Origin of the sequence: Microlunatus flavus (genome assembly GCF_900110855.1) — a bacterium.
Taxonomy (GTDB): domain Bacteria; phylum Actinomycetota; class Actinomycetes; order Propionibacteriales; family Propionibacteriaceae; genus Microlunatus; species Microlunatus flavus.
Map to the genome: position 1 here is coordinate 286707 of NZ_FOFA01000005.1, position 42908 is coordinate 329614.

Annotated in this window: 24 protein-coding genes, 1 tRNA gene and 1 pseudogene (1 of these 26 only partly in view); 16 read left to right on the forward strand and 10 right to left on the reverse strand. The window is 70.3% G+C overall.

Going from position 1 to position 42908, the window contains the following annotated elements; genetic code table 11:
- Both BMY04_RS13785 and BMY04_RS13790 read right to left on the reverse strand, forming a co-directional pair.
- Window positions 1–996: the 5' portion of a DUF58 domain-containing protein gene (locus tag BMY04_RS13785; protein ID WP_091181576.1), read on the reverse strand. It extends 84 nt beyond the left edge of the window; only the first 996 of its 1080 coding nucleotides appear in the window; the start codon lies at window positions 994–996; its stop codon lies beyond the left edge, outside the window.
- Between the two features lie 152 nt (window positions 997–1148).
- A pseudogene (locus BMY04_RS13790) lies at window positions 1149–2156 on the reverse strand (AAA family ATPase); the annotation flags it as partial.
- 534 nt (window positions 2157–2690) lie between these two features.
- On the opposite strand from BMY04_RS13790, the gene BMY04_RS13795 reads away from it, so the two are divergent.
- The 6 genes from BMY04_RS13795 (at window position 2691) to BMY04_RS13820 (ending at window position 7848) form a co-directional block, all read left to right on the forward strand.
- Window positions 2691–3599, forward strand: coding sequence for a hypothetical protein (locus BMY04_RS13795; RefSeq protein ID WP_091181813.1), 909 nt, complete (start codon window positions 2691–2693; stop codon window positions 3597–3599).
- Window positions 3600–3624: 25 nt separating this feature from the next.
- Complete coding sequence (locus tag BMY04_RS13800; RefSeq protein WP_139209854.1) at window positions 3625–4539, forward strand: HAD family hydrolase; 915 nt, start codon at window positions 3625–3627, stop codon at window positions 4537–4539.
- Complete coding sequence (locus BMY04_RS13805; protein WP_091181583.1) at window positions 4536–5795, forward strand: glycosyltransferase 87 family protein; 1260 nt, start codon at window positions 4536–4538, stop codon at window positions 5793–5795. The genes BMY04_RS13800 and BMY04_RS13805 overlap by 4 nt, the downstream gene beginning before the upstream one ends.
- The gene (locus BMY04_RS13810) at window positions 5792–6646 is read left to right on the forward strand and encodes a PrsW family intramembrane metalloprotease (RefSeq protein WP_091181584.1); all 855 of its coding nucleotides are present in this window, start codon (window positions 5792–5794) and stop codon (window positions 6644–6646) included. The genes BMY04_RS13805 and BMY04_RS13810 overlap by 4 nt, the downstream gene beginning before the upstream one ends.
- A tRNA-Ile gene (locus BMY04_RS13815) sits at window positions 6637–6710 on the forward strand. Before BMY04_RS13810 ends, BMY04_RS13815 begins: the two co-directional genes overlap by 10 nt.
- Before the next feature lie 526 nt (window positions 6711–7236).
- Window positions 7237–7848 carry a hypothetical protein gene (locus tag BMY04_RS13820; RefSeq protein ID WP_091181585.1) on the forward strand — a complete coding sequence of 204 codons (612 nt, stop codon included), beginning with the start codon at window positions 7237–7239 and terminating at the stop codon, window positions 7846–7848.
- 63 nt (window positions 7849–7911) lie between these two features.
- Here the strand turns inward: BMY04_RS13820 and BMY04_RS13825 are convergent, their stop codons facing one another.
- Window positions 7912–11292, reverse strand: coding sequence for a DEAD/DEAH box helicase (locus BMY04_RS13825; protein WP_139209855.1), 3381 nt, complete (start codon window positions 11290–11292; stop codon window positions 7912–7914).
- Between the two features lie 492 nt (window positions 11293–11784).
- Here BMY04_RS13825 and BMY04_RS13830 point away from each other — a divergent pair, with 492 nt between their 5' ends.
- The 3 genes from BMY04_RS13830 (at window position 11785) to BMY04_RS13840 (ending at window position 15270) form a co-directional block, all read left to right on the forward strand.
- Complete coding sequence (locus BMY04_RS13830; RefSeq protein WP_198410151.1) at window positions 11785–12609, forward strand: TIGR02391 family protein; 825 nt, start codon at window positions 11785–11787, stop codon at window positions 12607–12609.
- Window positions 12610–12784: 175 nt separating this feature from the next.
- On the forward strand, window positions 12785–13945 hold the full coding sequence (locus tag BMY04_RS13835; protein ID WP_091181598.1) for an HNH endonuclease: 1161 nt from the start codon (window positions 12785–12787) through the stop codon (window positions 13943–13945).
- Window positions 13942–15270: an SMODS domain-containing nucleotidyltransferase gene (locus tag BMY04_RS13840; protein WP_091181601.1), complete on the forward strand. Its 1329-nt coding sequence runs from the start codon at window positions 13942–13944 to the stop codon at window positions 15268–15270. The genes BMY04_RS13835 and BMY04_RS13840 overlap by 4 nt, the downstream gene beginning before the upstream one ends.
- Window positions 15271–15358: 88 nt before the next feature.
- On the opposite strand, the gene BMY04_RS13845 is transcribed toward BMY04_RS13840, so the two are convergent.
- From BMY04_RS13845 to BMY04_RS22385, 4 genes are all read right to left on the reverse strand, one after another.
- The gene (locus BMY04_RS13845; RefSeq protein WP_091181604.1) at window positions 15359–15757 is read right to left on the reverse strand and encodes a hypothetical protein; all 399 of its coding nucleotides are present in this window, start codon (window positions 15755–15757) and stop codon (window positions 15359–15361) included.
- A 136-nt stretch (window positions 15758–15893) separates the two neighbouring features.
- Window positions 15894–16382 (reverse strand): hypothetical protein, encoded by a 489-nt coding sequence (locus BMY04_RS13850; protein ID WP_139209856.1) that lies wholly within the window; start codon window positions 16380–16382, stop codon window positions 15894–15896.
- A gap of 67 nt (window positions 16383–16449) precedes the next feature.
- Window positions 16450–16740: a hypothetical protein gene (locus BMY04_RS13855; RefSeq protein WP_091181610.1), complete on the reverse strand. Its 291-nt coding sequence runs from the start codon at window positions 16738–16740 to the stop codon at window positions 16450–16452.
- On the reverse strand, window positions 16737–17468 hold the full coding sequence (locus BMY04_RS22385; RefSeq protein ID WP_139209857.1) for a hypothetical protein: 732 nt from the start codon (window positions 17466–17468) through the stop codon (window positions 16737–16739). The genes BMY04_RS13855 and BMY04_RS22385 overlap by 4 nt, the downstream gene beginning before the upstream one ends.
- Window positions 17469–18065: 597 nt before the next feature.
- On the opposite strand from BMY04_RS22385, the gene BMY04_RS23355 reads away from it, so the two are divergent.
- Window positions 18066–21365: an Lsr2 family DNA-binding protein gene (locus BMY04_RS23355; RefSeq protein WP_232506397.1), complete on the forward strand. Its 3300-nt coding sequence runs from the start codon at window positions 18066–18068 to the stop codon at window positions 21363–21365.
- A 1497-nt stretch (window positions 21366–22862) separates the two neighbouring features.
- Here the strand turns inward: BMY04_RS23355 and BMY04_RS13875 are convergent.
- The gene (locus BMY04_RS13875; RefSeq protein ID WP_091181624.1) at window positions 22863–23117 is read right to left on the reverse strand and encodes a hypothetical protein; all 255 of its coding nucleotides are present in this window, start codon (window positions 23115–23117) and stop codon (window positions 22863–22865) included.
- 643 nt (window positions 23118–23760) lie between these two features.
- On the opposite strand from BMY04_RS13875, the gene BMY04_RS13880 reads away from it, so the two are divergent.
- From BMY04_RS13880 to BMY04_RS13895, 5 genes are all read left to right on the forward strand, one after another.
- Window positions 23761–24615, forward strand: a complete 855-nt coding sequence (locus BMY04_RS13880) for a hypothetical protein (protein WP_091181628.1) — start codon at window positions 23761–23763, stop codon at window positions 24613–24615.
- 165 nt (window positions 24616–24780) lie between these two features.
- A complete protein-coding gene (locus BMY04_RS22395) occupies window positions 24781–25056 on the forward strand; it encodes a hypothetical protein (RefSeq protein WP_139209858.1) in 276 nt (91 codons plus the stop codon).
- A 239-nt stretch (window positions 25057–25295) separates the two neighbouring features.
- A complete protein-coding gene (locus tag BMY04_RS13885; protein WP_091181631.1) occupies window positions 25296–31559 on the forward strand; it encodes a DEAD/DEAH box helicase in 6264 nt (2087 codons plus the stop codon).
- A complete protein-coding gene (locus BMY04_RS22805; protein WP_170854136.1) occupies window positions 31556–34027 on the forward strand; it encodes a hypothetical protein in 2472 nt (823 codons plus the stop codon). Before BMY04_RS13885 ends, BMY04_RS22805 begins: the two co-directional genes overlap by 4 nt.
- Window positions 34028–34226: 199 nt before the next feature.
- The gene (locus BMY04_RS13895; protein WP_139209859.1) at window positions 34227–40481 is read left to right on the forward strand and encodes a hypothetical protein; all 6255 of its coding nucleotides are present in this window, start codon (window positions 34227–34229) and stop codon (window positions 40479–40481) included.
- A gap of 137 nt (window positions 40482–40618) precedes the next feature.
- Here the strand turns inward: BMY04_RS13895 and BMY04_RS13900 are convergent, their stop codons facing one another.
- Both BMY04_RS13900 and BMY04_RS13905 read right to left on the reverse strand, forming a co-directional pair.
- Complete coding sequence (locus BMY04_RS13900) at window positions 40619–42034, reverse strand: site-specific integrase (protein ID WP_139209860.1); 1416 nt, start codon at window positions 42032–42034, stop codon at window positions 40619–40621.
- Window positions 42024–42365, reverse strand: a complete 342-nt coding sequence (locus tag BMY04_RS13905) for a hypothetical protein (protein WP_091181642.1) — start codon at window positions 42363–42365, stop codon at window positions 42024–42026. The genes BMY04_RS13900 and BMY04_RS13905 overlap by 11 nt, the downstream gene beginning before the upstream one ends.
- Before the next feature lie 299 nt (window positions 42366–42664).
- Here BMY04_RS13905 and BMY04_RS13915 point away from each other — a divergent pair.
- The coding region (locus BMY04_RS13915) for a helix-turn-helix domain-containing protein (protein ID WP_139209861.1) at window positions 42665–42908 on the forward strand (244 nt) is incomplete at its 3' end.

Below are 42908 nucleotides of genomic sequence, written 5' to 3' on the forward strand. Positions count from 1 at the left end.
CCAGTCGCGGTCGGTGCGCAGCTGGATGTGGCCCACGCCGGCACGGCGCAGGGAGATGCGGATGCGCTCCCGCTGCGCGGAGCTGGCGGCGTCCATGCGGGCGCGGGCGTCCGGGTCGGCGGTGTTCACGTAGCGCTCGAAGTCGGTCTCGGGGTCGCGGATGAGCATGTCGCCGACGTTGGGGAACTCGATCTCGCGGCGGTCGACGACCTCGATGGCCAGCACCTGGTTGCGCACGGCGAGGCGACGCATCGACCGCTCCCACTCCGGCGGCTCGTTCGGGTCGAGCTCGTGGTCGCCGGGGGTCAGGAAGTCGGAGACGACGACCCGGAGACCGCGCCGGCGCTGGGCGCGCGACATCTGCTCGACGGCGTTGGCCAGCGTCATCGGGCCGGTCGCGTGGTCGGGCACGAAGGGCTCGGTGAGCATCGTCCGCAGCAGCCCGTACAGGGCGGAGCGGCCCGAGCGCGCGGGCAGCCGGCGCAGCTTGTCGGGCTTCATGACGTAACCGCCGAAGCGGTCGCCCATCTTCTGCGACAGGAAGCCGATGGTGGCGATCGCGGCGATGCCGAGGTCGCGCTTGGTGACGCCCTCGGTGCCCCAGTTCATCGACGGGGTGACGTCGAGCAGCGCCCAGACCTCGAGCTCGCGGTCGGAGACGGTGTCGCGCACGTACGGCACGGTCGTGCGGGCCGTCACGGCCCAGTCGATCTTGCGGACGTCGTCCTCACCGGCGATGTAGAGGCGTGCGTCGTTGGCCTCCGAGCCGGGCCCGGGCAGCAGCCCGAGGTGGTCGCCGTGCAGGTAGCCCTCGAGCCGGCGCACGATCGTCAGCTCGAGACGGCGCAGCGCCGCCTCGGGGGCGAGCTTGTTGAGCGGGATGGTGGCGCGGGTGGGCGTGCCGAGCACCGAGGAGACCGCGCCGGCGTCGCGCGGGGGCACGCCGGACCGCACGGGCGGCGGGCCCGCGGGTGGTCCGAAGGAGGGAGCGGCCATGGGGAGGCTGCGGCTCAGCCGAAGTCCCGCGACGGCGGGTACGGCGCGACGGGACGACCGGACGGCGGCGGGAAGGCGCCGTTGGCCGGGCCGCCGTTCTGCGGCGCGCGGCCCTGCGGGACGCCCTGGCCGCTGCCGTTCGCCTGGGGCTGCGGCTGTCCCGGCTGACCCTGGGGAGCCTGCTGGCCCTGCCAGACCGGCGTGGGCGGCGGGACCATGGCGACGATCCGCTCGATCACCTGCGCGGGCGAGATGTTGTCGGCGATGGCGTCGAAGCCGAGCGTCAGGCGGTGCGCCATGACGTCCTTGGCCACGGCCTGCACGTCGGTGGGCAGCACGTAGTCGCGCCCGTGGATCAGGGCGAGCGCGCGGGCCGCGGCGACCAGGCCGAGCGTGGCGCGGGGGCTGCAGCCGATCTGGATGACCGACGTGAGGTCGGGCAGGTTGAACTCGGCCGGCGTCCGCGTCGCCAGCACGAGGCGCACGACGTACTCGGCGACGAGGTTGTGCACGAACACCTCGCTCGCCTGGCGCTGCAGCGTGCGGACCAGGTCGGGGTCGAGGACCGGGCGCGCCTCGGGCGGGTCGACGCTCATCCGGCGGAGGATCTCGAACTCCTCGTTGCCGCGCGGGTAGGGCACGTCGACCTTGAGCAGGAAGCGGTCGCGCTGCGCCTCGGGCAGCGGGTAGACGCCCTCGGACTCCACCGGGTTCTGCGTCGCCAGCACGATGAACGGCTGCGGCACCGGGTAGGTCGTGCCGCCGATGGAGACCTGCTTCTCGGCCATCAGCTCGAGCATCGCGGCCTGCACCTTGGCCGGCGCGCGGTTGATCTCGTCGGCCAGGACGAAGTTGACGAAGACCGGGCCGAGCTCGACGTCGAACGTCTCCTGGCTGGCCTTGTAGATCCGGGTGCCGACGATGTCGGAGGGCACGAGGTCCGGGGTGAACTGGATGCGGGAGAAGGAGCCGCCGACGACCGTGGCGAAGCTGCGCACCGCCAGCGTCTTCGCGACGCCGGGCACGCCCTCCAGGAGGATGTGGCCCTTGGCCAGCAGCCCGACCATCAGCTGCTCGACCATGTGCTCCTGGCCGACGATGACGCGCTGCACCTGGCTGATCGCCTCGCCGAGGAGCCGCGACGCCTCGGCGGGCTCCAGGCCGTGCCGGCTCGCCGTGGCCGTGCCGCCGGGGCCCGCGCTCGGGCTGGCGGCGGACGAGCCGTTCGGCGCGCCGTAGCTGGGGCTGCTCACTCACTCACTCCTCAGGACACGAGAGCCGGGGACTGGACGGGTTAGGGACGCGAGCCCCGGACGGACGAGCTCGACAGCACGCAGAGCACGTCGTCCCCCGCCGGCAGGCCCGCACAGTCTCGCAGACCAGTGGTTCCAGCGTAGGCGGCGCGATCCGGCAGACCAGGAGTTCACAGGTGCTCCATAGCCACGGCCGGGAGCGCGGCCAGACGTCCAGCGCACGCTCGAGCGGCAGGGGCCGGACCTGCGCGCCTCCTAGACTGTCTGCGCCTGCGGTTCCTCGCGGGCGGTGCGCCCCGAGGTCCACCCGTCCGTCGCTCGCCCCGCCGAGGAGGTGCCGTGTCGTCCCCCTACTACGGTCCCTGGGACGCGGGCGACCCCGGGCAGCGACCTCCGGGCCAGCCCGGCAGCGCGCCGGCGGCGCCGCCCAACGTCGAGGCGATGCGCGCGTACGAGTCCGTGGACCCGTCCACCCTCGACGACGTCGTCGGCGTCAGCCCGCTGCTGCCCGACGACCCGCCCAAGGTCGGCGGCTACTGGCTCGACGCCCGGCTGCACGCCAGCTCCGCCGGCACCGCCTTCACCGCGCACTCCTCCGAGGAGACCGGCAGCGTCCCGGCGATGGTGCTGCTGCTCTCCGAGGGCGCCGCGGCCGACGCCGCCGCCCGCGACCGGCTGGCCGGCGAGGTCAACGAGATGCACATCGACACCGTGCTCGCGCGCGGTGGCCAGGGGCAGGACACCGGCCGGCTCGGACGCCGCTTCGTCGCCCCCGACACGCCCGTCGCACCCGACGGCAAGCAGGACGCGCCCTGGGTGGCCCTGGCGTACGACGGTTCGCCGGCGGCCGCGGCCGAGGCCCAGCGGGTGCTCGACGCCGTCGAGCTCGCCGCGCTCGAGCCGCTCGGCCTGCCGAAGGGGCCCGACTACGAGCTGCCCTGGATCAACCGCGTCCGCCCCGGGCTGGCGCGGCTGTGGCCGCTGCCCTGGCCCGGCCGCTACGACCGCGCGGGCTGGCGGACGATCCTCGTGTCCTGGCTGCTGATGCTGCTGCTGGCCGCGCTGGCCGTCCTCATCGCCATCCTCATCTTCCGCAACCAGCCGCCGCAGAGCCCGCCGCCGCCGGCCGACGGCACCGGCAGCCCGCCGCCGGCGTCCGCGAGCCCGCAGTCGGGCTCGCCGCAGCCCTCCCAGAGCGGCTCGCCGTCGCCGTCGCAGTCCGGGTCCCAGTCCGGCTCGCCGTCGGGGTCGCCCTCGCCGTCGGGCTCGCAGTCCGGCTCGCCCAGCGGGGGCCCCAGCCCGGGTGAGAGCGGCGAACCCGGCAGCCCGACCCCGCCCTCGCGACTCTGAGACGGCCCTGACGACAGTGACCACGATGACGACGACGACGGTGACGACGAGGACCATGACGATCCACGAGCACGCCACCGCGGTCCCCGCCCTGGTCGCCTGCGACCTCGACGGCACGTTCCTCTCCCCCGACGGCACGGTGAGCGAGACCAACGCGCGCGCCGTCCGTGCGGCGCAGGAGGCCGGCATCCCGGTCGTCTTCGCCACCGGCCGTCCGGTCCGCTGGCTCGACGTCATCGCCGACCTGCCCGGGGCCCACCCCACCGTCATCGCGAGCAACGGAGCGGTCCTCTACGACCTCGGCTCGCGCCGGACGCTCGACCGCCTCTGCCTCGACCCGGACGTGGCGCTCGGCGCCGTCGCCTGCATCCGCGAGCACGTGCCGGACGCCGCCTTCGCCTTCGAGTCGGGCACGCACTTCGGCTACGAGCCGGCGTACCGCACCTGGGTGCCCGACACCGGGCAGGACCCGGACCTGCGCCACGGCAGCGTCGAGGAGCTCGCCCACGAGATCTCGGCGGTCAAGATGCTCGTCCAGAGCCAGGCGCTCGACGACGACGCGCTGCGCACGCAGGTCTCCGCGTGCGTCGGCGGGACCCTCACCGCCACGAGCTCCACGGGCCGGGGCTACGGCCTCGTCGAGGTGAGCGCCCATGGCGTCGACAAGGCGAGCATGCTCGCGCGCACCTGCGCGCGCCTCGGCGTACCGGCCCGTCGCGTTGCCGCCTTCGGCGACATGCCGAATGATGTGAGCATGCTCAGCTGGGTCGGCATGCCGCGCGTCGTCGCGAACGCCCACCCCGCGCTGCTCGCCCTCGGCTTCCCCGTCGTCGGGGCCAACCACGAGTCCGGCGTCGGCACCACGATCCTCGACTGGGTGGCGTCGTGCCCCTCGCTCGACACGTCGCTGGAGCACGCCGGAGCCGTCGCACCCGCATGACGCGGGCGGTCCGGGCCGCCGCGGTCTGCCTCCTGCCCGTCATCACCGGGCTCTGGGTGGCGGGGACCGAGTTCGGCGGACGGCTCGTGCCGTGGCGCCCGGCGATGGTCGACCTCGGCGTCTACCTCGAGGCCGCGCGCGTCCTGCTCGCCGGCGGCGACTTCTACGCCCTGGCCGGGCGGCTGCAGTTCCTCTACCCGCCGCTGGCCGCCGTCCTGTCGGTCCCGCTGACCCTGCTGCCCACCGCCGCCGTCGAGATCGGCTGGACGGTCGCCGGCGTCCTCGCGCTGCTCGCCGTCCTCCACCGGGTCGGGCTGCGGGGCTGGGTGCTCAGCCTGGCGACGACGGCGTCGCTGTTCGTCGAGCTGGTGCGCCAGACCCTCGGCTTCGGCCAGGTCGGCATCTTCCTCGTCGCGCTGGTCGTGCTCGACCTCGTACCCGGGCCCCGTGTCCTCGCCCGGCGGGTGCTGCCCGAGGGCTTCTGGACCGCGCTCGCGGCGTGCATCAAGCTCACCCCCGCCTTCTTCCTCGTCTACCTGCTGCTCGTGCGCCGTCGGCGCGCGTTCGTCACCGCCGTCGTCTCCGCGGTCGCCCTGACCCTGCTCGCGGCCGTGGTCGCGCCGCGGCAGTCGTACGGGTTCTGGACCCGGCTCGCCCACGGCGACACCGGCCTGGGCGGCAGCATCGTCTACTTCACCAACCAGTCGGTGCTGGCCGACGTCATCCGCGTCCTCGGTTTCAGCACCGGCGCAACCCTGCTGGGGCTCGCGCTCAGCGCGGCCGTCGCCGCCCTCGGCGTCTGGGCGGCCGTGCTCTGGCACCGGCGCGGCGAGGTCGCGCTCGCCGTGATGCTGGGCGGCGTGGCCACCCTGCTGGCCTCCCCCGTTTCCTGGCTGCACCACTTCGTGTGGGTCGTGCCGCTCGCCGTCGTGCTCGTCCTCGACCTGCTGCCGCTGCCCGGCCCGGCCCGGCTGCCGCAGTGGTTCAGCGTGCTCGGGCTGCTCTTCTGCGGCTGGGTCGCGGTCGAGCCGTTCAAGAACCTGCCGAACAGCGGCGACGTCGAGCTCACCTGGAACGCCGGGCAGAACCTGCTCGCCTCCGGCACCCTCCTGATCGGGGTCGTCTTCCTGGGCGCCGCCGTCGTCGTGGCCCGGCGCCGGACGCCGCTGGAGCTCCCCACGCCGCAGGCCGGCACGACCGTCGAGTCGAGCGCCCCACGCACGCCCGCCCCCACCCTCCGAGAGGCCCGCCCGTGACCGCGTACGACCAGACCCCCGGCGCCCTCCCGGAACGCGGGCGCCTGCGGCGGCTCAGCTGGATCGCCGTGCTCGTCCTCGGCGTCGCGGCGTACCTGCTCGTCCTGCGCACCCTCGTCGGCACCGAGAACCTCAACTTCGTGCCGTCGCTGCTCCTGCTGGGGTCGGTGGTCGTGCCCGCGACCGTCCTCACCTTCGCCGCGACCGGCGGGCGCCGGGTCGTCGTCGGCGCCGGCCTGCTCGCGCTCGTCGCGATCATCGGCGGCATCATCGGCACCGTCGCCGCCGGCACCCTCGAGTACGACACGCTGCGCCGCCTCGGCGCCCTGCCGATGTTCTTCGTCGGCCTCATCGAGGAGAGCGCCAAGCTCGTCGTCCCACTGATCGTCGTGCTCCTCGTGCGCCGCTACCGCAACCCGGCCGCCGGCGTCGTCGTCGGCGTCGCCAGCGGCATGGGCTTCGCCACGCTCGAGACGATGGGCTACGGCTTCAACGCGCTCATCCAGAGCCGCAGCCTCGCCGCCCTCGACTCCACGCTGCTGCTGCGCGCGCTGCTCTCCCCCGCGGGCCACGTCGCCTGGACCGGCGTCACTGCGGCGGCGCTGTTCGCTATCCCCGCCTCCGCCCACACGGGGAAGGCGGTCCTGCGGTTCGTGGGGACGTTCGTCGGCGCCGTCCTCCTGCACACGGCCTGGGACGGTTCCAACAACCTGATCGTCCACGTCCTCGTCGCCGTGGTCAGCGTCGGCGGCCTCCTGGTCGTCATCCACCGCACCCGCCGCACGCTCCCGACCGCCGAGCACCCCTACGGCCAGCCCGTCTCGGTAGCATCAGCGCCGCAGGGGCGATAGCTCAGCCGGTCAGAGCAAGGGACTCATAATCCTTCGGTCGTGGGTTCAAGCCCCACTCGCCCCACACACTCACCCTGCATCTCCCCTCGTCAGGAGCAAGTTTACGCATCAGACGGGACCAAACGATGCTGATCGGTGCTGTGCAAACCCTTGTGCGAAAGCAGGGTGGAAGGCCTGCGTGTGCGAACGGACGTGCGAGACGGCGGCTTGCTGCCCGTGCGTGCTGCGGGACGGCCGACTTCGCTACCAGGCACCGACTCCACTGGCGCCCGACGGCAAGGCACAACTACTTGCACCCCGGCACAGGGGCGGGCTCGTACTGTGCTGTGTGCAGTTGCGTCCATTTGGCAGGGACAGTTGCAGCCTGCCAACAGTTTCTTCCGTGCCAAGTGTTTCGTGATGACGCCAGTTGCAGCATGCCAAAGGTTGCGCGGGTGCCAAGGCCGTGGGGCCTCCCGGAACTGCCTCAGCCGCACCGGTGTCTGTCCCTGCTCTCCTCAGGGCCGGGGACCGCACGTCCACCTCTAGCTCGGCAGCAGCGACCACACCTTCCGAGCCGCACCTGGGCAAGGTGTGCTCGACTGCTTCTCATGGTTGGAGAGGTTGCCTGGGACGACGTGTGGCGAGCGACCGCCAAGCAGCTCGACCAGTACCGCGGCGCCGGGTTGGAGAACCTGCTCACCGAGGATGTCGTCAGATTTGCCACGATCCAGCAACTGGTGGCCGCGGGGGTCGCCCCCACGAGGCTGGAGGCCGAGTGGCGCCGACCCGGCGTACCGGACGCTGTCGACCTCGTCGTCTCTGGTCCTGACTTCGCGGCCGTCGAGTTCAAGTACCCGCGCGAGCCGCGCGAGACGAACGCGGCCTGGACACAGCACTTGGGCGAGGCGCTGAAGGACTTCTACCGCCTCGCCCACATGCCCAAGCAGTTCACGTCGCTGTGGTGCGTTCAGCTCCTCTCCGAGCGGATGCGGCGCTACCTCGACGGGGTGGCCGACCGCCACGGCGTCCGCTTTGGGCTGGCACCCGGTGAGGAGACGGTGCTCGATCCAGCCCGCGTACAAGCGCTACCAGCGACGGCCCACAGAGGCCTCGCCCGCTGGCAGGCGAGCCTGCCGACGGTCGAGGCCCGCTGCTCGGCAGCGCACCAGATCGGCAAGGACCTTCTGCTCGTCGTCCACTCAGTGACCCCCCATCCCTGAGCCGCAGCCTGGTCGAGCCGCGACGCGACCCAACCAGTAGCCGCAGGCACACGAGAGCCGGCGTCAGAGAATGTCCTCCCAGGGTTCGTCGGGCTCGGTCTCCGCGAGCGCGTCCTCCTCAGCCTTCGCTTCCTGCTCGGCAGCGATGCGAGCCTCCACGACGTCGGCGAGAGCCCAGAAGAAGCCTCGGGGCTGAGCCTCGTCCAGGCACTCCCTTGCGATACGCGCTACCTGGGTCCGGTCGGCGCCATCTCGAACGAGCGGACAGAGCTCGGCGTCGAATACGCCGTAGCGAAGCCTGCTCGGGGCGAGCCTGCTGTGGGCCGACTCGCGGAGCCCCAGGTCGCTGCCAAGCGCGGCGATGACCTCGAACGATCCGGTGAGCGACCACACGAGCAGGGTCTCGAGGTGCTGCGTCTTCACGGCTGCCCACGCCTCGGGGTAGGCCTGGTCGATGTCGGCCTCGCTCGTGCCGGCGACCCACGACGTCAGAGCAGCCTGAAGTGCGGCCGGCTCGACCTCCCGGAGGTCCTCCAGCTCCTGGAGGTTGGCCACGCACGCCGAGATGAGCCAGAACAGGAGGCGGTCGTGGTCGGCCGGGTCAGGCTGCTCGGCTTGAAGGACGGGAACGATGGCGTCCAGGTTGGCAGCGATGGCGTCGCGGAGCCGCAGGCAGCCCTCCAGCTTCAAGCCGGACCGGTACACGGCGGCGCGTAGCGCAGGGTCAGGCACTCTGTGAGCGACCTGCTGGACGTAGCCAGCTCCGTTGGTCAAGGTGGTCTGCTGTAGCTGCGGAGCGGAGGTCGCGGACCAGTAGCTCCGCTGCAGCGCCTCTTCCAGCGCCCGTCTGAGGTCTCCATCGACCGCTGCCGACTCGGCGAGCGCCTCGATCGTGAGGGCGTCGATGATGTCCTTCTCGGCGGGAAGCATCTGCTGTGGCGCTTGGTGCCTCAGAACCATCAGCGCTTCGGTGAGGGCGGTCCGCGTTGGCGGAAGGTCCTGCCGCATCGCTCGCCGCCACTTGCGGGCCTGGACGTGATCCGAGGTCATGACGACGAGACGGCCGCTGACGAAACGGCCTGCCCTACCCGCGCGCCCTTCGAGGTTGCGCAGCCGGGCGATGTCAGGTCGCTGTTCCGGGGTCCTTGGCGGGTACGCGGCGATGACGGTGCGGGCCGGGAAGTCCACGCCCTCCAGCAACGTGGAGGTGCAGACGATGCACCTGAGAAGGCCTCGCCGGGCAGCGGACTCGATTGCTCGACGGACGTCGCGGTGCACGTCGGCGTGGTGGAGGCCGAAGCCGTTTCGGAGCGCAGCGGCCTCTGCGGGGTGCAGCACCTCGATCGAGGCTGCGAGCTCCGTCAGCGTGGGGTGCGGAGTGCTCAGCGGGGCCGCGCTTGCTGAGATCGTGTTGAAGAGGCCCAGCGCGCGGGACTTGAGGTCGGTGAAGACGACTACTAGCCCCTCTGACGTCCACTTCTCGACGAGCCCAGCAGCCTCGTGCTTCCTGTCGCGGATCCAACCGTCGCCCTTCGACTTGTCGCTCGGCTTGAGCGTGAAGACCTCGACGGGGTCCGACCCTTCGGGCCAGAGGTATGCGGTAAGGGCGCGAGTCGGGCTGGTGCCCGGGAGGCCGCGGATGTAGACGTGACGCTCTAGCCAGGCGGGGTGCCAGTCGGACTCCAGAGCGTCGCCGTTGATCCAGTTCGCGATGGCCTCGACGTCGGAGAACTGGCTGGCCAGGAGGACCACGCGGATGTCGCGCCGCAAGGCCTTGGCGATGAGGAGCTCGAGGGTGGCGCCGCGGGGTCCGTTGTCCACGTGCTGCGCCTCGTCGACGACGAGCAGCTTGATGTTCTGAAGATCGATGCCGCCGTCGTCGGTCATCGCCCGTCGCCAGTCGAGGTCGAGTCGCTCGGGAGTCACGACGGCGACCCCCGGGCCGTCCAGGACGCCTCCAGCGGAGGGGAGGTCGGTGTCGTAGTCCAGGCCGCCTTGGGAGGACCGGACGCTGACGTCGTCGGGCAGTCCGTCTCGTAGGTCGCGGAACAGCTGGCCGACGAGGGCGCGTGTGGGGGCGACGACCGCGACGACCCCGTCAGGGTGGCGGTCGATGGTGTCTGCGGCGACGAGCTGCATGAGGGTGGTCTTGCCAGCGCTCGTGGGCATCTTGATGGCCAGAGACCTCTGCGTCGGGTCGAGGAGGCCGCCACGGAGGGCTTCGGCCTGGGATGGCCAGAAGGCATGGCGGCCGTATCGGCGCATGTAGCTGACCACGTGCTGTACGGCGACGCCGGTGGCGCCCTTCGCCTCGGTCATGGTCTGCGGATGCCGCTCCAGTCGGTGCAGGAGTGCGGCTGCAACGTGCCGAGCCGCCTCCATCAGGGCCCCGTCAGCGGTCGTTGTGTCGAGAACTTCGCGCAGCTTGCCGGGGGGCGCGCTGAGGTTCAGGACGTTGCGAGCGGCGTCGGCGAAGCCCGCGAGGGAGCGACCCTTCAGGGTTGTCCGGGCACCTGAGAGTGCGCCGGTCAGGAGCTGGGCGAGGCCACGGACGTCAGGATCCGGGTCTGTGGCAGCCGCCCCAGCGCGAGCGAGTGCGATGCCGTCTTCGTTGGCCAAGTACCACAGGCTCGACTCGAGGACGGTGTGCAGAGGCGTAGGTACGGCGGTGCTCGCCAGCTGAGCCGGCATATCGCGGCTGAGCAGGCCGGAGATGCCGGCCTTGGCGCCTGGCCGAACCAGAGTCGAGGCCCCGCCAGTCAAGTCTGCGTAGGTGAGGCGCGCCGCCGCGTCGAAGATGCGGTCGCGAGTGTCATCGAGATTTGGGACCAGGACGACGTGCAGCTCTGTGATGGGTGGGGTGCCGGTCCAGTGCTCGTCGATCTTGAACGCAGGTAGCCGGTCCTCTCCGACCACGGCGACCGCGTGACGTAGGTGCGGCGCCAGGGGTGCGTCGGGGTCGATGAGTCGGCCCAGGTGCTGAGCCGCCGACAGCGCGAAGTTCCGTGCGTGGTCAGGGTGGGCGCGCATGAGCCGCACACCGGCGGCCCAAGCCTGGGCCAGGTACTCGTCTGTGACGACCTGGGCACTGTCGTCGAGAGCGGTGAGCACATTCGAGGGCCAGCCGATGGAGCGGCACTTCGCCTCGACCACGACGGGCTTCGGCTTCTCGCCGTGGCTGAGGGTGAGGCCCATCGTGTCGGGGCCCTGAATGGTCGCGTTGGCGACAGGCTTTCCCTGCAGCTTGCTGTAGGGCACTGTGCGACCCATCCGGGTGCTGTAGATGCCTGCCGCGATCATCTCGCCGAAGTCACCCTTGCGAACGCTGTCGTAGGTCGGGACCGTGGGGCCCACGCTGGCGTTGGGGTAGGCAAGGCGCTCGTCGTCCGGGAGGTAGGCGCGTCCGACGGCGACAGCGAGGGTGGCGATGTCGCGCGGGGTCACGTCGAGCGTCCATCTGAAGACGGTCAGTTGCCCGTCGCACGTCAGCTCGGGCCGTGCGGTTGCGCGGAGCTTGGCGCCGAACGCCGTTGTCACGGGTGCCGGGGGGTCCGACGACGAGCCGTCGAACTTGGTGTCGCGGGCATAGCTCTCCTGGTCGGATGGTCTCCAAGACGGTGCTTCGGCAGGTCTGCTGCGCACAGGGCCCGGAGTCCCCGAAGGTACGGGACGCCACCACACCTCGAGCTGCCGTGAGGGAGTGTCGGGCGGACGGACCACCCACGCCCCACCATGACCTCTTCCGGTGCGGGCCGAGTTCAAGATCAGACCGTCGATAAGAAGGCTATTGGGGTCCTGCCGGCATCAAAACTGACCCGTGACCGTCGTGGCCTCCGGGTCCGTGCACGGCGCACCCGGAGCGCTTCCTCGTCCAGCGCGGTGGCTGACGGCAGGTGTCGGTGCCGGAGGCGACACTGACGTGGAGAAGGAGGCCCCGTGCCCGAACCGTCCAAACCGCCCATGCCCGTCTTCGACGTGCAGCTCACTGAGGCGGTCAGCAACATCCTCGCCGCAACCGACCGCCCTGGCCTGACCAAGGGCGAGTTGATCTCGGCGCTGCGTCCGGCACGGCTCGAGTGGGAGGACGGCGAGAACAAGCGCGCCGCGCTGCTGCGCCTGCTCCACAACGCGCAGGTGCGCCGCGGCCGCGGGGACACGCTCGTCGTGTTCGTCAACGCCGCGCTGAACCCCTCGCGTTACGTCAACGACCACGCCCGCTTCGACCGCCTCCGCGGACAGCTGAACGAGCTGCTCAGCCTCTACGGGTTCAAGATCACCGAGCAGGGCAAGTTCGCTCGAGGGCAGCAGGCGGCCACCCTGAGCGAAGCCGCCCGTCTCTCCGGCGAGCTGGTCAGCGAGCTCCGGCGCCGCGGGTGCCACCAGCTCCTGCTCACCTACTGCGGCGAAGAGCTCGTCCGCAAGTCGCTGTTCCACGCCATCAGCGAGGCGTCGAAGAGCATCCCCGACCGCATCCGGCGGCACACCGGTCTCGGTGAGGACGGCGAGGACCTGTACGGACGTGTCTTCGGCACCAAGACCGTCGCACCCCTCATCACCGTTACCGCCATGAGCAACGACTCCGAGACCAGCGAGCACCGCGGCTTCAAGAACCTGCTGACCGGTATCCATGGGCACTACCGCAACCCTCGGGCCCACGCCACGCGGCTCGGTTCGAGCGAGGAGCACAACGACTTCTTCGACGCGTTCGCTCTCTTCTCCTACGTCCACAGGCGGCTGGACCAAGCAGGCGTGCGGCCCTGAGCCCCACCTGGCCGGGACCTGCGACGCACGCCCTGTTGGCTCGCGCAAGCACTGAGCAAGCCGGCCCACTCTGCAGCCTGCTCGCGCACACCTGGCGCGCGAGCAGGTGGACCTGTCAGTGGGCCTCGGTACGGTCCGAAGGGACTCGGACGACGCGGCAGGAAGGAGCTAGACCATGCCCAGCAAGCGACGCAAGGCGATCCCACACCTAGAGCGCTTGAAGGTCTGGGTCCGCTCCGGAGGGCGGTGCGCCATCTGCGGGCGCTACCTGCTGGAGGGCGCGCTGGCTCATCTCGAGGTCACGCTCGGCGAGCTCGCCCACATCGTTGGCCAGCAGACGACCGAAGGGTCCCCCCGCGGGGAGCACGAGCTGCCCGAGGGGGAGCGTGACAAGGCCGAGAACCTCATGCTCCTGTGCGCCGGGGAGCACGACGAAGTCGACCGGGCCGGCTCGGTCGACGTCCTCACCGTCGAGCGGCTGCGGAAGATCAAGAACGAGCACGAGGCGTGGATCTTCCGGATGACCGGCCTGGAGCGGAACCGTGGCACGGCCGTCCTGCGCATGATCGGGATGGTCCGCGGGAACGCCGTCGAACTGTCGCGCCCGGCAGCCTCCGACGCAGTCCTCCGCTCCGACGACCGCTTCCCGGACTTCCCGCTCAGCTACGAGCAGTACGGCTTCGAGATCGACCTGCGTCACGTCGCGCAGGAAGGCACCGACGCGTACTGGTCCGGGGCGCGAGCCATCATCGACGAGACCATCGAGCACAAGCTCAAGGAGGCGGTCCGTCGAGACTCGATTCGCCACCTAAGCGTCTTCGGGTTCGCCCGGCTCCCGCTGCTGGTCTACCTGGGCAGCCGGCTCGACGACACCTACGAGGTCGCCGTCTACCAGCGCCACCGGTCGACAAACAGCTGGGCGTGGCCCGACGACGCAGACCCCGTCGAGCTCGACGTGGAGACCTACCCCGCCAGCGATTGCAGCTCCAGCGACGCCGTGCTCGTGCTCAACGTCGCGGGCACCATCCAGCCGGAGGAACTCCCCCACGAGGTGTCGACGTACCGACGTCTGGTGCTGTCACCCGTAGGGAAGACGCCCGCCGTTGACCTGATCTCCTCACCGACAGCCCTCGAGAGCTTCTCCAGGCGCGTCCGAGAGCTGCTCTCCGAGCTGGAGGTGACCGACAAGCAGATGCCGGCACTTCACGTCTTCGCGGCACTGCCGCTGTCCGCCGCTGTCGCCCTCGGCCGGGCCCGTGACCCGCACGTCCACCCCCCGTTCGTCGTGTACGACCGCGCCGACGGCTCCTACCGACCCGCGCTGGAGATCTCGTGAATCTGACCGGCTACTTCAAGGCGTTCCTCGACAACACCGTCGACCTGAACCAGACCCGGCTCGACCAGCTCGACAGTCGGGTGGCCTCGATCGTCAACGTGCTCGAGAACGACAGCGAGCTCGGCGAACACGTGCGCGAGCACATCCGCCAGGGCTCGTGGGCGCACCGGACCATCATCAAGCCGCTGAACAACCACGAGTTCGACGCCGACATCCTCCTGCGCCTCGACGAGGAGCAGGAGTGGGACGAGCAGCAGTACCTCGACGAGGTCTGGGCCGCCCTGCGTCGCTCGTCGATGTACCGCCATATGGTGAAGAAGAAGAACCGGTGCGTCCGCGTCGTGTACGCCGGCGACTGTCACGTCGACGTCGTGCCCCACGTCCACCTCGCCGACGGTCGCCAGGTCATCGTGAACTACGAGGAGGCGGTGTTCGAGGAGACCAACCCAGAGGGCTTCACGGCCTGGATGAAGGAGCGCGACACCCTCGCGCACCGCAACCTCCGCAAGGTCCTGCGCCTGCTGAAGTACCTGCGCGACTACAAGCAGACGTTCAGCGTGCCGTCGATCATCCTCACCCTGCTCGTCGCCGAGCGTGTCACCGCCTGGGACGCCGACGAGCGCTACAAGGACGTTCCCACGGCGCTGAAGAACCTGCTCGACGACCTCGACACGTGGCTCCAGATGTACCCGACGATGCCCACGCTCGAGGACCCCAGTTGCCCGGGCACGACCTTCAACCACCGCTGGGACCAGGCGCAATACGAGAACTTCCGCACCAAGATCGCGAGGTACTCCGGCTGGGTCACCGAGGCCTACGACGAGACCGACAAGCAGAAGAGCATCACCGCCTGGAAGCGCGTGTTCGGTGACGCCTTCAAGGCCCCCGCAGCTCTCAGCGCCGCGTTGAGCTCAGCACGTACGGACGAGGCGCCCGTCCTGCTTCCTCGTGCTCCCAAGGAGCAGTACATCGAAGAGCGCGGGTACGAGATGGTGCTCAGCCACAAGGCTCAGATCACGGCCATGGTGCTCAAGAAGGACGGGTTCCGGTCAGGGCCCCTGCGCCGGCTTGGATCAGTCGGCAAGCACCGGAGGGTGCGCTTCAGCGTCACGACAGATGTTCCCGGCCCCGTCGACGTGTTCTGGAAGGTCCGCAACGTCGGACCGGAGGCGGCCCACCAGCTTCGAGGCGAGATCAGCAAGGACGACGGCAGTCTGAGCCGCACCGAGCCGACCATGTACCGCGGACGCCACTACGTCGAGGTCTACATCGTCAAGAACGACCGGGTACTGGCGATGGACCGGCACGACGTCCCCATCTCCTAGTCCTTCGACGTCAGCGGCTCCGCATCCGAGCGAAGGTGGTGCCAAGCCTCCGGCGCCCTGGGCTCCTGTGCACAGGGCCGGGCGCCGCTCACACCTCGAGGCTCGTCTCCACGGGCAGCGACGCGTACGCACTGCTGCTGGTTCCCACTAGCGAGGCGAGTTGCGAGCCGACGTCATCTGCGGTCAGGTCGACGCCGTCCGTCCGCACGATGACGACCAGACAACTGCCCTGTCGGTCGTCGACCGCTGCCCACCAGCCGTCTGGCGCCCAGGGGGTCAGGTCGTCGAGGAGGGCCTGTCCGTCAACGACCAGGCGGAGCCGGTCCGAGCCGATGACGAGGTGGCCGTCTGACTTGGATGGCAGCGGCTCTCCGAACCGCACCCAGCCCCGCTGGAGGAGCTGGGGAACGAGGACATCGGCCTCGTCGGTGGTCGCCATCAGCGCCGGAATCGGGTGCTGCCCCGGGACCAGCGTCTTGGCGTACACGAGGTCACGATAGGGGCCCAGCTCGGAGGCCTTGAGAGGCTTCGGCAGCGCTCTCGATTCAGGGCACGACGGCCGTCGGCTCCTCGGCCAGCGTCTCCTCATTGTGGTTCGCGACCGGCGGCGTGGAGGCGGCTGATTAGTCCCACCAGAGGCTGATGACGGTCGCCTGGTCGACACCATTGCGCGCTTCGAGCCCGGTGCCCGTCCACTGCGGTTCGGTGGAGTCCCAGCCGGACCAGGCTTCTGCGACGGCCGCCTCGGCCTGGCCCGGCCACGCCTGCGACAGTTGCTCGACCACGGCGGCGGCAGCCGGGGCGGGTATGCAAATGGCATCAACGCGCAGCGCGCTGTAGGAGGCGTTGACGGACCCGCAGAGGCGGCCGCCGTACTTCTTTCCGATGTCGACCAGCCAAGCCGCAGGCGGCTGGTCGTTCGGGCGCTTCTCGGCAGCCGAGGGGACCTCCGAGAGCGCGGCGCGCAGCACCGCAGGCGGTGCGTCGGAGAACCGGAAGTACCGCGTGGCGCCTGTCGGTCCCTGCTGCGCTGGCACCGCGGCGTCGGCGTGAGGCAGGAGCAGCTCGGTCAGCCGCCGCCCCACCGACGCATCTGCTGTGCTGGTCGTCACCCCGAGAAGTCTCCGCGTGTGGACCAGGCCGGGCAACCAGGTTCGCCCGCTCGTTGACCGCGCACGGTCATCCCCGTGGCACCGGGAGCTCGGGCGGCTGGCAGATGGCCTCGACGGTCGCGACCGCTTCCTCGAGACGCAGCGGTTCGTGGCCGAAGCAGCAGAGCTCGACGACCAAGTAAGCGGCGGGCAGTCCCAGCCGCTCGGCACGGTCACACAGCTCGATCGACCACTCGGCGTACTCGCGGGTCCACCTGAAATGCTCGAACTGGTCGGCGCCAGACCGGATGCCCCCGAAGAAGGCGGCGACCAGGCGGGTGCGAAGGTCGCCTTCCGGCTCCTCGGCTGACGTCGTCACCGCGCCATCTTCAGCGGAGGGTCGGCCACCGCCGCGATCGCGGAGGAGGCGGACGTCGCCCGCTCGCCCGGCACGTCGACTGAGGCGATCGCCTCCGCGGCGATCAGAAGCTCGACGGGGTCTCCCGTCCAGGTGGGCACGAGCTTGAGCGCGATGTCGCGCACGGCGCGCGTGATCTGCCCGCTTCGCTCGGCAGCGCGTACCTCGTGACGCAGCGAGATGTCGATGAACCGTCGGCGGTACTCGGGCAGCTCGTCGTCGATGTAATCGGCGGCCTCGCGGCTCGTACCGGCACATTCCCGGTGGTAGCGAGCCGTCGCCAGTCTTTTCACGGCCGTGCTGAGCAGCCACTCGTCGCTGGACCTCCAGCCTGCTTCGCGCATGGCCGCCATCACCCGTTCAAGGTCGCTGTTCACCGGCTCGTGTCTCCCACGGCGAGGACGGCGCGAGCGGTCATCAGCAATTCGGCACTGCCGGTGCCGGCCCAAGTTGGGGAGCAGCGCGTCGAGCACCCGGGCCTCGTCGACGCCGTTCTCACCGCGGAGCGATGCGCCGTACAGCTCCCGCGCGATCGCGCTGCGAGTCCTCTGCCGCGCCGCGTTGACGTTGCCTCGCGTTGCCTGGAGCTGTGCCAGCTCGCGTCGATCGCGCGCCCGGCGCAGCACGTTGTCGGCCCACTCATCCCCGGTGAAACCGACCTTCTGCCACGCTCCCGCTCGTTCACGCAAGCTCTCCTGCTAGTCGGGCGGGCCAGGTGAGCTTGGCCCGATTCGGTCGGTTCACGCCGACGCCGGTCCTGCAGTCGTGAATTACCGATGCGACAGTGCGGGTCGTCCACGATGCCCGCGCCCTCCTGAGAAAGCCGCGCGACCTGCACATGCCGCCGATGATGTCGCGCAGAGCGGACAGCGATCACGGACGAAGTGGTCGACGGGTCCGGTTCAGCTCAGCCGAGGTGGACTGCTTGTCACCGCTCGTGGACAGCCGGTCTCGAGAGCTCGGTAGCGCCCGATGGTCCTGGCATCGCGACGGTGTCCACCGGACCGTCTGCGGCATGACGACTCCCCGCACGACTTTCCGCCAGCGGCTCGACCAATTGCGCGCCCTGTCGCGTCCTAACCTCGGACAGACGTTCGACAGGCCTGGTGAGCAGATGCTCCTGCCTCTTGGCTCCAGCGATCTGGCCGTGACCAGGTCCAACGATGACAACGCGGTAACCGGCGCAACTCCGACATCGGGTGCTCGGTCTCGGAGTTGAAACCAAGCTCATTGCCTTGATTGAAGTGGTCGGCACGGTGCGGGTTCCCAGCGACAAGGAGCCCACCATGAACGACCTCCTGGCCAGCTACCACCCCGACATCGTGCCCCTGGTGCACATGTGCCGACGCTTGCTTAAGGCATCGGTTTCCGCACCAGCGGCCTTCAGCAAGATCTGTCTTCCGCGCTGGACGATCGTCCTGGCCCGGGTGTCCGACGAGTCTCGCAAGAAGTTCCAGGACAACCTCGACGAAGACCTGGACTGGCTCTGTGGCAACCCGGCGGCCGCCTGGGTGAAGGCAAACGTCACCGACGTAGAGGCCTTCCGAGCGACTGCGGCCGGCGAGCGCGCACGCGCCAAGGTCGGCATGGAGCCCCTCTACGCCCCAGGCACCAAGAGGCTCATCGGTGGAGTTCTCGCCCGCGACGGTTGGCTGTTCGTCTTCCTCCTCTCGTCGGCGGCCAAGGCCGACCTGCCGCAGGGGCGCAACGCCGCCACGGAGGCGATCCTGGCCTGCCTCCTGGCGGCTGCGCACCACGACCCGCACGACCGCGACGGCCGTCCGTTGCTATACGCGCACTCCCTCGACCGGATCCTCCGGGCCGAGGAGTACGCCTGGGCCGTCCACTTTACACTCACCCGCACCTATGCCCTCGTCAACGCCGCAGGAACCGAGTTCGACGCCCTCGGCGCCAATGCCAAGGACGCGTGGACCCTGATCACCTTCGGCGCCTCCCGTGGACGCGACGACACAGCACGCCGCTTCCTCATCGCCAGGCTCAACAAGGCCCGCGCCGGCAACTGGCCCGGCAACGCGGTCGGCCTTCCCCGAGGATTCGGGCCGACGACCGACCTCGGCTCCGACGGTCAACCCCTCCCGAACCCGAGCGACGAGCAGCGCAGCGTGCGACGACCTGTCCCCGACCGTCGCCAGCAGTGGGAGGTCCAGACCATCGTCACAGCCGCACTGAACCCTGAGGTCACCACTTGGGCCGCGCTGGCCCGCGCCTGCGGCGCTGCCGGCGTCACCTCGCGAGGCGCTGACGAGACCGGCACTCCCCTGTCCGAGCTGCGGGACCTGACCTACGCCGGCCGGCTCTTGCTCACTCCCGACAAGATCCGCGCCTACTGCACCGGCCTGCTGCGCCACACCGAGACCGGAGTGACACCAGGGCAGTTCAACCCCGGCGACGGCCATCGCCTCGTACCACGGTTCCCCGGGGACGCCTTCGGCTCGGTCACCTACGACGTGCGGGTGGGCCGGCCTGAAGATCACGGATGGACCTGGGGCATCAGCCCAGAGCAGTGGCGCGATGTCCTGATCAAGTTCTGGCTTCCACGAGCTTTCAGCCCTCGGGACTGGAGCTGGAAGGACACGCCTGCTGAGTGGGGTTGGAACGAGATCCTCGAGGCCGCGCGTCAGGGTCAGCCACAAGACGTCGGCCGAGCCGCCTCCGACACCGAGATGCGACCGTTCTCAGGGCTCATCAAGTGGAATGACGCCACGCATCGCCACCTGCTGCGTTGCAGCAGCTCCGAACGCGGGAGAGAGGACCGCTACGAGTGGCGGCGGCAGGCTCACGCCGAGGCCCGCGGCTCCACCTCGGGGGCCAGCTACACCATGAGCAGCAACGACGGCGAGTCTGTCTCCAGCTGGCCCGTCAAGGAGTTCCATGCAGCCTGGGCGAACCTGGCCGAGGAGCTCGTCGTCGGACTCATCGCAGACGACCCACACGTCCTCCCCTCGGTCCTGCCCGCCTGTCCTGGGCCGGACGCAGCGGAGCTACGACCAAACCTCGACAGCCCTGCACGGGCAGCCCGGGCGCGCGAGGAAGCGGCTCTACGAGACGTTGTCCGGACCCATGCGAAGGACGTGGACGCTCTGTCGCTTTCCGCCGCCCAGAAGCGGGCGGTTGGGGCTGAACAGGCGGCCGCGCGGTACGAGCGCCTCGTCGACACCACCGCGAGCGCGCATGAGCAGGCTGAGCGGAAGCTGCAGGCCCTGCTTGCAAGCCCGTTGCCTACTCCTGCCGACGACCGTGCTCCGCTCGCCGACTTCGGACCGCCCGCGGCGATCCTTGCTGCCCTGACCGGCCCGTTCGCCACGGGACGCGCCCCCAAGACCCTTCGCGAAGCCCTCCGAGCCTTTGGTGGAGGTAACACCCGGCTTCACGAGGTGGACGCCACGACCGTGCGACTCGACGTCACCGTCGCCGTTCGCCGAACGGACGGAACCCTCAAGACCGCGTCCGGCTCCACCCTCCTCAGACGAAGCCGTCCCAATCTCGAGACCAGGGAAGCCCGAGCACGGCGCGAACAGGCCAAGGTCGAGCTCGCTCGCAAGTGGTTCTACGACGGCATCAGCCTCGACACCCTCGCTCGACTCGCCGGCACCACACCGACTCACGCACAGCGAATCGTGCGCGAACAGCTCGCGACAGGAGACGTCCGAAGCGCCGGTCAGGCTCTGCTCGATGAGCTCGCCGCATCGAGGATCCCGCAGCGTGGGCTCCGCGCCGCCATCGCAGCACATCCGATACCCGAAGCGCGGGCATGCGTCTGGAGCGACTTCCACCCGACCGACGCGGTGCCGCAGCACCTCCACCCCGACTTCCCGGCCGTGGTCCGCGCCACCTACCGCCAATCAACTCATGGCTGGGACCCGCGGACACCGCTGCTAGACGCACGCTCCGACCACCGCATCGACGCGATCACGGTCCTCCGCCACCTGCCCGATCCGAGCAGAACGGTTCGCTCTGACCACCTCGCCGCCCTTCTTGGTGTCCCCGTCCGCCACATCAACACGATCAGCGGTGGCAGCACGCGCACACAGACCCCCCTGCCTGCAAGCCTTCGGAGAGGCACAGGGTGGAACCGCACCACGGCGGGCGTCGGTCAGAACGCTCACCGATCGGTGGGCCTCATCCGCTGCCCGTGGACGGACTGCCCCTCCCCGACCGCCGACGTGGTGCTGCTGCTCCCCGAAGTCGTGATCGGAACGGACTCCAGCGTGATCTGCCGCAACTGCCGGCGGCCGCCGACCCGCAACGTCAGCTTTCCCCGGAGCTACATGACTGTCGCCGCGAGCGTCGAGACCCGCGCAGGCACCTGGATTCGCTGCTGGTCCCCCGAGTGCACCACCGACCTTGGAGCGGGTCCAGCAGTGATGTGGCGCTGGAACGACGCGCCTGCCAGCGCCGTCGACGCCCACCCGGCATGCGCGGACGCGGGCAGCCACGGGGCAACTAACAAGGCCATCCGGTTGTGGGCGAGCGGCCACGGTCACGCTGTCGCAGACCGAGGCAGGATTCCTGCCCAGGTCCGTGCCGCCTACGAGGCCCACCAAAAGGCCGAGCTCACCTCCTAGGGCAGCCCGCCTGTCGGCTGGGCAACGCGAACGACGAACGCGGGCTGAATCGACGGTCCTCCTGACTCGATTGACGTCCGGGCCGAGCCCCGGACGGTGCGGGCCGTGGACAGCGGACTCGGTTGGGACTCACTCGCGCGGGCGATGTCAGCGCGCCCCGATGTACTGCGTCTGGCGGGCGCTCAGCCAGGCGCAGAACACGACTACCGCTCCGCACCCTGGCCGGCCGAGGAACCCGATCGTCCCTTCGCGGTGTACCTGGCGGAAAACCTCCGCTACTTCACGCTGGCCCTCGACCTCGACGCGGACGGAGCATCGGGTCGCAAGCAGCGATCCGCTCTTCGACGATTCCTCACCAAGGCCGGCGTGTCGTTCGTGGAGGCGGTCTCGGGGCCTGCCGGACACTGCCACCTCATCTCGACCTGGCCGCACGGCATCTCCGCCGACGACGCAGCCGAGCTTGGACGAGTTCTACGTGCCACAGCTGCACCGGACCTGGACATCTCAGGCCTGTCGAACCCGAGGACCGGTTGCATCCGTCCGCCGGGCGCCCCGCACCGTGGGGGTGGCCGCAGCGAGATCGTCGGCGAAGCCGCCACCGCCCTGCAGGTGCTGCGCCAGGGCAACCCGAGCGCCGCCTTCCTCAGGCTTCGCCAGCTGACAGGCGCCGGTCCTCGAGCAGACCGCCGCACCCGGCTTGAGGACGAGGCGGTGCTGTTGGCGCTTCCCGTCGTGGGCGGGGAACGCCAGCTCCCCCGACCGCGGCGCGATCTGTCGCTCTCCCAGCAGCAGCGGCTCCGAGACGGCGACCCCAACGCGACTTCGAGGTCGGTCACCGCAGCATCTCTTGCAGCTTCCATGGCCTGCGCCGGGTGGTCCTTCGCTGAGTTCCTCCAGGCCGTACTCGACCACGACAACATGGGGCTCGAGCACCTGCGCAGCCGACGCGCCGTCGGCACGTTGCGAGCTCGACGCGACGTCAAACAAGCCGCCCAACGCATGTGGAGGGGCCGCCTCGCGTGGTTGTTGGCCAATCCGCGCGAGTGCGATACCCGCGCCCTGCCGCCCGTCGTGGACGACGTCGCCAACGCAGCAGGGGCAGACCCCGCACGCTGGGCAGGGCAAGGGGGCCCGTCAGAGCGTGCAGTGCTGGAATTCCTGCTCGCCCTGGCACGCAGGTGCGGGACAGCCGCCGTCGCATGTGACGTACGCACGCTTGGGTTGGAAACGGGGGTTAGTACGAGCGCGGCACACCGAGCGATCGATCGGCTTCGCCGGGCCGGCTGGCTCGAGCAACTCGCTCCCGGACGAGGACGCCTAGCAGCGACGTACGCGCTGCAGGTCCCCAGGGACTTCAAGGTCGATCTCGTAGGCCTGACCTCAGGTGGGACACTAGACCGGCGCCCCAGCCCCCGCGGGACACCCGCCAGTCTGCCGCGTCCCCGTCCGACCTTCGAGGTAGGCCTCGCCGCGCGCGCGCACGATGCGATGACGTCCTCAGGGCTCGGCCGCTACGCCGGAGTGCTCCTGGACCTGCTCCACCGCGACACATCCTCCGTCACCGATCTCGTCCTGCGCTCCGGCCTCAGGGCGCGCACGGTGCGTCATCACCTCGCACGCCTCCATTCGGCAGGACTGGCCACGCTCGACCACGACGCCCGTTGGCACGTCGACCTCGCATTCCTGCCCCAGGCCGCCCGTCACCTTGGCACCACCGGCGCTGTCGTAGCACGCCGCGAGCAGATCGCCCAAGACCGGACCACCTGGGCGTGGTGGCTCGCCGATCATGCGGCAGAGCACGGGTTCGCCACTCGGCGTGGCCTTCGCAGCCTCGGCTGGTCAACCACGCGAGCTGGCGTCCCCTGTCCTCGACGCCCCTTCCCCGTGAGCGAGGACGGAAGGCGTGTATGGACTGCCGGGGCCGGCCTTGTGGGTGCCGGGATGGGACCCATGCCCGAAGAACTCGGGCTCTTCACCAGCACTGACCCGGTCCTGAACCCTCTGCACCAGAGCAAGGGACCAGCGACGTGGGTTCTCCACCGACGAAACAGCAACGTGTCCCGTGAAGGCCGAGGGCGCACGGCTCTGTGTCCAAGAGCTGCCAATGACGAGACTTCGATGGCCTAGGCCGGTGCGGAAAGCAGCCTGATGCCGTCAGCAACGTGCGACCATCCCGACCCGCTTCGGGAGTGCATCCCCGGCCGACGCACGAGCCGGTGCCCGCACCACCAGAACCGCGGCCCTCCGGAGCTGCTTCGGTCGCCATCCGTTCAGACTGCTCGATCGCGCAGGCGTTCTGGGCCGAAACCACGGCGGAAAACACCGCAAGCGCAAATTCGATCACCGTGCTGTCCGACCAGTCTCGTTGCATTGCAACAAACCGGAAGGACACATCTTGGCCCAAACGCTCGCAGCCGCGCAGAACCACATCGAACAGCTGCCCCCAGTGCCAACCCTCACGCTAGGCCTGGCTCCAGGCATCGACCTCGAGTTCGTAAGCGACGTCCCCGACAGCGCCGCCGACCGCCGCCTCGCCGTGCGGAACTCAACCCTTTACGCCATCATCGGTCACCGGACTGATACCCAGCTCCCCTTCCTCGGCGGCTACGTGGGGATGTCCCAAGCGCTGCACTCGACAAGAGCGGGCATCTCCTGGACACACTGGGTCGTCGCTCAAAGGGCGATCCGCCCGACGGGCATGGCCCTGCTGCACTGCCGTGTCCCGCCAAGGAGTGACCAGCTCCTCGTTCTCGAGAGCCGCGTCATCCAGCGGCTGAGCACCGACCTCGGGACGCTCGCCCTTACCAACACGCACACGGCCGCAGAGACCGCCGCCGGGCGCCTCGCCAAGCGTCCGAGGGCGCTTCAGGCAACGCTGTACCTGGCCGACACGGTCGCCGAACACCTCCATCAGGCGGCACTCGGAGGCCGCCACAACCCCTGGCCCGCGCCGGCCCCGAATGCCCGCGAGGCCGCCGTGCGCATCGTCCTCCGAGCGAGCCAGCTGGAAGGAAGAGCACTCGACACCACCGAGGTCGTCGAGCGGCTCGCGGAGTCCGGCTACACGACCAACGGCAGCACTCGCTGGCGCTCGGTTCGCCGCGACCTAACCCGCAGAGAGCAAGACACGCACTCCCCTCGCATCCGTGCCGTCAATCACCGAGCACGGGTCGTGTACCACGCCCCCGCACTGGGCCTCACTGAGGCGCTCCGCGAATACGACCGTGTTCACCCCCGGCACGGGGGGTAGCAGCAACCCTCACCTGCAACGTGCAGCACGACGAGGGATCCCCGAACAGCTCACTCGCGCTTCCACTCGCGCCGTCACTACCGGGAGCAGAAGGGCAGCTTCCAGGTGACTTCAAGCATCCAACAGCCGCGCCCGCAATGGCCTCCGACCTGGGAGCAGCGAAACATGAGCTGCTTCGCCACCGCTCAGTTCGAGCGTTCTACCGCACCCGGCACACCGCACCTGACGGATGTTGATGGGCAGCCCGGTGGCTTCCTCGGCCATTCCGCGGCCACCGAACTCGACGAAGTCCATGTCGAGGCATCGCCGAAGCGCGAGCTCAAGAGCCTGCTGGTTGTCGCGCCACATCCGGACCGCGTCATCCCACATGTCTTCGGACCGACTGACAACCCATCATCACCTCGCGTGCTGCCGGACTTCAATCTTCGTGAGGGCATGTAGAAGACAGTGGCCAGGCCCAACTTCCCGCCTCGGTCTCTTCCCCGCCACGATGCTCCAGACCGCCTCGTCCAGCTCGCGGGCGCAGAGCCGTCCGCTTCTCGTGGTTCTATCTCATCGCGTCAAAGAGGTGGCAGATGCCTGGGCAAAGGTCATAGAAGGCGGCGGGTGGCATTCATGAACCGGCCGCGTCTTGTCGGTGTCGTCGTTTACCGTGACGGCAACCCCGAGGAGGTCGAAGCTTGTCCGACGGACATGCAGAATCGACGCTGAAGCCGGCTGCGCGCAAGCTCGTCGCGCTCGTCGCGCAGAGCGGCGCCGGCCTGTCGGCTGCGGCGCTGCTCGAAGCCGCCCGGCGGACCACCCCGCGGCTGGCCGACCAGGTGTTCGCCGTGCTCGTCGGGGAGGCCCTCGCCGCCGGTGCCTTAGTCGAGGACGCAGGTGTGCTGAGCGTCCCCGGAGATGCATCGGCCCCTGATGCGGACCCGTCTCCGGCAGCGGAGCGTCGCGGCCGGGTCGTCTACGTCGACCTCGAGTCCGTCGTGCGCACGACCGACGTGGAACCGTTCACCGACAAGCGCATTTTCCAGCTCGGCGCTGTCCGCTCAGGCGCGGACGAGCAGTGGAGCGCCGAGTGGCCCGAGCTCGAACGGTTCCTCCAGCTGCCGGACGAGACCTGGGAGATCCGCTCCACTGCAGTGCGCGAACGCCACGCCGCGGAAGCGGTCGCCCCGGTCGACGCCCTCACGGCGCTGCACGCGTTCTGCGCCGGTGCGGACCTGCTCGTCACCTACAACGGCACCGTCGCCGACCTGCCGATGCTGACCGACGCATTCGCCCGGGAAGAGCTCCCCGGGCTCGACGTCGCCCACGTCGACGCCTACTACCTCGCCCTCGCGCTGTGGCCGGGCGCGGCCAGCCACCGGCTCGCGCAGCTGTGCGACGACCTCGGCGTCGACCGGACCGGGCTCGGCTGGCACGACGCCGTCGACGACGCCAAGCTCCTCGAGCTCCTCATCGGCAGCGCCCGGGAGGTCGTCGCCGCCTGGCCCGCCGACCTGCGCGAGCTCGTCGCCGCCGTCTGCCCCGACTCCGGAGCGTGGTCGCTGGTCCTGCCTGCCGACACCGAGGCCCCGGCCCTGCGTCAGCCGGACGTTGCCGCGGTGCTCGAGACGCAGCTCGCCGCGCACACGCCGCGGCGCCAGGCCGGGCCGGCCGGACGCCAGCCGCTACAAGTCGGGAGCGAGCTGCGCGACGCGACCGGACGCGTCAACCCGGGCCAGCTGGCGTCGATCGCCCGCGGATCCGCGGCACGGCCCCGGCCCGCGCAGGAGCAGATGACCGCGGCGATGCACGAGTGGGCCGACCGCGGGGTCCCCGCCATGGTCGAGGCACCCACTGGGACCGGGAAGAGCTACGCGGTCCTCGCCGCCGCCCTTGACTGGCTCGCCGGCGGCAGCGACCGGACCGCGATCATCACTACGTTTACCAAGCAGCTCCAGGCACAGCTGGCCGACGACGTGGTCGTCCTCGACGCGAACCTGCCCGGGCTCGGGCTGCTCGACTCCTGCGACGTCGTCAAGGGCCAGACGAGCCGGCTGTCGGTCCGCGCGCTCGTCGCCGCCCTCGCCGATGCCAGCAGCCTCGGCGGAAACAGGCCTCGGGAGCGGAACCGGTTCCTGACCCAGGCCGGCTTCCGTGAGCTGCTCGTCTTCATCACCTTGCGGTTCCTTGCCGCCAGCGGCGTCGAGTCCGGCTGGACCGCCCGGTCCGTCGACCCGGTCGACCTGCCGCCGTTCTTCTCCGGCTACCTGCCGAAGGCGGTGCCGGTGTGGCTGGAGTCGTTGTCGCAGGCGTCGAACGGCGAGTACGCGGCCACCGTCAACACCCCGATGGCCCAGCACACCGACGTCGTCCGTGAGGCGCTGTCGTCGCACCGGCTGCTGCTCGCCAACCACGCGCTGATGCTGGCCCACCTCGACGACCTCGCCGGGGTCGGCACCGAGACGCTCCTCATCGTCGACGAGGCCCACCAGCTGGAGGACGCGGCCACGTCGGCGCTGTCGACGGTGCTCGACTACCGCGCGGTCACCAACCTGCACGCCGACCTGGCCGCGTGGGTCCGTAACGCCCGAGCGGGAGCCAGCCGGGAGGCGGTCCAGGCTGCCGTGACCAACCTCGGCATGCTGCTCGAGGACGAGCAGCTGCCGCGAGCGGCCGCTCAGACGTTCGACGCGCGCAGCGGCTCACTGTCCCAAGTCGGCTCGCGAACCGTGACCCTCGCCTCCGACTACGCCGGCGTCGCCGGGCTCACGCAGGTACGGACGCTGCGGTCGCTGATGCTGCGCCTCGGCGGGCAGTGCCGGGCGTTGAACGGAGCCGTCGGCTCCTACGTGGCCGAGCACCGCGGCGTCCTGGACTTCTTCGAGGTCGAACGGGTCGCCGCACTCCAAGCCGGGTCCGGGCTGGTCACCGCGTCGGCGGAGAGCATCGTCGCCGACATCGACGACGTCGTCGGCCGCGCCACCGCCGCACCCTCCGACGACCCAACGGCGGGAGCAGCTCGGACTTCCCAGAGCGGTCCAGGTGCTCCGGGCGCTACGGGCGACCCGGGCGACGGCTCCGAGGACGACCCGGTCACCATCGCAGCGACGCGGGCCGACGACGCCTCGTTGCCGTCGGTCACCAACGACGAGGAGGGCGGGGTCGACGAGGAGGCCGACGACCTCGCCGCCACGAAGGCCGGCGACGTGCTCGACGGCGACCACGTGGTCCTCGGTGACCTGCCGCCCGGGGCGTCCAACCGGGTCGTGTACGCCAGCGAGCTCGAGCAGCTGCGCGGCGACCTGCGCTACTACAAGTTCTCCGTGACGTCGGCGCCCATCGAGCTCGGCGCCGACGTCGTCTGGCAGCAGTTCCTGGCCACGTTCGCGCGCACCTACTACGTGTCGGCGACCCTGCGAGTCGCGGGTCGCTGGGACTTCATCCGCACCCGGCTAGGGCTGGGCGGCGGCATCGCCACCCTCGCGCTCGACACCCCGTTCGACATGGGCCAGCAGGCCCGGCTGGTCTGCTTCTCCGACTTCCCGTCGTGGGCCGAGCAGTCCGAAGGGGCGATGCGGACCGTCGCGCACCAGCTCGCTGGCTACGCCGACGCGGTCGTCACCGAGGTCGACCAGGACGATCCCGACGTCCTCCAGGACCCGGACGATCTCCAGGACCCGCAGGCGGTCGGTGAGAGCCGCGGGGGGTTCGACGGGGGTGCGCTCGTGCTGACCACCGCTCGCTCGACCGCCGGCGGCATCGCGGAGTACTTGGCCACCGACCTGCGCCGCCGCCAGAACAGGACGCCGGTGCGGTCCGCGCTCGTGCTCGGCAACCGTCGTGGTGTCGACGAGTTCAAGGACCGCGAGTACGGCGGCGGGTTCCTCGTCGGTACCCGTGGGCTGTGGCAGGGCGTCGACATCGACGACGAGGCCCGTCTGCGGGTCCTGTGGATCAACAAGCTGCCGTTCGCGCCGTTCGCCGACCCCGTCATCGAGGCCCGCCGGGCCGTCGTCACCGAACGGGCCCTCGCCGGCCACGCGGAGGACCCGGACGCGGCTGCCACGTCGTTGTACTACCTGCCGCTGGCCGCGCTGCAGCTGCGCCAGGCCGCAGGGCGGCTGATCCGGTCCGAACGTCACCGCGGCGTCATCATCATCAGCGACCGCAAGCTCGCCGGTGCGACCGCGCTGCGCCGGGCCTACCGGCGCACGTTCCTCGGCTCGCTGGACCCGGAGCTGCTGCTCCCTGACCTCGACACCGGCGAAAGGGGCGGCGGGAACGTCGTCACGATGGCCGACGGCTGGGCGCGCATCTGGTCCTTCTTCGCCGAGCAGGGACTGCTCTCCGCGGCCCGCGCCGCCGAGCTGTCCACCCCGGACGCGCTCGAGGAGCACACCCTGCTGCCGTACACCCGCCAGATCCGCCGGCTGGCGATGACGCCCGTCGACGTCGATCAGCACCGGGCTGCCGGGACGCTGGAGGCGGAGGTGCTGACCCGGGCGGCGAAGATCGGCGGGCTGCTCGCGCTGCGCGACGAGCCGGCGGACCTGAAGACGTCGCAGCAGACGGTGATCTCCGCCGTGGCGGCCGGACGTAACGTCCTCGGGCTGCTTCCGACCGGGTTCGGGAAGTCGTACTGCTTCCAGCTACCCGCCCTGGTCCTGCCCGGGGTCACCATCGTCGTCTCGCCGCTGGTCGCGCTGATGACCGACCAGGCGCTGTCGCTGAACCGGTCCGTCGGCGGCGCCGTCCGGGCTCTCGTGGCGCCGCTGCGGGAGTCGAGCTCACGAGCGGGCAAGACCGAGGTGGCCGACCAGCTGCTCGGGCGCCGCGACCACGGCATCCGGATGGTGTACGTCTCCCCGGAGCGGCTGACGCAGCGCCGGTTCCGCGAGCTCGTCCGGTCCGCGGTCGCGTCTGGAGTCATCACCCGTATCGCGCTGGACGAGGCGCACACGTTCGTCCAGTGGGACGACTTCCGCCCGTCGATGGGCCGCGTCGAGATGTTCCTCGCCCAACTGCGCGCCGAGCATGGGCTCGCGGTGACCGCCTTGACCGCGACCGCGAACCGGACGGTGCAGGCCGGGCTGCGCGAAGGCGTGTTCGGGCTGACCCCCGACGTCGACGCTGACACGGAGGCCGCCGAAGGAGCCTCCGCCGATGGGCTCCTGACCGTGCGGGAGAACCCGATCCGGCCCGAACTGGCCATCTTCCGCCGCTCCATCGCCGCAGCCGGCCCGGCGATCAGCGGCGGCCTCGCCGAGGAGGTCGCGTCCGCGGTCACCGAGCACGCCATCTTCTACTGCCTGACGGTGAAGGAGGTCGTCGCCCTGTCGGCGCACCTGCGCGACTTCCTCGGCGACGGTGCTGCCCGGGTGCGCCGCTTCCACGGCCGGCTCACGGAAGCGGAGAAGTCGTCGGTCCTCACCGAGTTCCGCGAGGCGCCCAAGGCCGGGGAGGAAGGGTTCGCCCCGCTCATCGTGGTGGCCACGTCCGCGTTCGGGCTCGGCATCGACCGGCCCGACGTGCGCACCGTCTACTGCGCGTCCGCGCCCACCGACCTCGCGTCGCTCTACCAGCAGGTCGGTCGCAGCGGTCGAGACGCCGCCGGGAAACCGGCCCCGGCCGACGGAGACGACGCCCCGGCCAACGTCGGCCTCGCACTGCTCACCGGTCGCGGTCTGCGGACGGCACGCTTCATGACCTCCACCGACCTGAAGCCCGCCCTGCTGCACCGGATGGGCCAGGCGGTGCTGGCGTCCGGACCGGTCCTGAACGCGGCCAGGGTCGCGGACACCCTCATCGGCGAGGACGTCACCGCCGGGCGCCTCGACGCCGACGAAGCCGCGAAGTCACGCACCGCCGACGAGTACGCCGCCGGGCTCGTCCGGGCGTTCGCCGCGCTGGCGGCGCTGCACGCCGTCGACGACCTCGGCGACTTCCCGCCCCACGTCGCGGTCAAGGCCGGAGAGCTGCTGGCCGTCGCACCGCACCCGAGCGAGGCCGACCATGGCAGCGGCACCGCGGCGGACCCGCAGCTGGAGGCGGAGCTCGCTGCGCTGGCGGGCGTGGAAGCGACCGTCGTCGCTGCCGTCCTTGCGCTGCCGGTCCGCACGAGCGACCGGACGCTGCACCGGGCCCGGCTGTCGGTAGCCCGGCTCGACACTCACCTGACCCAGACCGTGCCCGGCTACCGCCTCGTGGCCGAGGACGCCGCCAGCACATGGCAGCTGCTCGCCGACCTGCACGACCGCGGCGTCCTCGACGTGTCCGCCGCCCCGTCGCGGCGCCTCGTGTCCGGACTCCGGGTGCACACGACGACGATGCCGCCCGGCTTCGGAGCGGCCGTGTCAGGCAAGGCAGCTCGCGCGGCGGTCGAGATCGGGTACCTGCAGGACTTCTTCTCCGACTCGACGGTGTGCGCGAACCGGAAGCTGGCCGACTACTTCGGCGTCGCCGACCTGCCACCGGGCTGCTGCTCTCACGCGGGCAACCGCTGCTCGGCGTGCTGGGCGCGAGGGGACTGGCCCGCCGGGCAGGTCAAACCGAAGGTGGCCGACGCGCTGGAGACGCCGAAGCCGCGACCGGCCGGCACCCGCACCGACGCGGCCTTCGCCGCAAGGCGCCTCGACGACAAGGTGTACCGGCTCGTGTGGGACGTCTACCAGGGGGTGCACGTGCTCGACCTGCAGCGGGCCCTGCGCGGCGACGACTCCCACTACAACCCGCGGACCAAGAAGCGCCGCCGGCTGCGGACCGCCCTGGTCAATTCGCGCCACTTCGGGTCCAGCCCGTCAGTGCGCCTCGGCGACATCGAGGACTCCCTGGCCCGTCTCCAGGACGACGACAAGGTCGTCCAGTTCGGGTCGGTGTGGCGCTACACCGGCCATGTGGCCCGGGAGGCCGCGAAGGCAGCCCAGGCGGCAGCCGCAGCAGCCGCAGCGGGGAGTGCGGCATGACCGACGTCATCGACCGGGTCCACGTCTGGCGTCCGTACGTCGACCCGCCCGTCCTGACCGCCGCCATGGCAGCCGGGCCCGCCCAGGTCCCCGCCGACGAGCTGGCCGTGCTGAGCGGGTACTTGGAAGCCCTCGTTGGAGCCCGGCCGGCGCCGGTGCACGTGAACGTGGCGTTTAACGCCGCCTACTTCGGCTACGACCTCGACTCCGGCGGCTACGTCGGCGGGCCGCTGGACCTCGACGCGTTCGTCCGTGTCGAGCACCGCACGTGCACGGCCGCGCTGCCGGTCGGCGCGATGGTCGCCGTCGCCACCGGAGCCGGGCCGCTCTACGGCGAGGTCGTCTACCGCGAGGGCAACCACCCGGCGGTCGGGGCGGACGCGGCCGTGCCCGCCTGGCTGTCCGGCGCTCCCGCAGGCGCAACGGACCCCACCACCGGCAGCAGCCCCAGCGACTGTACGCACGCGGCACCTGAGGGCGCAGCGGCGGTGGCCAGCGCCGAGAGGCTGGTCCTCGACTTCGACGCGTTCATATCCGGCTTTTCCGCCACCGAGGTCCAGCTGTCGAGGCTCCGGCGCAACGCCCGCTGGCTCGACCCGCGCGGCCACCTGCTGCTCGACGCCACCTACCCCGACGGGTCCACTACCGGGTCACCGGCTGGGTCGGAGTCGGCGCAGTACCAGCGGTTCCTGCTGACGAGCGCCTATGAGCAGGTGATGTCGGCAGCCGCGCCGTTGCCGCTGTCGACGGTGCTCGCCCCCGGCGCCGGCCCCGATGACATGGCTGACGCCCTCGCCGGGATGTTCGCGACCGTGGCCTACGTGCTGTCCCGGCTGGCGTCGGTGCGGCTGTGGGGCGCCTACGCCTTCAGCCGGGACGCGTTCGCCCGGCGGCTGGGTTCGACCGGTGCCCTGGGAGGTGAGGATCTCGCGCTGCTGGCCGGGCGCCTCGAGAGCGCGGCCGCCGCACCCCGGACGAGGAGACGTTCCGCAGCATCGGACACCACGGCGACGGCGTACACCGCGGTGGGTCCGCTGCTCGAGCTGTTCTCCGGCGCGGACGAACGTCTGCGCGGAGTCGAGTACGCCGCCGCCGTCGTCCACGCGAACACCGTTGTGGCCGACTTCGGCCGGCGCGAGTCCGACCCGGACACCGGCCTGCTCGCCGGGGACGTGTCGTTGCGCGTCGACGACGCCTGGCAGCACGGCGGAGTGTGGCGGACGCACCGTCCCGGCGTTGCCGAGCCCGGTCTTGACGTGGCCGAGCCGCTCGGCCTCGGCTGGCGGGAGGCAACAGGCCAGGTCGAGCCCGAGGTTCCCCAAACTGAGCCGCCGACGAACCCGGAACCCGAGCCCGCACCGGAACCGGAACCGCAGCCCGAGCCTGCTCTCCAGCCAGAGCCCGCCCCCGAGCCCGCACCAGAACCTGCCCCGGAGCCGGAGCCGGACGAGCTGAACGACGAGGGCCACGTCCTCAACGTCACCGACTCGCAGGTGATGTGGACGCAGACCCTGCGCCTGGTCCACCTGACGGGGTCGTACCTGCCCGTGCCGGCCAAGGTCACCGAGCTGTGGCACAGCTCCGTCTCCGACGGCACCGAGCTGCGTCTCGCGCTGCACCACGCCGGCGCCGAACTGGAGCCGGAGGAAGCGTCGCAGGCCGTCACTGCCCGCGACGGAGCCACGACGTGGACCGTCGCCGGCGTGACATGGCCGCTCGACTTCTACCCCGCCCTACGGCTCATGTGCACCTGGCAGCGCGGCGGGCGCGGCATCACCGCCTCCACGACCCTGCTCGACTTCCCCGTCACCGTCGACGGGCTCCTCATCGAGCACCGCTACGACGCAGCCGTCCTCACCCGCGACAACGCCGACCTCGGCCGGGGCCCCGGCAGCTGGAAGGCCACGCATTCCGGCAGCCAGGCCGAAGACGTCGCACCGACCTGGCCGGCACGGGTGCTGCGCGTCGTGCGCCAGGCCGGACGACTCGACCCCGACGGCCGCGCCACGCTCCCCCAGGCGAGGGCGATCGAGATCACCTGTGGACCGGAGGCCAGCGGCGCCGACCGCGCGGCGTGCGTGCTGGCCGTAGACGACCTGGTCTCCCAGGCGAAGCTGAGGCGTCTGCCGGCCGGGCTCGACGGCCGCCTGCGCTGGGTGAGCCCTCCCCTACCGGAAACGGTGCCGGTGACCGTGCTCGTCTACACCCCGACCGTGGTCGTCGGACCTGCCCGGAAGCCGAACGTCCCCGGCGTCCTCACGGGTCTCATTGCCGCCCGCACGCTCGACCCGCGGCTGCTCGTCGACGTCGAGGTCTCCCAGCACCTGCGAAAGCTGCAGCCAGGCCAGCAGGCCAGCCAGGCGCAGCGCGACGCCTATCGCGAGCAGCGCGAGACCTTCCACCTGAGCGGATCGTCTGACCTGCCGCCCGGATACACCTTCGTCCGCTCGTTCCGCCGCGGCAGTTGAGCGGACAGCACGGCTGCAAGCACGGCCGAGGAACTTCTCGGCCGCATCCACGCAAACCGGCACCAGGAGGTAAGGTCCGGCCCAAGCGTCACACTGGCACCCCCTTCGAGCAACATGCCGATTTGGACGAGGGCCTCACCAAGTGCCCCAGACTTGTGGAGGTTTCTTGTCGTCTCGGGCCCATCGTGAGCACGACTGCTTGTACGGCCCCAGCGGACAGGGATACCCGCCGCGCACCGAGGAGCTGGACGGGTTCGACGACGAGGAGCAGCGCGACCTGCTGTTCAAGGAGCTCAGCGGCGCCCTCGAAGCGGTCGACCACCCGCTGGAGGCAGCAGTCGATGACCTCACGGTCGACGACATCATCGGCGCATTGCAAGCGCTGCCGATGCGCCGACGTGCAGATGTCCTTCGATCGCTCGGGCTGAGCCTGAACCCGCCGAAGGTTGGCAGGTCGCTGGCGCAGGACGTCCTCGCCCGGATCCGCCGCGCCGGTGGCCACGACCGCCGACACGCCTGCGCCACCCTGACCTCCCCGCTGGGCGGACCCGTGCTGGGGGCTGCGTACATGGTGGGCACATCCGAAGGCGACGCGCTCGAGAAGCGGCTGACCGCCTGGTCGCCGGCACTCCTGCGGCTCTCCGTGTGGGCGAATGGGGCGTGCAGCCCCAGCGGTGCTCGCGTGTGGGCGTGGGCCACTGCGCAGCCGTGGTTCGCGTCGCCGCGGCTCGACCCCGCGTCGATCGAACGCGTGGCAGCTGCCGCTTCAGCCTTGATTGCCGCAACACCCGAGCTCGAGTTCGGGTCCGGGACGAGCGACGCGGAGCAGGATGCCGCCGGCTCCGAGACCGAGGCCGGTGAGGTCGGTGAGAACCCCGACCAGAAGAGCCTGACGGACGACGCAGCCATTCGGAGGGCCGGGACAGAGGGGCCCAGGGACGCCGCCAACGCCCCGGCCGCGCCTGAGGTGTCCTCTACCAAGCCGCTGGCCGACACCCCTGATGCCTCCGGGGCGAATGGGGCCGAGGCGGCCCCAGGCGCCCGCGACCTGGGCCGCGACCTGGACGAGCTGGTCGAACTCGTCAGCGCCGCAGAGCGCGCAGCGCACGACGCCGCACACAACCTGGCCGGCGGCCGGGGCCCTTCGCCCGAGCACCTCGGCGCGCTGTTCAACTGCGCAGCTGGCTTCGAAGCTCTCGAATCAGCCTTCTCCGCAGCGGGTGTAGAAGTCGGCGACGCCAGCGTCGACGGCTTCCGGGCCGCCCTCGAGGACCACCGGCGCCAGTCCAACGACCTGCCGCTGCGGGAGTCTCTCGCCCGCTACGCCCAGCTCTCCGCCCCGGCCGAGCAGGACGAGCTGCGTTCCCAGCTGGGCCGTGCCGCCGCCCACGCCAAGGCCCTGCTCGACCTTCACACGTGGTCGGCGGCCGAGCGCGCCACTGCGCAGGCGCTCGCGCTGATCGTCGATCTCACCGCTGCCGATCTGCCGGTGCTCGAGATGCTCGACATCCAGAAGCGAGCCGTCGCGGCCGACACCTCACTCGCGCTCCTTGTCATCCAGGCCTCCTCTCTGCGGGCCACTGCGCCCACGCCGGACGCGCCAGACGCTGAGGTCGGCGCCGAGGATGCCGACCAGACGGCAGCGCCGACAACCGTTGAAGCAGTGGAGGAAACCGCACTCGCTGCCCGCGCGGGACGCGGTGACACGACCGCCGCGCCGGTTCCGCCCAAGGACATTGTCGCCGAGGTGACGGCGACGCACGTCGGGCACTTCTCTACCGAGCAGCCCACCGCTCCGTCCGACGCCGTCACCCCGCCTGCTGTGCCCAACGGGACGTTTGAGGACCAGGCTGCGCAGTCGCAGCCCGTTGGTTCCGCTGCCCCGCAGGAGCAGGAGCAGGAGGAGGAGCATTCGGACGGCCTGCGTCGGGGAAGTTTCGCCGAACACCCAGCGTTGGCGCAAATACCGGTCACACAGGCCGCGGCGGACGCTGCCGACCTGGACGAGGACTACCTGGACGAGAGCGGGTTCGACCCTGCCGACGAGGCGCTTGCCGACCTCATCTTCGACGGGCGGTACGCCCTGGCCGCAGAGCTCGCCGGCAGCGTCGGGACCGCCGAGCCGGCCCCCGCCGTGCTCACCACGAGCGCGCTGGCCGCAGCGGTCCGGACGCCTAACGGCCGCGTCGCAATGGCCATCAAGGACCAGCTGGCGGACTTGGAGACTGCCACCCTTACCGACACCGCCTCCCTGCTGCTGATCGTGCCCGCGCTGCTTCGGGTGGCCCTGGTGACCGGCGACTACACCGCTGGCGCTCGCCTGCTCGACGCGGAACCGCATCTCGAGCAGCACCTCGCCACCCTCGCGAGAGAAGTCGGCAAGCGGGCCGTCGAGGGTGCGCTCGTCCAGTCTCCTCCGCTCACGTGGGTGGCCGACCCGACTAGCAGCGGGCGGGCGATCAACGAAGCTGCCGCCGAGGCGTCCGACCAGGTCCGGGTGCGGAAGCTGCGCTACAAGCGCGCTAGCGACATTGCCAACGACTGGCTAAGCGCGGACGGCTTCATCGGCCGCGCCCTGCGGGTCGTGTCGTCTGACTCCCGTGCCAAGCTCGACATCGTCGCCGAGGCGCTGACCGTGCTCGGCGACGCGTCTGCGGTCACCCGTCAGATCGAGGCCGACGACCGCCGACTCAGGTCCGGCAGCAGCAAGGCGATGGACGGTCCGGCCGTCGGCAACCTGATGAGCGTCGCCGCCGAGGCGATCGGGCCGCTGAGCCGATGGGCGGCCGCCGTCGAAGCGGGCCAGCGCGGGGACCGTCGTACGTCCTGGTCGACCGCTGAGGTCGCCGCCATGCGGGCGGCGGTCCAGGCTGCTGCGCCGCAGGCCATCGAGGCCCTGGGACACGTCGTTCCGGGGACCAGCCCGGTCGTCGCCGCAGCCGCTGCGGCCGCAGCCGCCTCGCTCGGCGAGACCCTGTCCCTGCTGGACGGCGGCGCAGGCCGCGACGCCTTCGAGCTAAGCGTGAGCAATGTCCTCGGGCTCGACCTGCTGCACGTCGTCGGGGTCGTCGTCGACGAGAGCACCGGAGCGATCAGCGTGCCCGCAGACGTCGAGCCCGGCGACCTCGCCGCCGCTGCTACGCGCTCCTGGGAGGACGCCGTCCGGCTGCACATCGACGGGGAGAACTTCGCTGCTGCGCGCCGCCTTGTCCAGGCGTCCCAGTCGCAGCTCCTGAGCGGACCGGGCGGCGCTCCCGCGCTCAGCGACGAAGTCGTCGACCTGGTCAGCGTGAGCGCTCACTCCGCCGCAGCGGACGTGGAGCAGACGCTCAACGACCTCGCGGCCGCCCTGCGCGAAGCCCGGCTGAACAACCAGATCTCCGAGGAGCAGGACGCGGAGCTGACCGCTCGCCTGGACGACGCCAGACGCGACTTGAAGAACCCGGGCGCGGTGCGCGCAATCCTCGACAGCATCAAGCAACGGCTGCCGCACTACCGGCAGGAGGCAGCAACGCGGCTCAGGGAGAGGCTGGCAGCCACCCGGATGCAGCCTAAGGTGACAGATGCCGACGTCCAACGGGTCGCCGGCTACATCAACCGCGGAGACCTCGGTACCGCCGAGGAGCTCATCTACCTGCTGCAGACCGACGAGACGCTGCCGTCGCTGCAACCCCACGACGAGTTGCAGCGCTTCTTCCCGGCCGTGCCGGAGGCTCTACCCGCCGGCATCACCACCGCCCTCGTCGACGCCGCCCGGCGCCGCCAGGTCTTAGCGTCGTGCCCGGCGCTGGACTTCAGCAAGTTGAACGCCAACCTCGCCGAGCTCAACTCCGGGGCACTGAAGGGCTGGATGAAGCTGGGCGCGACGCCGCCGAACCAGCGCGGTCGGATCAGCGAGCACGAGCTGCTGCTGCCGGCGCTGCGCGTCATCGGGATCGAGCTGAAGAAGTTCGACCGGCTCGACTCGGCTCTCGTCCACCGCGACCGCAGATTCGTGGACGGCCGCGACGTGACCCTAAACGGCGACGCCGTGGTGCCCGCGTTCGGGTCCAACGCAGGCGATCGCCGCCGCATCCTGCTCGTCTGGGGCCAGCCGTCTGCGGAGACGCTGATGTCGTACGTGGACCAGGACCCGGCCGAAGGCCCGCTCATCGTCGCCTACTTCGGCACGATGAGCGTCCAGGTCCGCAAGGACCTCGCTGTCCGTTCGCTGCGCTCGGCGGCTCCGGTCGTCGTCCTCGACGACGCCGCCCTGGCCTACCTAGCCGCTCAGGGCGGGCGGCTCTTCCAGTCGACGATGCGGATCCTGCTCCCGTTTGCGAACGTCAACCCCTACGTCCGCCAGAAGCGCGGCCTCGTCGCAGCGGAGATGTTCTACGGCCGCGGCGACGAACGGCGTCAGGTCCTCGACAAGGACGGCACGCAGATCATCTACGGCGGCCGCGGGCTGGGCAAGTCCGCGCTGCTGCATGATGCCGCCGCCGTGTTCGAGCGGTCCGGGCCGCCGGGTGAGCGGGTCGCGATCTACATGTCGCTGGACGCGCTCGGCATCGGTACCGGCACCAGCAGCGCGTTTGGGGCGGCCGTGCTGTGGGACTCGCTGCTCCAGCACCTGGTCAACCGCGAGGTCGTGGGCGAGAAGAAGTCGGCGCGCGGCGCGCGCGCGAACCCCTACGACAAGGTTCAGGCAGCGGTGGCGGCGTGGCTGGGCGAGCACTCTTCGCGTCGGCTGCTGATCCTGCTGGATGAGTCCGACCGCTTCTTCGAGGCCGACGCCCCGACGTTCCTCGAGACGAAACGGATCCGTGAGCTCGGGTCCAGAACACAGGACCGCGCCAAGGTCGTCTTCGCCGGTCTGCACTCGGTCCAGCGGTTCACCAAGGTGGCCGGCAACAGCCCGTTCTCCCACCTGGCGCAGCGGCCCACCGTCATCGGGCCGCTCAAGCCGCAGAACGCCCTGGACCTGCTCACCGCGCCGCTCTCGGCGCTGGGCTACACGTTCGAGGAGCCCGACCTGGTCAACCGGGTCCTGGCCAACTGCTCCTACCAACCGTTCCTGCTGCAGATGTTCGGCCACCGCCTCGTTGAACGCATGCACCAGCAGCGCAGGGTAGCTCCGCCCGGGCAATCGGGGGTGCCGTACGTGATCACGCGCGGCGACATCGAGGCCGTCGACGCGAACGACGAGCTGCGCGAGGACATCTCGCACGCGTTCCGCGAGACGCTGTACCTCGACCCCCGGTACAACGTCATCGCCAACGTGATGGCCCGGCACGCGCACACCTTTGGCTTGGACGCCCGGCTGAGCGACGCCGCGATGCGAGAGGAGTGCCTCGCGTGGTGGCGGCGCGGCTTCGCGAAACTGGACGTGGAAGGGTTCCGGGCCTACCTGTCGGAGATGGTGGGCCTCGGCGTGCTGGCCCGCAACTCCGACGGGGGCGGCTGGCGGCTGCGCGGTCCTGCGGTGCTGAAGATGGTGGGTCCCGAGACCGAGGTGGAGACCCAGCTCATCGGCGCCGACAACTCTCCGCTCGACGAGTACGTGGCCCTGGAGATGCACACCCTGATGGGCGACAACGTCACCCGTTCGCCGTTGACGGCCTCCCAAATGGACGACCTCATCGGCGACCACGCCAACCAGGTGCGTGTCGTGCTCGGGTCCACCGCCACGGCGGTGGGTGACGCTGTCGCGGCGATAGCCGCAGCGGCCGACATCGGAAAACGGTTCACGGTGGTCCAGGTGGCGACCCGCGGCGCGTTCGACTCGGCGCTGGTCGGCGGCAGCCCCGGCGAGCGGCGGGTCGTTGTGTCCTCCCTGGCCGGGCGTGACGAGGAGGTTTGCCGGGCCGCCCTGCAGTCGGCGCTGACCCGGATCCCGGACAGGTCCGGGGTGACCCGCTCAAGCGTCCTGGTGGCCGACACCGGCCAGCTGAAGTTCTGGCGCGAGGTCCTCGCGCAGGAGGCAGAGGTCCCGACCTTGTCGACGGTGTCGCTGCGCCGCTACGACCTCGAGTCGTTGCGCGTCTGGGCGCTCATGGCGACGAAGTTCCGTGGCAGCGGACGGGTGGAACGGCTGCTGGACGTCACGGGCGGCTGGCCGTTCCTGGTCGAGCGGGCCGCCACGCAGGCTGTCAGCTCGGTCGGGGAGGCGAAGGTCATGGACCGCCTCGAGGCGTCGCTGGCCACCCCCGAAGGTGCTGCGGAGCTGGTCGCTGCGGTCGGGGTTGGAACGGACCCGGCGGTGTCACGCGTCTACGACGACCTCGTCGAGGCGCTCGCCGACGACCCGGACGGGGCCGACCTCGTGGACCTGGAGGCCCTCGCCTCGGAGTCCGACCCCGACCCGAAGTCTGCCGTCGCCTGCCTGCTGTCACTGGGGGTGCTGAACGCGTCGGGGTCGTCGGCACGCTACCGCCTTGAGCCGGTCCTCGCGGCTGCCTGGCAACGCCGCTGACCCCAACAGCCGCCGCGCTCAGCGAGCGTGGTGGGTGTCAGGCTGCGGGCGCGCGAGGGCGTCACCAGGTCTTCGTGCTGGACGAGTTCGGCCGGTCGCTGCCCCAGTGCGGTCGCACGCAACCAAACATCAGAACCTCAAGCTGCCGCCCGAGCTCCGCCCGCGCTGAGACCTCTGCGCTGCTTCTCGGCAGCAGTGGCATGCACGACATTGCTGGCGCCGTAGTAGCGGTTCCTCACGAAAGCATCGTCCATCCAGCCGCCGTTCGCCAACAGTTCCCCTGGGGTCCAGTTCCATTCGTCGATCGCGGTTGACGCGTACCTGTGCCGAAGAGAGTGGAAGGTGTGCTTCCAATCTCGTCGTACGACCATCACAACCTTGCCGTCGCCGTCGAGCTCCGCCTTCCTGGCGCCACTTACTCGTCGTTCCATCTTCGGTGTCGACCATTCGAGCGCCGTCCACCCGGCGATCTCGGCGGCGACATCGAACCGACGATCCAAGAAGTTGGAGGCGTTCCAATAGCCGCCACGAGGTGCTGGGAACATCAAAGCGTTTGGATTGGTCCCGTCGCGCTGCTCCTGCAGTGCCTCGTCGGCACGATTGATGAGCGCGTCGTATAGCGGGTACCCCGAAGGCGTAAGTCTGGTGACCACGGCGAGCCGTTGCTTCCCGCCCTTCGGCCGCTCAAGCTTCCCGTCCTGCATCTGCCAACGGACGCGAACCGTCGGCAGCCCTCCTGCAGCGGCCAACACGTCAGGGGCAGCGAGAGCGAAGAGCTCAGACTCGCGAAGCCCTGCATAGGCGGCGAGATTTGCGAGCAACTCCCAGAGGGCCGCGATGTCGGGACGCAGACGCCGCAACCGCCTCGCCGGCAGTGCGTACAGCGCGCGAGCCAGCCGATGGACTGCCTCATTGGTTGGCACCTCGTCTGGCGTGATCAGCTCAGCCGACTCGCCGTGCTGTGCGACTGGGTTGCTCCGCTGCGGGCGTGCGGACGCGATGAGCGGAACCGTGACGTCGTAGATGCCCTTTTGCTCAGCACGCAGGAAGTCGTCGCGGACGCCCGTGGTGATCATGGACGAGAGGAGCCGTCGTGTCTTGATCACTTCGTTGTTGGTAGGACACTTCGCGTAGCAGCGCTTAGCCAGGTCCTTGCTCCAGTCCGACAGCGAGGCCGACAAGAGCGGCCCCAGGTAACAGGCAGCAATCCGCTCGTAGCCCTTGATCGTGTTCCGCGCCCAAGGCTTGTGGCGTCCGCCCCTCGTGGGGTGGGGCCGCGCCGGATCAAGGAAGTGTTGCAGCAGTTCGTGCCCGGTGCTGGCGTTCTTGCCGGCCTCGGTACTGGCCGTTTGACGTCGATCCAACTCCCTCGCCTTGCTCATGGCCGACGCTCGCGTGCGCCCTCCGGTGGTCTGCGCGATGCGCTTGCCGTTCTCGTCCAGCACTTCGAGTCGCCAGTACAGGGAACCGCTAACCGGAGGGTTCGCACGAACTCGCCCCGACCTCGTCACGAAGGCTCGGCTCTCGTCGGCCCGGTTGGTCTCAGTGCTCACGTCTGTGCCTCTTCCTGACATCGCGGTCGATCACTTCCAGCAACTCGTCTTCGTTCTTAGTGGCTTCGTCAACAACCTCGCGGACGACCACCTCGCGGGCGGCGCGCCGCTCCTCCTTGGTCCTGCGACGTGTGACCAACCAGTCGAAGACCTCCTCCCGCGCCCACAGCAAGTGGCCGCCGCCCAGGTCGAATGGGACGGGAAACCCGTCGCGCTCGATGAGGTCGTGAGGTTTCTCCCGATGGAGGAAGACCTGCAGGTGTTCGGTCGTCCAGAAGCGGTCATCCCACGCACCGTCCTTGTCGACACGTGGGCGCGTCGTCTCGTTCATGCGGAGGGACAGTCCGGCGCCATGCGGGGAGCGCAGTAGGCGCCGCGAGCACGGCCACCTTGTGCGAGGGCTCTGTGCGAAACGCGCTGTAATATGCCTCGACTGCCGTCTGACTAGGCGTGATGTTCAGGCGACTAAGGGACTCATAATCCTTCGGTCGTGGGTTCAAGCCCCACTCGCCCCACCCGCTCATGTGTGTATGGATCCGCTTGATGGTTGACATCGCGGTTCCGGTTGATGCTTGTCGCGGTTCCGGTTGATGGTCGACACCGGTTCCGGTTGATCCTTGACACTCCCTCATGAGGGAGTTGAGCGTGGCTGAGCAGCGCTATCAAGCAGTGCTGGCAGTGATCAAGGACGGGCGCACGGTGACCGAGGTCGCCGCTGCAGTCGGGGTGTCGAGACAGACGTTGCACGCCTGGCTCGGCAAGTACGAGGCCGGTGGCCTCGAGGGTCTGGCCGACGGCTCGCACCGTCCGGCCGGGCATCCGCGGCAGATGAGCGCGTCGGTGGAGGTCGCGGTTCTGGAGGCGCGTCGTGCGC

Excerpts from the sequence above, each read along its gene's own strand:
- BMY04_RS22805 (WP_170854136.1), top strand. The coding sequence starts at position 31,556 with ATGACCGACGTCATCGACCGGGTCCACGTCTGGCGTCCGTACGTCGAC.
- BMY04_RS13835 (WP_091181598.1), top strand. The coding sequence starts at position 12,785 with ATGCCCAGCAAGCGACGCAAGGCGATCCCACACCTAGAGCGCTTGAAG.
- BMY04_RS23355 (WP_232506397.1), top strand. The coding sequence starts at position 18,066 with ATGAACGACCTCCTGGCCAGCTACCACCCCGACATCGTGCCCCTGGTG.
- BMY04_RS22395 (WP_139209858.1), top strand. The coding sequence starts at position 24,781 with ATGAGCTGCTTCGCCACCGCTCAGTTCGAGCGTTCTACCGCACCCGGC.
- BMY04_RS13820 (WP_091181585.1), top strand. The coding sequence starts at position 7,237 with ATGGTTGGAGAGGTTGCCTGGGACGACGTGTGGCGAGCGACCGCCAAG.
- BMY04_RS13905 (WP_091181642.1), bottom strand. The coding sequence starts at position 42,365 with ATGAACGAGACGACGCGCCCACGTGTCGACAAGGACGGTGCGTGGGAT.
- BMY04_RS13805 (WP_091181583.1), top strand. The coding sequence starts at position 4,536 with ATGACGCGGGCGGTCCGGGCCGCCGCGGTCTGCCTCCTGCCCGTCATC.
- BMY04_RS13800 (WP_139209854.1), top strand. The coding sequence starts at position 3,625 with ATGACGACGACGACGGTGACGACGAGGACCATGACGATCCACGAGCAC.
- BMY04_RS13795 (WP_091181813.1), top strand. The coding sequence starts at position 2,691 with ATGCGCGCGTACGAGTCCGTGGACCCGTCCACCCTCGACGACGTCGTC.